General features: G+C 49.1%; 32 protein-coding genes, 4 tRNA genes and 1 pseudogene (2 of these 37 running past the window's edge). 19 read left to right on the top strand and 18 right to left on the bottom strand.

Going from position 1 to position 57,671, the window contains the following annotated elements; all coding sequences use genetic code 11:
- The 9 genes from CF168_RS18925 to CF168_RS18965 all read left to right on the top strand — a co-directional run.
- Positions 1-763, top strand: partial view of a uroporphyrinogen-III C-methyltransferase gene (locus CF168_RS18925; protein WP_089068652.1) — the 3' portion only. 479 nt of this gene lie to the left of the window's left edge; 763 of the gene's 1,242 nt are visible here — the last part of the coding sequence; the start codon falls outside the window, past its left edge; its stop codon occupies positions 761-763.
- A complete protein-coding gene (locus tag CF168_RS18930; RefSeq protein WP_089068653.1) occupies positions 760-1,926 on the top strand; it encodes a heme biosynthesis HemY N-terminal domain-containing protein in 1,167 nt (388 codons plus the stop codon). Before CF168_RS18925 ends, CF168_RS18930 begins: the two co-directional genes overlap by 4 nt.
- Before the next feature lie 400 nt (positions 1,927-2,326).
- Positions 2,327-18,262, top strand: a complete 15,936-nt coding sequence (locus tag CF168_RS18935) for an Ig-like domain-containing protein (protein ID WP_089068654.1) — start codon at positions 2,327-2,329, stop codon at positions 18,260-18,262.
- An 88-nt stretch (positions 18,263-18,350) separates the two neighbouring features.
- Positions 18,351-20,528 carry a type I secretion system permease/ATPase gene (locus CF168_RS18940; protein ID WP_089068655.1) on the top strand — a complete coding sequence of 726 codons (2,178 nt, stop codon included), beginning with the start codon at positions 18,351-18,353 and terminating at the stop codon, positions 20,526-20,528.
- Positions 20,525-21,907 (top strand): HlyD family type I secretion periplasmic adaptor subunit, encoded by a 1,383-nt coding sequence (locus CF168_RS18945; protein WP_011715607.1) that lies wholly within the window; start codon positions 20,525-20,527, stop codon positions 21,905-21,907. The genes CF168_RS18940 and CF168_RS18945 overlap by 4 nt, the downstream gene beginning before the upstream one ends.
- Before the next feature lie 26 nt (positions 21,908-21,933).
- The gene (gene aggA, locus CF168_RS18950) at positions 21,934-23,349 is read left to right on the top strand and encodes a type I protein secretion system protein AggA (RefSeq protein ID WP_089068656.1); all 1,416 of its coding nucleotides are present in this window, start codon (positions 21,934-21,936) and stop codon (positions 23,347-23,349) included.
- Positions 23,346-23,954: an OmpA family protein gene (locus CF168_RS18955; protein ID WP_011715605.1), complete on the top strand. Its 609-nt coding sequence runs from the start codon at positions 23,346-23,348 to the stop codon at positions 23,952-23,954. The genes aggA and CF168_RS18955 overlap by 4 nt, the downstream gene beginning before the upstream one ends.
- Positions 23,955-23,972: 18 nt before the next feature.
- Positions 23,973-24,680, top strand: a complete 708-nt coding sequence (locus CF168_RS18960) for a transglutaminase-like cysteine peptidase (protein ID WP_011621185.1) — start codon at positions 23,973-23,975, stop codon at positions 24,678-24,680.
- An 8-nt stretch (positions 24,681-24,688) separates the two neighbouring features.
- Positions 24,689-26,608, top strand: coding sequence for a bifunctional diguanylate cyclase/phosphodiesterase (locus tag CF168_RS18965; RefSeq protein WP_011715604.1), 1,920 nt, complete (start codon positions 24,689-24,691; stop codon positions 26,606-26,608).
- Positions 26,609-26,789: 181 nt separating this feature from the next.
- On the opposite strand, the gene CF168_RS18970 is transcribed toward CF168_RS18965, so the two are convergent.
- The 4 genes from CF168_RS18970 to CF168_RS18985 all read right to left on the bottom strand — a co-directional run bounded on the left by CF168_RS18970 (position 26,790) and on the right by CF168_RS18985 (position 27,216).
- Positions 26,790-26,866, bottom strand: a tRNA-Pro gene (locus tag CF168_RS18970).
- A gap of 53 nt (positions 26,867-26,919) precedes the next feature.
- A tRNA-Pro gene (locus CF168_RS18975) sits at positions 26,920-26,996 on the bottom strand.
- A gap of 14 nt (positions 26,997-27,010) precedes the next feature.
- Positions 27,011-27,086 (bottom strand) — tRNA-His (locus CF168_RS18980).
- Positions 27,087-27,139: 53 nt separating this feature from the next.
- Positions 27,140-27,216: transfer RNA gene (locus CF168_RS18985), tRNA-Arg, on the bottom strand.
- A gap of 208 nt (positions 27,217-27,424) precedes the next feature.
- On the opposite strand from CF168_RS18985, the gene CF168_RS18990 reads away from it, so the two are divergent.
- Complete coding sequence (locus CF168_RS18990) at positions 27,425-30,055, top strand: sensor domain-containing diguanylate cyclase (RefSeq protein WP_086904781.1); 2,631 nt, start codon at positions 27,425-27,427, stop codon at positions 30,053-30,055.
- Between the two features lie 29 nt (positions 30,056-30,084).
- Here CF168_RS18990 and rep read toward each other — a convergent pair whose 3' ends face one another.
- Positions 30,085-32,100, bottom strand: a complete 2,016-nt coding sequence (rep, locus tag CF168_RS18995; RefSeq protein WP_011627416.1) for a DNA helicase Rep — start codon at positions 32,098-32,100, stop codon at positions 30,085-30,087.
- Between the two features lie 215 nt (positions 32,101-32,315).
- Between rep and ubiK the strand changes: the two genes are divergently transcribed.
- The 3 genes from ubiK (at position 32,316) to CF168_RS19010 (ending at position 33,422) form a co-directional block, all read left to right on the top strand.
- Entirely contained in the window at positions 32,316-32,570 is a 255-nt protein-coding gene (gene ubiK, locus CF168_RS19000) for a ubiquinone biosynthesis accessory factor UbiK (RefSeq protein WP_011621181.1), read from the top strand.
- Positions 32,571-32,664: 94 nt separating this feature from the next.
- The gene (locus tag CF168_RS19005; RefSeq protein ID WP_089068657.1) at positions 32,665-33,003 is read left to right on the top strand and encodes a hypothetical protein; all 339 of its coding nucleotides are present in this window, start codon (positions 32,665-32,667) and stop codon (positions 33,001-33,003) included.
- Positions 33,004-33,056: 53 nt separating this feature from the next.
- Positions 33,057-33,422 carry a hypothetical protein gene (locus CF168_RS19010; protein ID WP_089068658.1) on the top strand — a complete coding sequence of 122 codons (366 nt, stop codon included), beginning with the start codon at positions 33,057-33,059 and terminating at the stop codon, positions 33,420-33,422.
- Here CF168_RS19010 and CF168_RS19015 read toward each other — a convergent pair.
- A pseudogene (locus CF168_RS19015) lies at positions 33,419-34,569 on the bottom strand (winged helix-turn-helix domain-containing protein). The gene CF168_RS19010 and the pseudogene CF168_RS19015 sit on opposite strands and share 4 nt — an antisense overlap.
- A gap of 234 nt (positions 34,570-34,803) precedes the next feature.
- On the opposite strand from CF168_RS19015, the gene CF168_RS19020 reads away from it, so the two are divergent.
- The 3 genes from CF168_RS19020 to CF168_RS19030 all read left to right on the top strand — a co-directional run bounded on the left by CF168_RS19020 (position 34,804) and on the right by CF168_RS19030 (position 37,866).
- Positions 34,804-35,331, top strand: coding sequence for a hypothetical protein (locus CF168_RS19020; protein WP_089068659.1), 528 nt, complete (start codon positions 34,804-34,806; stop codon positions 35,329-35,331).
- A gap of 162 nt (positions 35,332-35,493) precedes the next feature.
- Positions 35,494-36,966, top strand: coding sequence for a cell envelope integrity protein CreD (gene creD, locus CF168_RS19025; RefSeq protein ID WP_089068660.1), 1,473 nt, complete (start codon positions 35,494-35,496; stop codon positions 36,964-36,966).
- A gap of 117 nt (positions 36,967-37,083) precedes the next feature.
- On the top strand, positions 37,084-37,866 hold the full coding sequence (locus tag CF168_RS19030; RefSeq protein ID WP_089069006.1) for a phosphatase PAP2 family protein: 783 nt from the start codon (positions 37,084-37,086) through the stop codon (positions 37,864-37,866).
- A gap of 600 nt (positions 37,867-38,466) precedes the next feature.
- On the opposite strand, the gene CF168_RS19040 is transcribed toward CF168_RS19030, so the two are convergent.
- The 8 genes from CF168_RS19040 to ilvC form a co-directional block, all read right to left on the bottom strand.
- Positions 38,467-39,234, bottom strand: a complete 768-nt coding sequence (locus CF168_RS19040) for a reverse transcriptase domain-containing protein (RefSeq protein ID WP_089068662.1) — start codon at positions 39,232-39,234, stop codon at positions 38,467-38,469.
- Between the two features lie 909 nt (positions 39,235-40,143).
- Positions 40,144-40,404 (bottom strand): hypothetical protein, encoded by a 261-nt coding sequence (locus tag CF168_RS19045; RefSeq protein ID WP_089068663.1) that lies wholly within the window; start codon positions 40,402-40,404, stop codon positions 40,144-40,146.
- Positions 40,405-40,438: 34 nt separating this feature from the next.
- On the bottom strand, positions 40,439-41,572 hold the full coding sequence (locus CF168_RS19050) for a pyridoxal-phosphate-dependent aminotransferase family protein (protein WP_011715589.1): 1,134 nt from the start codon (positions 41,570-41,572) through the stop codon (positions 40,439-40,441).
- Between the two features lie 142 nt (positions 41,573-41,714).
- Positions 41,715-43,358 carry a threonine ammonia-lyase, biosynthetic gene (gene ilvA / locus CF168_RS19055; protein WP_011715588.1) on the bottom strand — a complete coding sequence of 548 codons (1,644 nt, stop codon included), beginning with the start codon at positions 43,356-43,358 and terminating at the stop codon, positions 41,715-41,717.
- Position 43,359: 1 nt separating this feature from the next.
- Complete coding sequence (ilvD, locus tag CF168_RS19060; protein ID WP_011715587.1) at positions 43,360-45,219, bottom strand: dihydroxy-acid dehydratase; 1,860 nt, start codon at positions 45,217-45,219, stop codon at positions 43,360-43,362.
- Positions 45,220-45,298: 79 nt separating this feature from the next.
- Entirely contained in the window at positions 45,299-45,559 is a 261-nt protein-coding gene (ilvM, locus tag CF168_RS19065; protein ID WP_011621169.1) for an acetolactate synthase 2 small subunit, read from the bottom strand.
- Positions 45,556-47,229 carry an acetolactate synthase 2 catalytic subunit gene (gene ilvG, locus CF168_RS19070; RefSeq protein ID WP_011715586.1) on the bottom strand — a complete coding sequence of 558 codons (1,674 nt, stop codon included), beginning with the start codon at positions 47,227-47,229 and terminating at the stop codon, positions 45,556-45,558. The genes ilvM and ilvG overlap by 4 nt, the downstream gene beginning before the upstream one ends.
- 590 nt (positions 47,230-47,819) lie before the next feature.
- Complete coding sequence (gene ilvC, locus CF168_RS19080; protein ID WP_011715585.1) at positions 47,820-49,298, bottom strand: ketol-acid reductoisomerase; 1,479 nt, start codon at positions 49,296-49,298, stop codon at positions 47,820-47,822.
- A gap of 196 nt (positions 49,299-49,494) precedes the next feature.
- Here ilvC and ilvY point away from each other — a divergent pair, with 196 nt between their 5' ends.
- Entirely contained in the window at positions 49,495-50,367 is an 873-nt protein-coding gene (ilvY, locus tag CF168_RS19085) for an HTH-type transcriptional activator IlvY (protein ID WP_011715584.1), read from the top strand.
- 59 nt (positions 50,368-50,426) lie between these two features.
- Here the strand turns inward: ilvY and CF168_RS19090 are convergent, their stop codons facing one another.
- Complete coding sequence (locus CF168_RS19090) at positions 50,427-51,743, bottom strand: hemolysin family protein (protein WP_011715583.1); 1,317 nt, start codon at positions 51,741-51,743, stop codon at positions 50,427-50,429.
- A 172-nt stretch (positions 51,744-51,915) separates the two neighbouring features.
- Between CF168_RS19090 and CF168_RS19095 the strand changes: the two genes are divergently transcribed.
- The gene (locus tag CF168_RS19095; protein WP_089068664.1) at positions 51,916-52,755 is read left to right on the top strand and encodes a substrate-binding periplasmic protein; all 840 of its coding nucleotides are present in this window, start codon (positions 51,916-51,918) and stop codon (positions 52,753-52,755) included.
- Here CF168_RS19095 and CF168_RS19100 read toward each other — a convergent pair.
- The 3 genes from CF168_RS19100 to CF168_RS19110 all read right to left on the bottom strand — a co-directional run bounded on the left by CF168_RS19100 (position 52,718) and on the right by CF168_RS19110 (position 56,106).
- Positions 52,718-53,131 carry a YkgJ family cysteine cluster protein gene (locus CF168_RS19100; RefSeq protein ID WP_011621163.1) on the bottom strand — a complete coding sequence of 138 codons (414 nt, stop codon included), beginning with the start codon at positions 53,129-53,131 and terminating at the stop codon, positions 52,718-52,720. The genes CF168_RS19095 and CF168_RS19100 overlap by 38 nt on opposite strands.
- 115 nt (positions 53,132-53,246) lie before the next feature.
- Complete coding sequence (locus CF168_RS19105; RefSeq protein ID WP_206191648.1) at positions 53,247-55,070, bottom strand: sensor domain-containing diguanylate cyclase; 1,824 nt, start codon at positions 55,068-55,070, stop codon at positions 53,247-53,249.
- Positions 55,071-55,080: 10 nt separating this feature from the next.
- Entirely contained in the window at positions 55,081-56,106 is a 1,026-nt protein-coding gene (locus tag CF168_RS19110) for an ABC transporter substrate-binding protein (RefSeq protein WP_089068665.1), read from the bottom strand.
- Between the two features lie 392 nt (positions 56,107-56,498).
- On the opposite strand from CF168_RS19110, the gene recG reads away from it, so the two are divergent.
- Positions 56,499-57,671, top strand: the 5' portion of a protein-coding gene (gene recG, locus CF168_RS19115; protein ID WP_089068666.1) for an ATP-dependent DNA helicase RecG. Its footprint extends 903 nt past the window's final position; 1,173 of the gene's 2,076 nt are visible here — the first part of the coding sequence; the start codon lies at positions 56,499-56,501; its stop codon lies beyond the right edge, outside the window.

Consider the following 57,671-nt stretch of genomic DNA (forward strand, 5'->3'; position numbering starts at 1 on the left):
AAGTCAGTTGCAGGACAGGTTAAATAAGCTGGCCCAACGTAGCCCAACCCACTGGATGGCCTCGGAAGCAGAATACCTAGTGAATATGGCGGGGCGTAAGCTTTGGCTCGAAAAAGATCCACGCACGGCAACCGACTTACTAAAGTCAGCCGACGAAACCATTGCCGCAATGAATAACCCTGCTTTACTGCCAATCCGTAAGGCGCTGGCCAAGGATATTGCCGCGACCACCAACATTAAGAGTGCGGATATTGAAGGCAGCGTATTAGCTCTCGATGCCTTAATCGACCAACTCGATAAGTTGCCCCTTAGCCGCGCGGATGCTGACGCAAGCGCCCCTGAAGATACTACCATTTCTGGCGATCTGAATGATTGGCAAAGTAACCTAAGTAAAACTTGGAAGGCGTTAACCCAAGATTTTGTTACCATTCGCCACAAAACCGCCGATGCGCCTGCCCTGCTCGCACCGGAGCAACAATGGTATTTGGTCGAGAATATTCGCCATAAACTGCTGCAATCTCAACTGGCACTCTATCGCTATGATAGAGCGGCTTATCATCAATCACTGATGATGGCGCGCCAGTGGATCCAAACCTATTTTGATGTTCAAGCCCACCCTACCAGCGAAGCCATCGCCGAGATAGACAAACTGGCGACATTGGAGCTTGACCCTATTACGCTGAAATCCTTTGCCGCTAAACCACTGTTATTACAGTTAACCAGCTATGGTGAACTCACCTCTTCAGAGGAACCACAGCTATGATTAAGGCATTGATATTTCTTGGGATCATATTAATAGGCCTGTGTATCAGCCCTTGGATTGTCGGCAATACTGGCTATGTGTATATTGCCGCTGGCGATTATCAGCTTGAGACCAGTTTAGTCTTTGGGATCATCATGTTAATCGTGTTCTATGCCCTGTTCCAAGTGCTGGAATGGCTAGTGATCACTGTGATTAATTTGCTGCTTCGCAGCCGTTTTATCCCGCAGCATTGGCGTCGCCGCTCCGCCAAGAAACACACCCTAATCGGCGCACTCGCCATTGCCGAAGAAGATTGGCCAGCAGCAGAGCGCGCCATGATTAAAGGGGCTGACAACGGTGAACTGCCAGCATTAAATTTGTTAGCCGCTGCACGTGCTGCGCAACATCAAAATAAAATCGCCGAGCGAGATCAATACCTTGCCCGCGCTGAAGCCCAACCTATGACGGCCAATGCGGTAGCGACTACTCGTACACGTTACTTGCTCAAGCAAGGGGAACTCGCCTTAGCCAGAGCGGAACTTGATAAGTTAACCCCAACCAGCAAGAGCAAAGCCCCAGTGCTGAAACTCGCCCTAGAGTTGTACCGGACGCAAGAAGATTGGGAAGCGCTTAAGCTGTTGCTCCCAATACTGAAGAAACGTCAGATCTTAGAGGATGCCAAGCTAAATGCACTCAGCGTTGAAACCCATTGCGCCCTGTTAAAAGCAGCGAGTCTTAAAGGGGAAGATGCCCTAGAGCAATGCTGGCAATGGCTTTCACGTGATGAACGTAACCAGTCTGAGTTTTTAGCAATTTACGCCATGGGCTTATGCCGCTTTAATCGTAAAGACCAAGCGCTTAAATTACTCTCGAAAAAGCTACGTAGCTCGCCTGAGTCGGCACTGTTAGAAGTGATACCACAAATAGTCACCGCCCATGACGAAGAGATCCGCAAGCAATTACTCAAGCATGAAATAACCCATGAGAATAATGCTGATTACCAAAAGTGCTTAGCGCTGTTGTATCAACAAACCCGCGACATGAAAGAAGCTAAAACCTGCTGGCAGAATGTGTGTCGTCTCGCCCCAAGCCAAGCGTCTTGGTTATCGCTTGCCCGTATTCAAGAACAACTCGGCGAACAAGGTAACGCCAATCAAAGTTATCGCCAGGCGGTTAACTTGTAATTTGCTATAGCCGCAGCCCCCCAATCGGAGTTGCGGCCCCTCAAATCTAACCAATCACTTCCGTTTTAGCTTGCCTGCACGCCGTTTTCGCAGAATTCATAAAATTTTAATGTCTATACACAGATCGATTTGTTATAAATATGTTTCTACATATAAAACAAAGGTACTAGATGCAGCGTCTATTCTGCTTTAAGATACCACATCTAGTTAAGGCAGATTTAAACGCCAATTTTTCGCACCACTCTCCGTAAAACCCAGTCATAGCAAGTTATCGCGTCGCGTCAAAAAATTGACTTCCTATTAGTGCCAAGCTAAAATTTCATCACTTGTATCACTATCCAACACATTTGTTGGATTTGTGCATCTTTGGATTAACACAATCAGGTGTTGGGAGCTTATTATGGGATCGATCATTACAACAAAGAAAGGTTTGCTCAAACTGGTCAAAGGGCAGATCGAAGTCGAGGTTAATGGTTCAAATCAACCCGCTAAGGATGGCGAGCAACTCCCCAAAGGTGCTGTGCTTCATATCGGTGAAAATGCGACCTACGAAATCACCTTTGATGATGGTACTAAGTTATCCAATGAGGTTGAGCCTAGCATTGCTGCCACCCCCAACGCCGGCGGCCAAGCAACCCAAGACGAAATCCAAGCACTACAAGATCTCATTGCATCTGGTGAGGATCCAACCCAAAACTTACCAGAAACCGCCGCAGGTAATACCCCAGCTGGCCGTGACGGTAACTCAGGCTATGTCACCTTAGCCCGTGATGGTACAGAAGCCTTAGCGACATCTGGTTATTCAACCTCTGGACAAACGCTCACCGCAGCCACAACTGCCACACCAGAGCAAACCGTAGCAACCGACTCTCCTTCGGTATTAGTTAACGACAGTATTACGGTCGATGAGGATACTGTTGCTTCTGGCAATGTGCTCGATAACGACAGCGATGCCGACAATGTGTTAAGTGTGGTTGGATTTAATATCAACGAAACCGACTTTGCGGCGGGCACAGTTGTTACGCTCGAAGGTGGCAGCTTTATTCTCAATGCCGATGGCTCTTACAGCTTTACCCCAAATGAAAACTGGAATGGCCAAGTTCCTGTTATTACCTACACCACCAATACCGGTTCAACTGCAACCTTAACCATTAATGTCACCCCAGTTGATGACCCATCGGTATTAGCAAACGACACCAATACTGTTGCTGAAGATACCGTCGCCACAGGTAATGTGCTCGACAACGACACCGATGTCGATTCCAGCTTAAGTGTGGTGAGCTTTACAGTATCGGGCAGCACCTTTGCAGCAGGCACAACTGTCGCTCTCGAAGGCGGCAGCTTAGTACTCAATGCCGATGGCTCGTACAGCTTTACCCCGAATGAAAACTGGAATGGCCAAGTTCCAGTGATTACCTACACCACCAATACCGGTTCAACTGCAACCTTAACCATTAATGTCACCCCAGTTGATGATCCATCGGTATTAGCAAACGACACCAATACTGTTGCTGAAGATACCGTCGCCACAGGCAATGTGCTCGACAACGACACCGATGTCGATTCCAGCTTAAGTGTGGTGAGCTTTACAGTATCGGGCAGCACCTTTGCTGCAGGCACAACTGTCGCTCTCGAAGGTGGCAGCTTAGTACTCAATGCCGATGGCTCTTACAGCTTTACCCCTAATGCAGATTGGAACGGCCAAGTTCCAGTAATTACCTACACCACCAATACCGGTTCGACTGCAACTTTAACCATTAATGTCACCCCAGTTGATGATCCATCGGTATTAGCAAACGACACCAATACTGTTGCTGAAGATACCGTCGCCACAGGCAATGTGCTCGACAACGACACCGATGTCGATTCCAGCTTAAGTGTGGTGAGCTTTACAGTATCGGGCAGCACCTTTGCTGCAGGCACAACCGTCACTCTCGAAGGCGGCAGCTTAGTACTCAATGCCGATGGCTCGTACAGCTTTACCCCGAATGAAAACTGGAATGGCCAAGTTCCAGTAATTACCTACACCACCAATACCGGTTCAACTGCAACCTTAACCATTAATGTCACTCCTGTGGCCGATGGCGCACCAAGCGTTACCATTACCACTGATACAAACGATGATGGTTTTATCAGTAATGCAGAGCTCGGCGGGGCAACAGACGTCAGTGTGACCATCGGCTTAGGCGGCACAGGTGCGAATGCAGGCGATACCCTGACAGTTAATGGTGTTGACTATGTGTTGACACAAGAAGATATCAATAATGGTTATGTAAACTTAACACTTCCTGCGCCAGCTGAAGGTGAAACTATCACTGTAGTTGCAACCATTACCGATCCAGCGGGTAATACTTCGCCTGAAGGCAGTGATTCCGCGCTACTCGACACGACGGCCCCCACTATTACCGTCAGCGCGCCTGATGATACCCGAGATACCACGCCAACCATCACAGGTACAACAGATGCCGCCCCTGGTAGCGTCATCACTATTGTTGTTACTGACAGCAATGGTGTGCAGCAAACTCTTACCACCACGGTGAATCCTGACGGTACATATGCTGTTGATGTCATTAATCCAATTCCTCATGGTGGTTATACTGCAACCGCAACAGTGACAGATCCAGCTGGCAATACGGGCAATGCCACTGATAATGGTAATGTCGATATCAAGATCGATGAGGACGGCGACGGCAACACCGTGGCCATCACCAGCATCACCCAAGACACCGGTAGCTCCAGCAGCGACTTTATCACCAACGACAACACCTTAGTGTTCCACGGCACCGTCGATTTGGATGACAACAGCACCTTAGCCGTCACCATCAACGGGGTGACTTACACCACTGCTAACGGCTTAGTGATTGATGCGCAAGGTAACTGGAGTGTAGACCTGACCGGCACCGTACTGCCTGACGGCACCTACCCTGTGGTCGCCACTGTCACTGACGTGGCTGGCAACAGCAAAACCGTCACCCAAGATGTAGTGATTGATACCAAGATTGATCAAGACGGCGACGGCAACACCGTGGCCATCACCAGCATCACCCAAGACACCGGTAGCTCCAGCAGCGACTTTATCACCAACGACAACACCTTGGTGTTCCACGGCACCGTCGATTTGGATGACAACAGCACCTTAGCCGTCACCATCAACGGGGTGACTTACACCACTGCTAACGGCTTAGTGATTGATGCGCAAGGTAACTGGAGTGTAGACCTGACCGGCACCGTACTGCCTGACGGCACCTACCCTGTGGTCGCCACTGTCACTGACGTGGCCGGCAACAGCAAAACCGTCACCCAAGATGTGGTGATTGATACCAAGATTGATCAAGACGGCGACGGCAACACCGTGGCCATCACCAGCATCACCCAAGACACCGGTAGCTCCAGCAGCGACTTTATCACCAACGACAACACCTTGGTGTTCCACGGCACCGTCGATTTGGATGACAATAGCACCTTAGCCGTTACCATCAACGGGATGACTTACACCACCGCTAACGGCTTAGTGATTGATGCGCAAGGTAACTGGAGTGTGGACCTGACCGGCACCGTGCTGCCTGACGGCACCTACCCTGTGGTCGCCACCGTCACTGACGTGGCCGGCAACAGCAAAACCGTCACCCAAGATGTGGTGATTGATACCAAGATTGATCAAGACGGCGACGGCAACACCGTGGCCATCACCAGCATCACCCAAGACACCGGTAGCTCCAGCAGCGACTTTATCACCAACGACAACACCTTGGTGTTCCACGGCACCGTCGATTTGGATGACAACAGCACCTTAGCCGTTACTATCAACGGAGTGACTTACACCACCGCTAACGGCTTAGTGATTGATGCGCAAGGTAACTGGAGTGTGGACCTGACCGGCACCGTACTGCCTGACGGCATTTACACTGTGGTCGCCACTGTCACCGACATTGCAGGTAACACCACTAGTGCAACGCAAGATGTGATTGTCGATACACAGATAGGACTGGGACGAGATAACGCTGTAACAATTACAAGTATCACCGAAGATACAGGTAGTTCCAATACAGACTTTATCACCAACGACAACACCTTAGTGTTCCAAGGTACCGTAGAATTAGATGGCAACAGTAACTTGGTTGTCACGATCAATGGCGTGGAATACACCATAGGTAATGGTCTAGTGATCGATGCAAATGGCCATTGGAGCGTCGACTTAACCGGTACCGTGCTGCCTGACGGCACCTACCCCGTGGTCGCCACCGTCACCGACGTGGCCGGCAACAGCAAAACTGTCACCCAAGATGTGGTGATTGATACCAAGATTGATCAAGACGGCGACGGTAACACCGTGGCCATCACCAGCATCACCCAAGACACCGGTAGCTCCAGCAGCGACTTTATCACCAACGACAACACCTTAGTGTTCCACGGCACCGTCGATTTGGATGACAACAGTACCTTAGCCGTTACTATCAACGGAGTGACTTACACCACCGCTAACGGCTTAGTGATTGATGCGCAAGGTAACTGGAGTGTGGACCTGACCGGCACCGTACTGCCTGACGGCACCTACCCCGTGGTCGCCACCGTTACCGACGTGGCCGGCAACAGCAAAACCGTCACCCAAGATGTGGTGATTGATACCAAGATTGATCAAGACGGCGACGGCAACACCGTGGCCATCACCAGCATCACCCAAGACACCGGTAGCTCCAGCAGCGACTTTATCACCAACGACAACACCTTGGTGTTCCACGGCACCGTCGATTTGGATGACAACAGCACCTTAGCCGTCACCATCAACGGAGTGACTTACACCACCGCTAACGGCTTAGTGATTGATGCGCAAGGTAACTGGAGTGTGGACCTGACCGGCACCGTGCTGCCTGACGGCACCTACCCCGTGGTCGCCACCGTCACTGACGTGGCTGGCAACAGCAAAACCGTCACCCAAGATGTAGTGATTGATACCAAGATTGATCAAGACGGCGACGGCAACACCGTGGCCATCACCAGCATCACCCAAGACACCGGTAGCTCCAGCAGCGACTTTATCACCAACGACAACACCTTAGTGTTCCACGGCACCGTCGATTTGGATGACAACAGCACCTTAGCCGTCACCATCAACGGGGTGACTTACACCACTGCTAACGGCTTAGTGATTGATGCGCAAGGTAACTGGAGTGTAGACCTGACCGGCACCGTACTGCCTGACGGCACCTACCCTGTGGTCGCCACTGTCACTGACGTGGCTGGCAACAGCAAAACCGTCACCCAAGATGTGGTGATTGATACCAAGATTGATCAAGACGGCGACGGCAACACCGTGGCCATCACCAGCATCACCCAAGACACCGGTAGCTCCAGCAGCGACTTTATCACCAACGACAACACCTTGGTGTTCCACGGCACCGTCGATTTGGATGACAATAGCACCTTAGCCGTCACCATCAACGGAGTGACTTACACCACCGCTAACGGCTTAGTGATTGATGCGCAAGGTAACTGGAGTGTGGACCTGACCGGCACCGTGCTGCCTGACGGCACCTACCCTGTGGTCGCCACCGTCACTGACGTGGCCGGCAACAGCAAAACCGTCACCCAAGATGTGGTGATTGATACCAAGATTGATCAAGACGGCGACGGCAACACCGTGGCCATCACCAGCATCACCCAAGACACCGGTAGCTCCAGCAGCGACTTTATCACCAACGACAACACCTTGGTGTTCCACGGCACCGTCGATTTGGATGACAACAGCACCTTAGCCGTTACTATCAACGGAGTGACTTACACCACCGCTAACGGCTTAGTGATTGATGCGCAAGGTAACTGGAGTGTGGACCTGACCGGCACCGTACTGCCTGACGGCACCTACCCCGTGGTCGCCACCGTCACCGACGTGGCCGGCAACAGCAAAACCGTCACCCAAGATGTAGTGATTGATCTAAACGCCCCTGCCGTCAGCCTCACCATCACCGAAGATGCTAACAATGATGGTCTGCTCAGCAGTGCTGAACTCAGCGGTCAAGTGAACTACCAAGTCACCCTCGGTGCGGGTACCGCCATCGGCGACACCTTAGTGATTGTCGACCAAGATGGTAATGTGCTGTTTAATGGCGCCGTCACTCAAACCATGCTCGATAATGGTCTGAGCTTAGCCGTCGATGCCCCTGCAGACGGTCAAACCCTAACCTTAACCGCCACCGTCACTGACCCAGCGGGTAATACCGATAGCGCCAGCGACAGTGTCACAATTGACACCACCGCACCAAGTGCACCGACCGTATTAATCGTCGATGACGGCAACCCAGGTGATGGCTTACTAACGCAAAGTGAAATCAACAGTAATGGTGCAGGCGTTCAGTTAACCGTCGGCATCAATGCGACCGACTTCAGTGCCGGCGGCCATGTTAGCCTGACCATCGTTAATGCTGGCGTGACCACCACGGTTGAACTGACCTTAGTCAATGGCGTGCTGTACGCTAATGGCAGCCCAACGACCAGCTTCAGCTACAACAACGGCGTCATCAGCTGGACCGAAACCGCACCGGCTGACGGTCAAAGCATCACGGTGACAGCAACACAAACCGATGCGGCGGGTAACACCTCTGCACCAGGCTCTGACACTGCAACCGTAGACACCACCGCACCAAGTGCACCGACCGTATTAATCGTCGATGACGGCAACCCAGGTGATGGCTTACTAACGCAAAGTGAAATCAACAGTAATGGTGCAGGCGTTCAGTTAACCGTCGGCATCAATGCGACCGACTTCAGTGCAGGCGGCCATGTTAGCCTGACCATCGTTAATGCTGGCGTGACCACCACGGTTGAACTGACCTTAGTCAATGGCGTGCTGTACGCTAATGGCAGCCCAACGACCAGCTTCAGCTACAACAACGGCGTCATCAGCTGGACCGAAACCGCACCGGCTGACGGTCAAAGCATCACGGTGACAGCAACACAAACCGATGCGGCGGGTAACACCTCTGCACCAGGCTCTGACACTGCAACCGTAGACACCACCGCACCAAGTGCACCGACCGTATTAATCGTCGATGACGGCAACCCAGGTGATGGCTTACTAACGCAAAGTGAAATCAACAGTAATGGTGCAGGCGTTCAGTTAACCGTCGGCATCAATGCGACCGACTTCAGTGCAGGCGGCCATGTTAGCCTGACCATCGTTAATGCTGGCGTGACCACCACGGTTGAACTGACCTTAGTCAATGGCGTGCTGTACGCTAATGGCAGCCCAACGACCAGCTTCAGCTACAACAACGGCGTCATCAGCTGGACCGAAACCGCACCGGCTGACGGTCAAAGCATCACGGTGACAGCAACACAAACCGATGCGGCGGGTAACACCTCTGCACCAGGCTCTGACACTGCAACCGTAGACACCACCGCACCAAGTGCACCGACCGTATTAATCGTCGATGACGGCAACCCAGGTGATGGCTTACTAACGCAAAGTGAAATCAACAGTAATGGTGCAGGCGTTCAGTTAACCGTCGGCATCAATGCGACCGACTTCAGTGCAGGCGGCCATGTTAGCCTGACCATCGTTAATGCTGGCGTGACCACCACGGTTGAACTGACCTTAGTCAATGGCGTGCTGTACGCTAATGGCAGCCCAACGACCAGCTTCAGCTACAACAACGGCGTCATCAGCTGGACCGAAACCGCACCGGCTGACGGTCAAAGCATCACGGTGACAGCAACACAAACCGATGCGGCGGGTAACACCTCTGCACCAGGCTCTGACACTGCAACCGTAGACACCACCGCACCAAGTGCACCGACCGTATTAATCGTCGATGACGGCAACCCAGGTGATGGCTTACTAACGCAAAGTGAAATCAACAGTAATGGTGCAGGCGTTCAGTTAACCGTCGGCATCAATGCGACCGACTTCAGTGCAGGCGGCCATGTTAGCCTGACCATCGTTAATGCTGGCGTGACCACCACGGTTGAACTGACCTTAGTCAATGGCGTGCTGTACGCTAATGGCAGCCCAACGACCAGCTTCAGCTACAACAACGGCGTCATCAGCTGGACCGAAACCGCACCGGCTGACGGTCAAAGCATCACGGTCACCGCTACGCAAACCGATAAGGCGGGTAACACTTCTGCTGAAGGTTCTGACACGGCTCTGGTTGACACCACAGCACCCACTGCACCGACCGTATTAATTGTCGATGACGCTAATCCAGATGATGGCCTGTTAACTGCAGCCGAAATGGGCAACGATGGCGTGCAGCTTACCGTATCAATCAACGGCACTGATTTCGAAGCAGGCGGTTATGTCACGCTCACCATCAACGGTGGCGCAGCAATTGAACTGAGCTTTGCTGACTTCACTGACAATGGCACTGGTACCCTGACCTATGGTAACTATACCTACGCTAACGGCGTTATCAGCTGGACTGAAACTGCCCCAGCTGACGGTCAAAGCATCACGGTCACCGCTACGCAAACCGATAAGGCGGGTAACACTTCTGCTGAAGGTTCTGACACGGCTCTGGTTGACACCACAGCACCCACTGCACCGACCGTATTAATTGTCGATGACGCTAATCCAGATGATGGCCTGTTAACTGCAGCCGAAATGGGCAACGATGGCGTGCAGCTTACCGTATCAATCAACGGCACTGATTTCGAAGCAGGCGGTTATGTCACGCTCACCATCAACGGTGGCGCAGCAATTGAACTAAGCTTTGCTGACTTCACTGACAATGGCACTGGTACCCTGACCTATGGTAACTATACCTACGCTAACGGCGTTATCAGCTGGACTGAAACTGCCCCAGCTGACGGTCAAAGCATCACGGTCACCGCTACGCAAACCGATAAGGCGGGTAACACTTCTGCTGAAGGTTCTGACACGGCTCTGGTTGACACCACAGCACCCACTGCACCGACCGTATTAATTGTCGATGACGCTAATCCAGATGATGGCCTGTTAACTGCAGCCGAAATGGGCAACGATGGCGTGCAGCTTACCGTATCAATCAACGGCACTGATTTCGAAGCAGGCGGTTATGTCACGCTCACCATCAACGGTGGCGCAGCAATTGAACTGAGCTTTGCTGACTTCACTGACAATGGCACTGGTACCCTGACCTATGGTAACTATACCTACGCTAACGGCGTTATCAGCTGGACTGAAACTGCCCCAGCTGACGGTCAAAGCATCACGGTCACCGCTACGCAAACCGATAAGGCGGGTAACACTTCTGCTGAAGGTTCTGACACGGCTCTGGTTGACACCACAGCACCCACTGCACCGACCGTATTAATTGTCGATGACGCTAATCCAGATGATGGCCTGTTAACTGCAGCCGAAATGGGCAACGATGGCGTGCAGCTTACCGTATCAATCAACGGCACTGATTTCGAAGCAGGCGGTTATGTCACGCTCACCATCAACGGTGGCGCAGCAATTGAACTAAGCTTTGCTGACTTCACTGACAATGGCACTGGTACCCTGACCTATGGTAACTATACCTACGCTAACGGCGTTATCAGCTGGACTGAAACTGCCCCAGCTGACGGTCAAAGCATCACGGTCACCGCTACGCAAACCGATAAGGCGGGTAACACTTCTGCTGAAGGTTCTGACACGGCTCTGGTTGACACCACAGCACCCACTGCACCGACCGTATTAATTGTCGATGACGCTAATCCAGATGATGGCCTGTTAACTGCAGCCGAAATGGGCAACGATGGCGTGCAGCTTACCGTATCAATCAACGGCACTGATTTCGAAGCAGGCGGTTATGTCACGCTCACCATCAACGGTGGCGCAGCAATTGAACTGAGCTTTGCTGACTTCACTGACAATGGCACTGGTACCCTGACCTATGGTAACTATACCTACGCTAACGGCGTTATCAGCTGGACTGAAACTGCCCCAGCTGACGGTCAAAGCATCACGGTCACCGCTACGCAAACCGATAAGGCGGGTAACACTTCTGCTGAAGGTTCTGACACGGCTCTGGTTGACACCACAGCACCCACTGCACCGACCGTATTAATTGTCGATGACGCTAATCCAGATGATGGCCTGTTAACTGCAGCCGAAATGGGCAACGATGGCGTGCAGCTTACCGTATCAATCAACGGCACTGATTTCGAAGCAGGCGGTTATGTCACGCTCACCATCAACGGTGGCGCAGCAATTGAACTAAGCTTTGCTGACTTCACTGACAATGGCACTGGTACCCTGACCTATGGTAACTATACCTACGCTAACGGCGTTATCAGCTGGACTGAAACTGCCCCAGCTGACGGTCAAAGCATCACGGTCACCGCTACGCAAACCGATAAGGCGGGTAACACTTCTGCTGAAGGTTCTGACACGGCTCTGGTTGACACCACAGCACCCACTGCACCGACCGTATTAATTGTCGATGACGCTAATCCAGATGATGGCCTGTTAACTGCAGCCGAAATGGGCAACGATGGCGTGCAGCTTACCGTATCAATCAACGGCACTGATTTCGAAGCAGGCGGTTATGTCACGCTCACCATCAACGGTGGCGCAGCAATTGAACTAAGCTTTGCTGACTTCACTGACAATGGCACTGGTACCCTGACCTATGGTAACTATACCTACGCTAACGGCGTTATCAGCTGGACTGAAACTGCCCCAGCTGACGGTCAAAGCATCACGGTCACCGCTACGCAAACCGATAAGGCGGGTAACACTTCTGCTGAAGGTTCTGACACGGCTCTGGTTGACACCACAGCACCCACTGCACCGACCGTATTAATTGTCGATGACGCTAATCCAGATGATGGCCTGTTAACTGCAGCCGAAATGGGCAACGATGGCGTGCAGCTTACCGTATCAATCAACGGCACTGATTTCGAAGCAGGCGGTTATGTCACGCTCACCATCAACGGTGGCGCAGCAATTGAACTGAGCTTTGCTGACTTCACTGACAATGGCACTGGTACCCTGACCTATGGTAACTATACCTACGCTAACGGCGTTATCAGCTGGACTGAAACTGCCCCAGCTGACGGTCAAAGCATCACGGTCACCGCTACGCAAACCGATAAGGCGGGTAACACTTCTGCTGAAGGTTCTGACACGGCTCTGGTTGACACCACAGCACCCACTGCACCGACCGTATTAATTGTCGATGACGCTAATCCAGATGATGGCCTGTTAACTGCAGCCGAAATGGGCAACGATGGCGTGCAGCTTACCGTATCAATCAACGGCACTGATTTCGAAGCAGGCGGTTATGTCACGCTCACCATCAACGGTGGCGCAGCAATTGAACTGAGCTTTGCTGACTTCACTGACAATGGCACTGGTACCCTGACCTATGGTAACTATACCTACGCTAACGGCGTTATCAGCTGGACTGAAACTGCCCCAGCTGACGGTCAAAGCATCACGGTCACCGCTACGCAAACCGATAAGGCGGGTAACACTTCTGCTGAAGGTTCTGACACGGCTCTGGTTGACACCACAGCACCCACTGCACCGACCGTATTAATTGTCGATGACGCTAATCCAGATGATGGCCTGTTAACTGCAGCCGAAATGGGCAACGATGGCGTGCAGCTTACCGTATCAATCAACGGCACTGATTTCGAAGCAGGCGGTTATGTCACGCTCACCATCAACGGTGGCGCAGCAATTGAACTAAGCTTTGCTGACTTCACTGACAATGGCACTGGTACCCTGACCTATGGTAACTATACCTACGCTAACGGCGTTATCAGCTGGACTGAAACTGCCCCAGCTGACGGTCAAAGCATCACGGTCACCGCTACGCAAACCGATAAGGCGGGTAACACTTCTGCTGAAGGTTCTGACACGGCTCTGGTTGACACCACAGCACCCACTGCACCGACCGTATTAATTGTCGATGACGCTAATCCAGATGATGGCCTGTTAACTGCAGCCGAAATGGGCAACGATGGCGTGCAGCTTACCGTATCAATCAACGGCACTGATTTCGAAGCAGGCGGTTATGTCACGCTCACCATCAACGGTGGCGCAGCAATTGAACTAAGCTTTGCTGACTTCACTGACAATGGCACTGGTACCCTGACCTATGGTAACTATACCTACGCTAACGGCGTTATCAGCTGGACTGAAACTGCCCCAGCTGACGGTCAAAGCATCACGGTCACCGCTACGCAAACCGATAAGGCGGGTAACACTTCTGCTGAAGGTTCTGACACGGCTCTGGTTGACACCACAGCACCCACTGCACCGACCGTATTAATTGTCGATGACGCTAATCCAGATGATGGCCTGTTAACTGCAGCCGAAATGGGCAACGATGGCGTGCAGCTTACCGTATCAATCAACGGCACTGATTTCGAAGCAGGCGGTTATGTCACGCTCACCATCAACGGTGGCGCAGCAATTGAACTGAGCTTTGCTGACTTCACTGACAATGGCACTGGTACCCTGACCTATGGTAACTATACCTACGCTAACGGCGTTATCAGCTGGACTGAAACTGCCCCAGCTGACGGTCAAAGCATCACGGTCACCGCTACGCAAACCGATAAGGCGGGTAACACTTCTGCTGAAGGTTCTGACACGGCTCTGGTTGACACCACAGCACCCACTGCACCGACCGTATTAATTGTCGATGACGCTAATCCAGATGATGGCCTGTTAACTGCAGCCGAAATGGGCAACGATGGCGTGCAGCTTACCGTATCAATCAACGGCACTGATTTCGAAGCAGGCGGTTATGTCACGCTCACCATCAACGGTGGCGCAGCAATTGAACTGAGCTTTGCTGACTTCACTGACAATGGCACTGGTACCCTGACCTATGGTAACTATACCTACGCTAACGGCGTTATCAGCTGGACTGAAACTGCCCCAGCTGACGGTCAAAGCATCACGGTCACCGCTACGCAAACCGATAAGGCGGGTAACACTTCTGCTGAAGGTTCTGACACGGCTCTGGTTGACACCACAGCACCCACTGCACCGACCGTATTAATTGTCGATGACGCTAATCCAGATGATGGCCTGCTGACGCAAGGCGAAATCGACGGAAATGGTGCAGGTGTACAGTTGACCGTGAGCATCGATGCCGAGGACTTCAGTGCTGGCGGTCACGTGAACCTGACTATCGTCAATGCTGGCGTGACCACCAATGTGGAATTAAAGCTGGTGAATGGCGAGCTGCAGTTTGCCAATGGCAATCCTGCGACTGGCTACAGCTACAACGCCACCACGGGCGTGATCAGCTGGACGGAAACGCGTCCGGCGGACGGTGCACTGCTGAAGGTGGAAGCAACCCAAACCGACAAGGCAGGTAACACCTCAGACAAGGGCAGCGACCAAGCGACTGTCATTTATACGAGTGACGATAGCTTTACCAAGCAAGAAGATCAGTTAGTAACAGGTCAACTTTTGACTAACGACCATTCAAGTAATACAAGTATCGTCAGCTTTACCGTCATGTATAACGGCACACTAACAAGCTTCAATGCAGGTCAAACTGTGGCCCTTTCCATAGGTAGCTTGCTAATACAAGCTAATGGAGAGTTCAAATTTATACCTAATCAACACTGGTCAGGCGATGTGTCCACTGTTACGTACACGACTAATACGGGAGATACGGCAACACTCAATATTACAGTACAACCAGTTGCCGATAAGCCATTGGTTGACGTGATACTGACCGCTAATGGCACACCACTTTACAGTGGTTTCATCAGCTCAGGAATTACAACTGAACAGTTCCGCAATGGCGATTTTACTCACCAACCATTCAATACTGGAGCTAAACAAACAGATGCTTCCAGTGGCCAAGATACAGTATATGGTTCGAATGGAAACGATCACATAGTTAGCACGAATGGCGGTGGAGATCACTTGCTTGGTTATGCTGGCAATGATGTGCTAGTCGGCGGAGATGCTATTCAAGGTGATACAATTAATGGCGGTATTGGGAATGATATCTTAGTTGCAGGACTTGGCCAAGATAGCTTATATGGTGGCGAAGGGAATGATATTGCCGTCCTTATGGGCAATCGCGCTGATTATATCATCACGAAAGACTATAGATATTCACAGTGGGACAACTGGTTCAACTTCACAACAATTGAGCACGGACAAACAATAACAAAAGCACTGCACGATATCGAATATATCCAATTTGATGACGGCATTTATGAATTGGACAAGAACACTGGTGAGCTCGTCATGGTTCAGCCAACCTATGTTGACTACCCAGTTGAAATCCATGCATCTCTAACTGATCGTGACGGCAGCGAATTGCTCGACTCCATTGAATTGAGTGGTTTGCCTGCTGGCACACAAGTGTTCTACAACGGACAACTACTCGGTGTAGCTGACAATGATGGCAAGCTACTGCTAGATTACGACGGCCCTGATGGCTGGACTGGTGGCAATCTCTGGGCTGAAAATGCACTGGACGCTACGTTGACTGGAGTCACAATTCGCGTTCCAGGAACAAGTGCAGGTCAGGTTGACTTGGTAGTTGAAGCGGTTGCCAGAGAGAAAGGGACCGATCTCACTAATTCTGCAACGGGTGAAGATACCATCCGTCTTGATTACTTCAAGGGCACAGAAGGTGAGCCAGGAGACCAAAATGTCAATTTTGGCAGCGAACACAATATTGTTGTGGGAGACCTTGACGGTAGCATTGTTCTGCCAGGTCAAAACTACAATATTGCCTTTATGGTCGATAGCTCAGGCAGTATTAACGCTGATACGCTAGAGACGATGAAATTGCAGTTGGCTCAGGTATTGGAAACCCTCAAAGACAGTGCAAGCGGCCAACAAAGTGGTACGGTGAAAATTTTCTTGGTTGATTTTGATACTCACGCCAAGGGCAGCATCAGTGTAGATCTTAGTGACCCCAATGCATTAGATATTCTTCAAGATGCCTTAGATGATATGAGCAGCGGCGGCGGCACCAACTATGAGGATGTATTCACAACTACGGCCAACTGGTTCGCCAATGGTGATGCCCAAAATAATAGTGGGGCTACTAATCTTGCTTTCTTTATCACTGACGGCAAACCGACCTACTATAATGCTGATGCGGGTGGTAACCCAAAGGTCTACGACACATGGCCGAACAATAATGATCGTAGCTTGTCACAAGTCATCGGCACTGGCTACGTATTCGGCCAAGTCTATACCGTTAACGGGCATGTAGTGATTGATGAAAATGGTAATGTGTTCCGCGTAGAAGAGGACTTCTACAGCGTGAGCCGGAGCCCTGTTGGAGCAATGCGACCCGATGCCCAAGGTAACTATCAGTACTATGCTTTAGCTGGTAATGGTAGAGACTCCAGCGCGGATACTATATCAAATTCCCAAGCAGGCTTTGCATTGCTCTCAAGCCTAGGCGTCACGGTTCAAGCCATCGGCATGGGTTCGAACATCGATGAGGATGACCTATTACCTTATGACTCTGATGATAATGTTCAAACGAATGTTGATGCTGATGATCTAGCCGATGCAATTCTTGGCGACCAAGTTAACGCCATACCAGGCGCAGATCGTTTTGATGGTGGTGCTGGAGATGATGTCATCTTTGGTGATGCGATACACTTTACTGGCATTAGTGGCCAAGGCTTCGCCGCTATTAAAGCCTACGTTGCCGATAAGCTAGGTATAGCTGATGCTAGTGATGCCCAAGTTCACAGATACATCAGTGAACATAGTGACGAGTTTGACCAATCTGGTGCAAACGACAAAGCAGACATCATTTTGGGTGGTGCTGGTAATGACATTCTATTCGGTCAGGGCGGCAATGATTATTTGGATGGAGGTGCTGGTAAAGATACTCTCTATGGTGGCAATGGTAACGATACTTTGATTGGCGGTGCAGGTAACGATACTCTGATTGGCGGTGCAGGTAACGACACTCTGATCGGTGGCCTTGGTGATGATGTCCTACGTGGTGATAGTGGTAATGATACCTTCGTATGGCGCTATGCGGATGCTGACAAAGGCACAGACCACATCATGGACTTCAATGTGAGTGAAGATAAGCTCGATCTGAGTGATTTACTCCAAGGAGAAACGGCTGGCACGTTAGAAAGCTATCTGAACTTTAGCTTAGATAGCAATGGTTCTACCGTTATCGATATCGATGCTAACAAGGATGGTGTATTTGATCAGCATATCGTGCTCGATGGGGTTAATCTCTATAGCCAATATGGTGCGACAGATAATGCAGGGATTATCAATGGATTACTTGGTACTAATGGTAATGGCCCACTCATTATCGATGCAGCGCCCGTGACACCAGATGCACCACAAGGAGTGACGCCACTGATAGACCCTCATAATAATGGCACTATGATTCCTTAATAAAATCAGTTCGGATGGCCTATAGAAATATAGGCCATCATGACCGATACTTCTGATAATCAAATAAAAATCAAAGGATAGATAAGAGGTGCCTGTTACAGCTTCTGAAAAAGTTGAACAGTGGACTATTTCCGCTTCACAGCGAGTAATAGTAGACCCACTGTTAGATTGTTTAGTGCTCCTTACTGAACATTTTGGGAATCCATGCTCAAGTGATTCACTTGCGGCAGGCTTGCCTTTGTCTGGAGCGGTACTAACACCCGATCTGCTCCCTCAAGCAGCATCACGCGCAGGATTAGCGGCAAAATTATCTCGTAAAGGTTTAAATGAGATATCGCCAATACTGCTACCCTGCATCTTATTATTAAAGGATAAAAAAGCCTGTGTTTTGCGGGAGTTTGACATCGAATCCGATCGAGCTGTCATTCAAATGCCCGAGACAGGGGGCGAGGAAATACTCACAATAGAATCGCTTGAAACTCTGTATGTTGGCTATCTATTTCTCGTTAAACAAGAATATCGTGGGGACATGGGGTTCGATGTCTATTTACACGACAACAAAACCCACTGGTTAGTCCAAACTCTCAAGGACTCAGCCCCCATTTACCGTGATGCCTTAATTGCCTCGATTCTCGTGAATATTTTCGCGTTGGTTTCTCCGCTGTTTATCATGAATGTGTACGATAAAGTCGTACCTAACCTTGCATTTGATTCACTTTGGGTATTAGCAATTGGTGCATCCATTGCGTATTTATTTGACCTTGTTATGCGTCAACTAAGAAGCTATTTAATTGATGTGGCAGGTAAAAAGGTAGATATCATTGTTTCATCTCGTCTATTTGCGAAGGCAATTGGGATTCCATTAGAAAAACGCTCTCCGAGTGTTGGAGGCATGGCAAAACAACTTGGGGAGTTTGATAGTATTCGGGAAATATTAACCTCTGCGACTATTACAACCTTAGTTGATCTTCCTTTTGCATTATTTTTCTTGATTGTCATTTATATCGTTTCAGGGGATTTAGCCGTTATTCCAGTTGTTGGAGGCTTGATCATTCTTGGTTTTACGCTGTATACACAGCCCAAGTTAAAAGCGGCTATCGAAGAAGGTAATAAATTCTCCAGCTTAAAACATGGACATTTGATTGAAAGTCTCTCTGCACTTGAATCGATTAAGGCTAACGGAGCAGAAGGAATTGTGCAAAAAAGCTGGCAACAGATGATTGGCCATAGTGCTAACTGGCAATTGCGCTCGAAAAAGCTCTCAAATTCAGTCTCGAATTTCGCTAACTTTATCGTGCAATTTACCGTGGTCTGCGTGGTAATTTTAGGTGTTTACCGTGTGTCGGATAATGCAATTTCCATGGGCGGCATTATTGCGGCTGTGATGTTATCAAGTAGGGCGATAGCTCCAATGGCGCAACTCGCGGGATTGTTAACACGCGCCAATCACACCGCCAGTGCTCTACGACAGCTCAACGAACTTATGACCCAAGAAGATGAATTTGAAAATAAAGGTCATCTGGTGAGTAAGTTGCGGTTAATCGGGAAAATTAACGCTGATCATGTTGGCTTCAGTTATCCTGGCTCTGAAAAACCGGTACTTCATCCGCTCACATTAACGATTAATCCTGGTGAGCGAGTTGCAATTATTGGCCGCAATGGTTCAGGTAAAAGTACTTTAGCTAAACTTCTGGTTGGACTCTTCCAACCCACAACAGGCAGCCTGCGGTACGACGGTGTCGACTCTGCCCAAATCCATCCCAGTGATTTGCGCCGTAACTTTGGCTACTTACCTCAAGATGTCACCCTATTCCATGGAACAATCAGGGACAACATTCTATTTGGTACTCGCCAAGTGACTGAGCATCAACTGATCCGTGCGGTACAACTGTCCGGTGTTAGCCAGTTCACTCACTTAGAAGCAGAGGGTCTGGATCAGCAGGTGGGCGAAGGCGGCATGTCACTGAGCCGCGGTCAAAGACAAACCGTTGCCCTTGCCCGTGCCACACTTAACGATCCACCAGTACTGTTAATGGATGAACCCACAGCCAGTTTGGATGCCCGAGCGGAACAACAATTTATCCGCTCAATGCAAAATGTTAGCAAGGATAGAACCTTGCTACTAATCACTCATAAAATGCATTTATTACAATTGGTTGACCGAATTATTGTGCTGGAACGCGGCCATGTGGTTGCCGACGGTCCTAAAGCCGAAGTGTTAGAAAAACTCAATTTTGGCCTAGTTAATGGAGGCGCCAGAAAATGAGCAAACACCTCACGGCAAATGATTTAGATATGGTCGATGATGTTTATGGCGCAATTATGACTGATGCTCCTAGTGGGCACAGATTAATTATTTGGGCTTTAGCTGCCATGGTCGCCTGTTTTTTGTTATGGGCAGGTTTTGCCAAACTCGATAAGGTGACAACGGGTTCTGGGAAAGTTATCCCTTCTTCTCAAGTTCAAGTCATTCAAAGTCTCGACGGCGGTATCATGCAAGAACTCTTTGTGAGAGAAGGGGATATTGTCACTAAAGGGCAACCCCTTGTTAGGATTGATGATACACGTTTTCGTTCTGACTTTGCTCAACAGGAGCAAGAGGTTTTAGGTTTAAAAACGAATGCAATTCGCATGCGCGCAGAATTAGATAGCATTCTAATCTCTGATATGACTTCTGACTGGCGTGAGCAAGTAAAAATAACCAAAAAAGCTTTGGTATTCCCCGATAGCATTACAGAAGCAGAGCCTGCATTAGTTAGGAGGCAGCAAGAAGAATATAATGGGCGCTTAGACAATCTGAGCAACCAACTGGAGATTCTGGTTCGTCAGATACAACAAAGACAACAAGAAATCGATGACCTTGCCTCAAAAACTACGACCTTAACAACCAGTATGCAGTTGATTTCTAGGGAGTTAGAGCTTACGAGGCCTCTGGCTAAAAAAGGGATTGTGCCCGAAGTTGAATTACTTAAACTCGAACGCGCAGTGAACGATGCCCAAGGGGAATTAAACTCATTGAGACTGCTTAGACCAAAACTGAAAGCAGCATTAGATGAAGCCATATTAAAACGCCGTGAGGCGGTGTTTGTTTATGCCGCAGACCTTCGTGCACAGCTAAACGAAACACAAACTCGATTATCAAGAATGAACGAAGCCCAAGTTGGTGCCCAGGATAAGGTAAGCAAAGCGGTGATTACATCGCCGGTAAATGGCACGATCAAAACTGTGCATATCAATACGTTAGGAGGAGTTGTCCAACCGGGTGTTGATATTATTGAAATTGTCCCATCCGAAGATCAACTATTGATAGAAACCAAAATCCTTCCTAAGGATATTGCGTTTTTACACACAGGTTTACCTGCAGTCGTTAAGGTAACGGCATATGATTTTACTCGTTACGGGGGTCTTAAAGGTACAGTCGAACATATTAGTGCCGATACATCACAGGACGATGAGGGAAATAGCTTCTACCTTATAAAGGTGAGAACCGAAGAATCAAGTTTAATCAAAGACGATGGCACGCAGATGCCAATTATACCGGGGATGTTAACGACCGTTGATGTCATAACCGGACAAAGATCCATTCTTGAGTACATTTTAAATCCAATTTTAAGGGCTAAGGACACAGCGCTCAGAGAGCGTTAAGCCTGTTATAAACCGGGAGGTTTGCAATGAAGACTTTAGTAAGACGACAATTTCAATGTTCAAAAATAGCTGTGTTGTTATCAGCTATCTTGCTTCCACTATCAGCTCAAAGCCAAACGTTAGAGCAAGCGGTTGCGCATACACTCGATACCAACCCAGATCTACGCGTGGCTTTTAATCGCTTTAAAGCTAGAGAAGAGCAAGTGAATCAAGCTATTGCTGGTTATATGCCTACAGTAGATATCACTGGTGGTTATGGCTATGAGCAAACCGATAGTGTCTCAACCCGCAGACGCAAAAATGTCGGCGATGTTGATAGCAATGGTGTTGCTGAGCTAAACCGTGGTGAATTTGGTATTAGCCTTAAACAAATGCTATTCGATGGTTTTTATACCAGCAGTGAAGTTGACCGTTATAGCTTTGAAGCCAGTGCAGACCAATGGGCCCTTCTTGCCGCAGCAGAAGATATGGCATTGGATGTCAGCAAAGTTTATCTAAACTACCTTCGTACTGATGAAGTATTGAAGTTGGCTGAAAAAAATCTCAATAGCCATAAAGAAATTTATGACCAAATCAAGCAACGTACCGATTCAGGTTTAGGCTCAACCGCCGACCTATCACAGATTTCAGGTCGTCTTGCCCGTGCAAACGCTAACGTAATTTCGGCACGTAATAATTTACTCGATGCTAAAGCCCAGTTTATCCGTGTCGTGTCCGCTGAACCCGTTGACTTAATTCAACCCGTTCCTGATGCAGATATGTTGCCTAAGGATTTAAACAGCAGCCTAGCAGACGCTCAAAAAAATCATCCTATTCTCAAATCTGCAGCAAATGACATTCGTGCCGCTGAAAATGAACGCTCATCGGCCCAAGCCAATTATTATCCACAAGTCTCGTTAGAACTTAACGGTAGCTGGAATAATGATGTGGGTGGTGAGGATGGTGTAAGTGCTATCGCGAGCCAAAATGTCGGTGGGTATAGCAATGATATCGTTGCTATGGTGAGAGTGAGATACAACCTGTTCGCTGGCGGTAAAGATCTCGCCCGCGAAAAAGAAACAGCCTACAAGTTAGGTGAGGCCAAAGAAATCCGTCAACGCGCGCAGCGTGAAGTGGTTGAAGGCGTGAACTTAGCGTGGAACGCCTATGAAATGCTGGCCCCACAGAAACAATATATCCGCGACCATGTGATGGCTGCAAAAGATACCCAATCTGCCTACGCCCAACAGTTTAACTTGGGTCAACGCAGTTTACTCGACTTACTCGATACCGAAAACGAGCTGTTTGAGGCACGTAAAGATTACTTACAAGCCGAATACGATGAAATCATTGCTAAATATCGCGTACTCAACTCTACTGGACGTTTGCTTGACTCCTTAAAAGTCACTCGCCCAGAAGCATGGCGTGGTGAACGCAACTACGAGGGAGGAGCTAACCAATGAAAACCGTAATCCTATTTATGAGCGTGGCACTTTTAGCTGGTTGTTCCATGCGGGATACCGTTAATATTGAAGAAATGACCACGACTCAGGCCTATGATCTGTCCGACAAGGATGGTGATGGCGTGATTGAAGCGCGTGAGCGTTGCAACGACACCGCCAAAGGCGCTGGTACGGATAATTATGGCTGCGGTCAAATAAAAGCAATTAATGAGCGTAAGGAAATCAATGTATTATTTCCAAACGACTCAGCTTATATTGCACCAGAGTACTATCCACAGATTGAAGAAATTGCGATGTTTTTACGTCAATATCCCACGACTAAAGTGACTATCGAAGGTCACACTAGCCGCACTGGGACAGATGAAAGAAACGCCGTACTTTCTCAAGAACGTGCTGATGCCGTCACCGCGGTGCTAGCAGACCGTTTCAGCATCGACAGATCTCGACTCACAGCCATTGGCTACGGCTCTAGCCGTCCATTGGTACTCGAGCATACGCCTGATGCTGAAACCCGTAACCGCCGCGTAGTCGCGGAAGTGACCGGTGATGATACGACGACAGATATGAAATGGACGATTTACTCTGTCGATGAACCCACTAAATAAAGGCTAACAGACTAGGCTATGAACGGCAGGCTAAGGGATTACAATTCGTTTTTGCGGGCCTGTCGCTTAAGCCTAATCGCGTCTGCGCTTGCGGTCGGCTGTTTATATGCCAGCCCGACCCAAAAGCTGGATGAAGCCAAAATTACCTCAACGCTGGAGAAGCGTTATGGTGAGCGCGCGGGTATGCGTGCAAGAGCTTGGTTTAAAGTGGTGGCAGAGGCCAGCACGCTCGACGAAAAAGATAAACTTTTAAAAGTGAACAACTTTTTTAACTTATTCCGCTTCGTCGATGACATCAAGTTATGGGGAGAATCAAACTACTGGGCGACTCCAATGGAGTTTATTGGCGTAAATGGTGGCGACTGTGAGGACTTTTCCATTGCCAAATATTTCACGCTACTCCAATTAGGTGTGCCCGAAGATAAGATGCGGATCACTATGGTTAAGGCCACGAGCGTGAATCAGTATCATATGGTGTTGGCTTACTATGACACCCCTTCGTCAGTCCCTTTAGTTCTCGATAACCTAGACCATGTCATTAAACCTGCGACTCAGCGTAAAGATCTCATCCCTGTTTACAGCTTTAACGGTAAACAGTTATGGCTAAATAAAGAACAGGGACGAGGTGTGTTAGCAGGCTCGTCGACACGACTCGAAAAATGGAATGACCTTAACCATAGGTTAGGGGTTGACCGACTCAGGCAGCCCAAATTAAAACTGGAGTAGCACCAAAGATGACACTGTTTAGACAGATATATTCGCTGCTTTTTAGCCTGTTCTTGCTGGTTGTTGCAAGCCTTGGCTATGTGCAATTTACTGAGACACAAAGCTTTTTGACCAAGCAAATGGAATCGGATCTAAACAATACCAGTACCTCGCTTGGACTCATGCTTACTCCAGCACTGCAAGCAGGCGATACCGCCGCAGCCGAAACCTTAGTTAATGTGATATTTGAGGGCGGCTATTACAAAAACATTAAGCTGACCTGGATGGTTGATGGCAAACAACAAGAATGGAACAACCCACTCAAAATTGAAGACGTGCCTCAATGGTTCATCAATCTCAATCTATTTAAAACCATCAAAAAAGAAAGCACTATCACCTCAGGATGGTTACAGCTCGCTCAGCTAGAAATTACCGCGCACCCAGGTTTTGGTTACCATGAATTGTGGCGAATTATGTCTAATACCATTATCGCCTTCTCATTACTCTTTTTAGTCGCCATTTTTACCGCGAGATTAGGCTTAACCTGGATCTTAAAACCACTGCATGCCTTATCTGATCATGCCAAAAAGATTGCCGCCCGCCAGTTTGGCCCCGATATGCCGCTGCCTAAAACCACTGAACTCAAGGACTTGGTTACCGCATTCAACAGCATGTCAGCCCAGCTCAAGCAATTGTTCCAATCACTCGATGAAGAAGTCGGCTCTTTACGCAAAAAGAACCTCACCGATCCCGCCTCTGGGCTGCCTAATCGCCAATATGTGGTCAGTCGCCTCAATGGTTGGCTAAGCGAACCGAGCAGTGGTGCCCTATTCTTAGCTAAGCTCGACTGGCTCGAAGAAGTACACAGCAAATATGGCTATCAAGTTCGGGATGAAACCATTCGCCTATTAGCCGAAAAACTGGTTCAGCAACTCAATGAGATCACCCCATCCGTGATAGCGCGTATTGCCGCGTTTGAATTTGCTTTCCTCGTTACCGATGTCGAACACGACCAAATCAGTAAGTACCTGCAAACCCTGATCCGCACCATCAACCAAGAAATATCTAAAGCAGGCTGTAAGCCCAATGAGAACTTTGCCATCGGTGTCGCTGAACGCATTGGTCAGATGAAGGTGTCAGACATTCTGGCGCAGGCGGATAACGCGCTGCAAAAAGCCCTGAAGGAACATAAATCCTTCCATTGGTTCGAAACAACAGAGCAACAGCTGTTTACCCGTGAACAGTGGCGCGACAACTTAAGCCATGCCATCAGCAATAAGAAGTTTAAGTTCCGTTGGCAGCCTATCCAGTTTTGTAATGGTGATGGTGTCGCCCAGCGAGAGCTTTACTGTCAACTTGAGTTGGGTGATAAGGTGGCCCACGCTGGCCAGTTTATGCCCTATATTGAACTGCTATCACTCGGCTCTCTGCTCGATAAGTGCCTGATTGAGACTGTGTATGAGCAAAAACTACTTGAGCGTAACTATGAGCCACTGGCAATCAACCTGACGCATCAGAGTATTAGTGATACCCTGTTCCATGACTGGCTCAATCACTTCCTGCGCAGCATGCCACAGGTCGAGCGTATCTGTTTTGAAATCCCCGAGGCAGGTGTCTACAGCGATTTAGAGTCCTGTGTGCTGTTATGCAATATTATTCGTGATAATGGCGCTAAATTTGGTATCGACCACTTTGGTCGCCAATTTGGCTCAATGTCGTACCTTCAAGAGCTAAGACCAAGTTACGTCAAGCTCGACCAATCCTTCTCCTACTATGACGAGGCCTCACATAATAGCGAGCTCTGCCGCGCCATTATCAATGTCGCCAAAGGATTGGATATTCAGGTGATAGTGACAGGTATCCAAGAAAAAGCGCAGTTAGAACGCTTTGATGAGCTTAAAACTGACGCCTATCAAGGCTTTATCGTTCCGCCAGAGAATATCGACTAAGTCGAATATCTTTGCATTAAGGCTCCTACGGGAGCCTTAATTATTTGAGCGGGGAGAATGGCTACTTGGCTATGTCGTGCAATAACGACTACTCGCAAGGCTTAAACAGAGGCATACAGCCGAGAGACAGATACAAAAAAGCCCCAGTGATTCCTAAGGAATTCTGAGGCTTCAATGTAATTGGTCGGTGATAGAGGATTCGAACCTCTGACCCTCTGGTCCCAAACCAGATGCGCTACCGGACTGCGCTAATCACCGTAACTGTTAACTATTTGCCTGAAAAATCAAGCGCGCTAGTTATGCGAAGAATGTGGTCGGTGATAGAGGATTCGAACCTCTGACCCTCTGGTCCCAAACCAGATGCGCTACCGGACTGCGCTAATCACCGAGATGTAAATGAAATGGGGTGACTGATGGGGCTCGAACCCACGACAACCGGAATCACAATCCGGGACTCTACCAACTGAGCTACAATCACCACTGACTTTCACTTTACTGCTAACCTTCAAGCTCACAACTCATTCGGAGAAATGGTGCGCCCAAAAGGATTCGAACCTTCGGCCTCACCCTCCGGAGGGGTGCGCTCTATCCAGCTGAGCTATGGGCGCTCGCCTTGGTTAGCGCCGCATATAGTATGGACAAATAGCCTTTGAGTCTATAGCTGTTTTGCACTTTTTTTACTGACTGCTCAAGTTTTGATACATTCGCATGCTTTTTCGACGAAACTCCATCGTAAATATGGCTTGGATGTTACGGTATTTCATGTTAAATATAACGTTTGGTAAACAATTAACGCAGAACTGATTAGTGAGTATCATGTTTAGGGATGAAGATGGAACTACCCCGCCTCGAGCTCATGAGGTTGAACGCTTAAAAAAGAGACTTAATCGCCTCAAATATTTGGCGCATAAGTATAAGCGTGCCGAAATCGTTCAAAATGCGTTACTCGAATTATCCCATATCGCGACTCAGGTTTCTTCCCTCGAAGAATTCTATCTAGGTGTGCATCAACACCTAAAGCAACTAATCTCTGCCGATAATTTTTTTATTGCCACTCTAGATGTGAATAGCGGGGACATTTCTGTTCCCTTCTTCGCCGATGAAAAAGACGCCCACCCCGCCCAACTCTATCCCGAGCAATCGCTATCCACCCTGCTACAACAGGGCTTAACGGGCTATGTCTTTCGCACTGGCGAAACCGTATTGTGCGATGAGGCTAAAGTTGACGAACTGGTTCAAGCGGGCGAGATAGTCAATCTCGGCTCGCCTTGTCACCTATGGCTAGGCGTCCCCATTAAACATGAAGGCATAGTGACCGCGGTACTCGTAGTGCAAACCTATGATACCAACGTGAGTTACGGCGATATCGAGGTCGAGTTAATGACCTTTATTTGCCATCACATTGCCGGCGTGATGGAAAGGCTTAAACATCAAGAACAACTAGAACAAGCCATTCAGCAACGCACTAAGGAACTCAGCCAAGCCTACGATAAACTCAAGCAAGAAGTGTATGAGCGCCGCAGAGCCGAGCGGTTACAAAAGTCGTTATTTGAGATTGCTGAACTTGCAAGCTCAGGCTCAGATAACCCTGACTTCTATGCCCAGTTGCATAATGTGATTCGCCATCTTATCCCCGCCAATAACTGTTATATCGCTCTGTTGAATGAAGAAGGCACTCACTTAACCTTCCCGTTTTACGTGCCGCAATTAGGTAATCAACATCCAGGTTCAAGGCCTTTGCAGGATGGATTGACCGAGTATGTGCTTAAACACAAGCGCCCATTATTACTCGACCAAAATGATATCAATGACTTAATCACCTCTGGCGAACTTTACGCTAAAGCCCCCGCACTAAACCACACCCAAACAATGCATCAATGGATAGGTATTCCACTGTTTATCCATGATGAAGTGCGTGGCGCCTTGACCATTTACAGCTTCAGCATGACCCAAAACTACCAAACTAAAGATTTGGAATTGCTGACTTTTGTGTCCCAGCATATCGGTGCGGCCATCGAGAAAAAGCTAACAGCAGAATCTTTGCGCCGCAGCTATGAAGAATTAGAAGAAAAAGTCGCGGCCCGCACCACGGCTCTTGCCGAGTTGAATAAGGATCTTGAAAAAGAAATCCGCCAACGCCGCAATATGGAAGCCAAGCTAGTGCATGATGCCAAGCACGATGCGCTCACAGGGCTACCGAATCGCGCCATGTTTATGGAGCGACTCAACCAAGCCATAAAGCACGTACGGCGCCATAGCCTAGAGCAGTTTGCGCTGCTCTTTATCGACCTCGACCGCTTTAAGCAAATTAACGACACTATGGGGCATTTAGAGGGGGATAGGTTCTTAATTGAAACCGCTACCCGCCTACGCGCCTGTATTCGCAGTAACGATACCTTAGCCAGACTTGGTGGCGATGAGTTTGTTATCCTGCTCGATAGCATTAATGGTATTAACGATGCCCGTGATGTTGCCGAGCGAGTAATTCAAAAAATCTCACTCTCCTATACCTTAGGGGCAATCGAGTTTCATTCGGGCGCCAGTATAGGCATCACCATCAGTGGCAATAAGCTAGATACCAGTGAATCCATGCTGCGCAATGCCGACACTGCCATGTACCAAGCCAAGGCGAATGGCAAAGGCTGTTATGTTATCTTCGACGATAGCGCCTCCCAGCAAAAGATGCAGGACATTGCCTTCGAAAATGATTTTAAGCAGGCATTGCAAACCGGTGAGTTACAACTGCAGTTTTGGCCGATTGTCGATTTACAGACACAGCAAACCCAAGCTTTAGAATGCCGTTTGACTTGGGAACATCCACAGTGGGGCACCATTCCACAGGAGATCCTCAGCCAGTTAGCCGAACAAGCGAACCTGATGGTCGAACTGGATAAGTATACGATTAGCTTGCTGGATAAGAGTTATCATCAACTACTTGCCAACCAAGGGGATAAAGTTGAATTACACCTTATGCTGTCGAGCCAACATCTAAAGCATAAGCACGCGCTACGTGGACTCAAAAACGCCCTAAAGCAGACTAAGCTTGCACTGCCACAGCTATGGCTGTTTTTTAATGAAAAGGCATTAGTGCTGGAAACAGAGAATCACATTAATGGCTTTGAGTTGTTGAAAAAGCTGGACGTGAACTTGGGGATCAGCCACTACGGCAGTGGCCACAGCTCATTAAATAGCTTGTTATTCTTACCCATTAAGGGCTTAAAGCTCGATGCCAACATCACCAAACAATTGCAGGATGAGCAACACATTAAGCTGATGTCGGCTTACCAGAAAGCGGCTTCGACCTTAGACTTACAAACCTTTGTCGACGGGCTACAATCCGCCGAGCAGATAAAAATCTTCCACGCATTAGGTTATCGCTTTGGCCAAGGCGGTGCCTTAGCCTCACCTTTTTTATTGTCAGACACCACACAACAGGTCTGTGCCTGAATGCAGTAATCACATGATGAATCTTGTGATTACTGCTTTTTAAACATATCCCTTAAATTTGAGATATGGCTGCGGCCAGTCTGCATGCGCTCCTGCTCGGTTTGCTGCGGTTTACGGTTCTCCCAAATAAGGTCATCCTGCGGTAACTCATGCAGAAAACGGCTCGGCTCGCAGCGCATGGTTTCACCAAACTGGCGACGCTCACGGCAGAGGGTAAACCACAGCTCGCGCTGGGCACGCGTAATCCCCACATACGCCAGACGACGCTCCTCGTCGACGTTATCTTCATCTATGCTGGTTTGATGCGGCAGAATGCGCTCCTCAACCCCCACCATAAACACGAAGGGGAATTCCAACCCTTTAGAGGCATGCAGCGTCATTAACTGCACCTGATCGCCACCTTCATCCTCGCTGTTACGCTCCATCATATCCCTAAGCGTCAGGCGGTTAACCACCTCAGGCAAGGTCATGGGTTCTTCTAACTCATCCCCCGAGAGCATTTCAGTCACCCAGCGATAGAGCTCGGAGATGTTTTTCATCCGCATCTCAGCGGCCTTGGCACTGGTACTGGTCTCGTATAAATAGTCTTCGTAATTAATCTTACGGATCAATTGTTTTACCGCCTCTACGGGCTCGCCTCGCTCGGCGTGCTCCCCGGTATCGACAATAAAACGGCCAAATTGATACAAGGCCGACATGGCATTAGGCGGTAAATGATGATTCAGCTCAGGGTCAAAAATTGCCTCAAACATGGAGATATGTTTCTCGTTGGAGAAGTTACCCAAACGCTCTAAGGTCGATGGACCAATGCCGCGCTTAGGCAAGTTTACCACTCGCAAAAAGGCGTTATCATCGTCGGGATTTACCACTAATTTGAGGTAGCCCATGATGTCTTTAATCTCGGCACGGGCAAAAAACGAGGTACCGCCACTTAACTTGTAGGGGATACGGTTAGTCATCAGCGCCCGTTCGAGCAGGCGAGACTGGTGGTTTCCCCGATACAGAATCGCGTAGTCACCAAATTGGGTACGGCCAACAAACTTGTGGCGAATGATTTCGGCAACGACACGCTCGGCTTCTTGCTCCTCATTGGCGGCAAACAGCACCCGCATCGGCTCACCATAAGCCAACTCGCTAAATAACGACTTATCGTACACATGGGGATTGTTGGCGATAAGGATGTTAGCCGCCCGCAAAATACGTTGGCTAGAACGATAATTCTGCTCGAGTTTAATCAGCTTAAGCGTGGGAAAATCTTTGCCCAACAACACTAAGTTCTGCGGTTTAGCCCCGCGCCATGAATAGATGGACTGGTCGTCGTCCCCCACCACGGTAAAACGCGCGCGCTCACCCACCAGTAATTTGACCATCTCATACTGGGAAGTATTGGTATCCTGATATTCGTCCACCAGCAGGTATTGGATCTTGGTTTGCCAGCGCGTACGCACTTCCTCGTGATGCCTTAGCAATAAGGTCGGTAGCAGAATTAAGTCATCAAAATCTAAGGCGTTGTAGGCTTTCATATGCTGGGCATAACGCTGATACAACATGGCAAACAACTGCTGTTGTTCATCCTTTGCCAGCTTGCGCGCCTGGTCGGGAATAATCAGCCCACCCTTCCAGTTGGAAATCGCCCCCGCAAGGGCTTTGAGTAAGTCTTTATCTTCCTGTAATTCTTTTTGAGTCAGCTCTTTAAGGAGCGCGAGCGTGTCTTGATCATCGAATAACGAGAACCCTGGCTTTAATCCCAGCACTTTATGCTCACGTTTTACAATTTCAAGCCCCAGGGTGTGGAAGGTCGAAATCCACAACCCTCTAGCCTCTTTGCGCCCCATAGACTGAGCGACCCGCTCCTTCATCTCGCGCGCAGCTTTGTTGGTAAAAGTTACCGCCGCAATATTGCGCGCATTGTAGCCACACTTTTGCACTAGGTAGGCAATCTTGTTGATAATTACGCGTGTTTTGCCACTGCCCGCGCCCGCTAACACTAAGCAGGGACCCGAAACATAATGAACGGCATCATTTTGGGCAGGATTGAGTTTCATCTTCGCGCAATATCCAAACAAGTCTTCAGAAGGGGGATGGGATCATAGCAGAAGCTAAGGTTTTAAGGCCAACAAATCCCCTTGCAATCGTTATCACACCGCCGTGACAAAGCGCGCAATCGTGGCGATGAGCACGGCCCAATCCGCGGCTTTACTTTTGAAAGCTAACGTACTGAGTTACAATTCATCCATTCAGCAAAGAGGCGGACAAGATTATGATCAATCCAAAGAAAATCGAAGAAATGGCGAAGCAACTGAGCGATAGTTTGCCCAGCGGTCTTAAGCAATTTGCCGGTGAATTTGAAGAGCGCAGCAAGCAAGTGCTGCAAAATCAATTGCTCAAGTTAGATCTGGTTTCCCGTGAAGAATTTGAAGTACAGCAGCATGTACTACTGAAAACCCGCGAGAAGTTAGAAGCTCTGCAGGCGCAAGTTAATGAGCTTGAGAAAAAGCTGAACGCCGCGGACTAACTGATAATGCATGTGTGAAAGAGCACAGTTAGCGATAGCGCAGCTGTGCTTTTTTGTTTTTAACACTTCAAGCATTGAGTCACTTAGGGAAATAATGCAACAACTCGCCAGCTACATTCTCGCCATTCAAGGTTATCCTAGCCCGGTTTCAGTGGTGAGCCACACCCAAGAGCAGCACAGTTATCGGGACGATAATGCTGAAATTTGCGAATCCTTGACCTTGTATCACTTCGACAACGGGGTTGTGGTCAGCCTGTTAAGCGAGCAAGATACACAGGCTGATGAGTCAGACGCGGTTTGTGCCGATTATTGGCTCAGCTATCGCCTCGTGACGGCCGATATCGCGATTTCGCCGCAGCAAAAGTCCTTTAGTAATCTGTGCCAACAAGGCTTTTGGCTTAAGATGCAGCAAGGGCTTACCGAGCGAAAATAGTTGTGGGCGCCAAGACTTAAGCGCTCGAGTTCGAATCGTCAGGGAAGAAGACAATGGATACCGCAAGCACCACTTTCTATCAGGACTATCTCCTTTGGGGATTGTTACTCCTTGGCGGCCTGCCACTGCTCAGTTATCCCTTTGTGGTTCTCGCAAGCCTAATGGGGCTTGCCAGCCAAACCACGATTAAAGTGCATTGGTTTTACCGGCTGATGAATAAAAGCTTTTTGTGGGGAACCCTAGCTTATCCCTTAGTGTACATTCCCTGCTATTGGCTCGCGCGCGGGGAGAACGGTGTATTATCCTTGGGCTATGCCAGTCTGCCACTGCTCTTTTTAGCACTGCTGTATCTGTGCTTTCACTGGATGGATGTACCAACTAAAGACAAGCGCCCAGATAACGATAAAGATCCCGATTAGATCTTCTGCTGCCGTGCGTATTTTTGTTTAAATGCCTTATGGTTAGCCTTCATCAATTTCCAACGGCTACAGCCATTAAAGCGCGCATACTCAGTGACTGCCGCCTCAAATGCCGCACAAAAGTCATCATCCATGCCATCGAATCCAGCTTCTAGGGTCAGCTGCTGTAATTGCAATAAACCGTCACATCCACTCGACCAACAAAGCAGTCACGCCACAAAATCGCGAGGGAGTAATAGCCATATTGGCGTTTTTCGGCGGGCACATAGACTTCAATTTGATAATCAAAATCAAACCATTGCTTTAATCGCTGCCGCTGAATTAATAGATTATCGAAGGGATTGAGTAACCAGACTCGGTTGGGCATTGCAGCGGTTATTTGCAGCTCGGGGCGATAAAAATACCATTGCCCTTCCGCCTTAAAGCTTGCCAATTCACCTTGGTAATGCATTGCGGCTAATTGCTCATTCACATTAGCTTTTATGCCTTTGCGCAGATAAGCGATTTGCGCCGCCGAGCCAAAGGCATGGGCATCGAGGTAACGCTCAATCAAATGGCGGGCAAATTCGGCCTCGCTCGGCGCTTGGGTATTGATATGCTCTGGCAGCACACGTTCGGTAAGATCATAACATTTTTGAAATTTTTCCCGCCGCACCACCATTAGCTCGCCGCGCATAAACAACTGCTCTAGCGCTTTTTTGGCGGGTTTCCAGTCCCACCAGGCACCGTTTTTACCTTCGGTATGTTCAAAGTCACTGGCTTTAAGTGGCCCTTCAGCGCGAATGCGGGCGCGCACTTCCTGCATCACCTTATCGTCTGGCTCAAACCAATGTTTGCCGCCATTTTGTAGCAGCTGTTTACGCTGCAAACTAAAGCGGTAGTCGGCAATCGGCAAATAGGCCGCCGCATGGGACCAATATTCAAAAATCTCCCCCTGTGCCAGCGCAGTATCTAGCATCTGCGGTTGATACTGCGGCATCCGGCTATGCAGCACATGGTGATGTGCCCGCTCGACCACATTGATGGAGTCGATTTGCACATAACCAAGGCGGCTAATCAGTTCGCTCACCGACGAGTGAGGTTGCAGTAAACCTTGCTGCTGCATATTCAGCTGTAACCACTCGCGGGGTGAAAAAGGGTTCGACATGCACTCTCCAAAGGTACTAAAAGCGAATAGCTATCTCAAATGGATACCCTTATCGGCTAAATATCAAAGGGATAGCTGTCTCACTTTTGTCGTATATTTCGCAAACTTGGCGCCAATTTGCCAGCTTGCCGACAACTTCGGTTAACATAAGGCATTTCCTGGCTAAGGGCTATCGCTTTACCTCGAGGCGAGCAATGCACTCTCCAAGGTTAGCCCCTCATTAAGGATTGATGAATGAATATCTATTACCGCGAAGCTAAACTCTGCGGCCGCAAAACGGGCAATGGCACTAAGCTGCCATTTTTGATGAATATGCTGTACTCACTTGCTGACAAGAATGGCGATTTACAGCCCTTTGCCATAGAGGATATTAAGGCAGTCCTGTTTAACCAGCATCAATCGATTGGCTGCTCCATCAAAGCACCTTTGCCCATAGTCTCTTGGCGTAGCGAAGCCATTTGGTACGAGCTATTCAAAGGTGAAGCGCCCGTATATCTACCCCAATGCATTACTTTTACCAATGGCGCCATCGACTATGCGATTGTTGTGATTGGCGATGAGTATGAGCTACGTATTTGGCCTGACGCCAATAATCGTGAGCGTGAAAAACACCAATGGTTTTCACACCATGCAGCCGTCTATTCGGAGCAAACCGACATATTTAAGGAATGTCTTGAGACCTTACTCAAACATATCCGTAAGGAAGATGACTTTGAGGCAAAACACCCCAAGTTTGGCAAAAAGCCCCAAGCCGCGACCTAGGATTTAGCTCGAATCAGGGCGATTGCCATAATTTTGCCACTATTGATCAGCAACTTGCCCGCAATTCCTGCGGGCAAATCTGTTTTAATACCCACCGTGATATCGAGTTAGCACCACAGAATACCGTGGCGACTCGCGCGTATTTCATAGGGAATGAAATCCATGTTTAACATTATTTTCTGGGTGCTCACGTTACTGAGTTTGGCGCTATTTGGCGGCGCCATCTATTTAGTGGCGCGTGCACTCCTTAAAAAACTCAATCGTGATCAAGGAACAGATATGTCAGCACAGGAACAGCCTGCCACAGCAAAGGGAGCGGCATTGAAAAACACCACGCTATTAAAAGCCTTAACTATTGGCATACTGTCGATTGTGGCCTTGCTACCGCTTGGGATCATCATGGACATGACGTCCGATCGCGAAGCCCTGTACCACAGTGTGGTCGATGAAATCGGCCGCTCATGGGGCGAACAACAAACTCTCTCAGGCCCAGCGCTGGTGATCCCCTACAGCTATTTTGTAATGCAGGAAGAAGTCAGTAACGACGGCAAAACTCGCCACGAAGTAAAGCGCACCTATCAGGACGAGCTGGTTATCCTGCCGAAAAAACTCAGCCTCGATTTAGATTTAAAACATGATTTCCGCACCCGCGGCATTTATCAATCCTTAGTGTATAACGCTGCACTTAATGGGCAGGCGGAATTTCGCTTAAACCGTTACGATATTCCTAACCTTATCGCCTTCGATAATAAAAATGCCCGCTTAGTCTTTGGAGTGTCATCTAATCAAGCAATTGATAAGGTGGAAAAAATTGAGGTAACAGGCGATGCAGTCCTACTCTCTGGCTCGCTGATGTCAGGCACAGGCCTGACGACTGGCGGTCTAGAGAAAGGTTTTAATCAAGGGATCCAAGTCGGCGAAGCGAGTGACTTTAGCGTGAACTTTGCCATGACACTGCGCGGCTCACAGTCGATTAGCGCCCTGCCATTAGGCGAACAAACCCTGCTAAAAATCCATGCCGACTGGCCGCACCCAAGTTTTAAAGGCTTACTCCCGGCAGAGCGCGAAATCACTGCTAATGGATTTACTGCCAGCTGGAATATCAGTCACTTAACCCGTAACTATCCGCAAGAATTTATTAAGAGTAACCAGTCGACACTCACGGAAGTCGTCGCCAATGCCATGCTGTTTGAACCTGTAACCCATTACGGCAAGATTGAGCGCTCAGTTAAATACGGCCTGCTGTTTATCGTACTGACTTTTATCATGTTATTTATTTTCGAGCTGGGTCAAAAGACCAGCCTAAGCACAGTGCAATACATGCTGGTTGGCAGCGCCATGGCACTGTTCTACCTGCTGTTATTGTCACTCTCGGAGCACCTTGCCTTCCTGCAAGCCTATTTGATCGCCGCCTGTATTCCAGTGTTGTCGGTATCCGCCTATGTGGGCAGTGCCACCGCCAGCCTTAAGCGTGGCGCGATTGTCGGCACTATGCTGGTGAGCTTGTATGCGGTGCTGTACTCAATACTGCAACTAGAAGATTACGCCCTACTGATGGGAACAGGCTTGTTACTCGTAGTGTTACTGATTTTGATGTTCGTGACCCGCCATCAACCCAAGAATACGGTGCAATAGCACCTACCGCTCCACCCTTGAAGACCCCCGACAGCGCACTTTTTGCTGTCGGGATTTTTTTATTGGCAAGCCCAAACGTGGCATGTAGCCTATGTGGTTTACTCGGAGGCGAATATTTTGACTCATACAGCCTATCTTCTACGTCGTTTAACCCTTGTCTGGTTACTGTTGGCAACCATACCAAGCTTACTGTTACTCACTCAAAATCAATTATTTCCGCTGATCGACCTGCAATCGCCCTTAGCCAAAGCCTTATATTGGCTCACCACCACAGGCACGGCGCCCTATGGAGTGGCGACCGTGTTAGTGGTACTAGCACTCGCCTATCGCCACATGCCAAAAGCGCTGTTTATTAGCCTGTTTTTAGCCATTAGCCTCAGCCAAGTCATCAGCCTGAGCACCAGTCATACCCTTAAAGCCTTTTTTAAAGAGCCAAGGCCAAACCTAGTGTATCTCTCCGACCAAGGCCTCCCTGAGGAAGCGCAACTCAATCCACACACTTTTTATCAATTAGCCAAACCTGAGCGTTCACAGGCCATCGCCGAGGCGCTAACCGAGCTACACACCATGGAGCCCGAGGTAAAACTCGCCCCTAACATTCACCAACATTGGGAAGATGAAATCGGCTATTCCTTCCCCTCGGGACACACGATTTTCGCAGTCACCTTAGTGCTCACCGCCAGCTATTACTTGCTACTCGCGGGTTTGCCGCTATTTGCCAACGCGTTATTTACTTGGGGATTATTGATGGGCCTCAGCCGCATGTTACTCGGCATGCACTGGCCGCAGGATGTGCTCTTCTCCACCGTACTAGCCGCCATCATCAGCAGTTTAAGTGTATTTTTAGTGGAAAAGTTCAGGCCAAGAAGTAAAAAGCAGCCCAACGGTTCAAAAGCATAAAACCAGCTCTAGGGCTAATTCAGTGCGACAGGCGGCATCTGCAACTTATGTAGATGCCGTTTTTATCAGGAAGCGTCTAAGCGACCAATCACTTCAGCCAGGCGTAAATGCCACGATATCCGTCAACAGCAATGCGGCTAATACTACAGATATAAAAATTTCCCAGTTAATGACTTATAAAGGACTTATCAAGGAACACATACATTCCGCTATTACTCCCCCAATAAACGATTAAGCACCATCATTCCAGTGACACGCAGCAAGCACATCCCTGTGTGCTCGACGGCGGTATCTGCTACATACGGAAATGCGAATGCCGCGATCACAGGATGTGAAAGAGCGGCCATGCCGCCAACGGTCACTTACATACAAGTGTTTAATCCCTTTAACAAAAGTGTATTCTGCTCGCCAGAACTCCGAAACCAAATGCCTAAGTATTACCTCAGCAGGCATCGCTTTAGAAAGGTCATTAACACTACCATTATCGTGATAATGCTTGTCCTATCTTTTCGCAACTTCGCAGGGGAGGATGAACTTCTGTAGCCAATCTGTGTACTGTTAACCTAGAAAAACTGCGCATAAATACTAAGACGTTGTGCATCAAATCAACAATTTCGCTTGCGCTTTGTTTACACTGCCAACATATGAACCAATGCCATGTCTCTGAGCTTCAGAATCACTCGCAGAGTAAGCATTTTGAAACTTGATGAAACGGTCATATTCAACTTTCATGTTTCCATGAGTTACCACGATATTAAAAGCCTCTGTTTGCATTGCTACTGTCTTCGTTTTTTCTTCGCTCAGTACGAATTTAGACTTTTCTGCGGCAACTAATATTTCATCAAATACTTTGTTTAGTAATTCATCGTCTTGTGCAGAGATAACGATGTCGTCCATGTAAACAGAAACACGAACGTCTTTGCTTTTACTAAGCTTGTCCAGATATCTTCCTAATGTGCTATCAAACAAGCAAATCGATGCAAGTATTGGAGACTGGTTAAACCCATAGGGTAAATGGTGACTATGAGGGTAGTTTTCACTAGCTTTAACCGTAGAAAGCTTTGCGATTTTTCTAGCATTATCGTAGCCGATGATTGGCTTCAATGACCTTGTAATACGAGAGCGACTAATATTTCCAAAGAAGTCTGAAATATCGATGGTTGCGAAATACAAATGCTCTAAATGTATGCTTAAAGCTTTTACATGACCACCATTACGTAAATGGTAATAATAGGAGGGCTTCTTCCACGACTTATTCAGTAGTTTGTTGATTTGTTGCCCTAACGTTCTACTTTCAGTGCTCGGGTTGTAGACCCAACGGTCTGGCTTTACTTCAAATCGATTTAACCAACTAGCTTTATAAATCATTTTTCGTTCTAGTGTTTGGGTAATTAAAAGCCATGTTAAAGAGTTCAATTGCAACTGGCACGAACTTGTGTAGCATCACTACAAAGCCCATGATAGACGTTAGCAAATTGATACGCTCTTTAACTCGGCTATGTTTAGATTGTTTATCCATACATAACCCTCCATATCACCCCGACATGCCTAGCGCGAGCGCACGACTTTAAATTAACTAACTAGGACAACTATGAGAAATATTGATAACAATAATCCCCATTAGTAATCCTATAAGCATCACATTGTGACATCTATGAAGGGTGACGACGCTGTCGCCTAATGTCAGGGACTTTTATTATATGCAAGCTGTTGTTCTAATCAACAAAAAGATGCTTAACCAGGTAGCCTGAGGTGTCTAGCCTCCAACCCTCACACCAGAACAAAATCTAGCAAAATATCAAAAGTTCGGATATGCAAAGCGCTTTTGACATTAACTGCCAACACCGAAACTACAGAAGTTCACCTCCCCTCGGAGTTGCCGCAGGGCGAATAGACAAATTGCGTGAGTCTCGCCATGGATGGCGAGCTAGCTTTCGCAGGTGCATGGACGCATCCTTCGGAAGCGATAGCAAATTTGCCAATGAGCACAAGGGGCTTTCAACTCCGTTGGGGCGTCTTGGAGAATCCAAGGAGGATAGGACGAGCAGTCCTCCTTGGTCGGGTGTGGGGTGAAGCCCCACGACTTTGATTCACCTCGGCCGTTAGGCCGCAAGTATGTTTAATCAAATACAACTTTAAAACCGAGACCCCTCTATAGTCCGTTGAACATTATTTTGGATGAGTTCAGAAAATATCAGCTAAGTGCAACCAGCTGAAAAGTAAAATCCCCGCATTACGGGGATTTATAAACTATCAAAGAAGACTAAAACTCACCGATTAAACACACTTCTCATCCGATTTATCATCGGAGGATAGTGCTCGGCTAATACTGCCGAAGATGGCGGTTAAAATCCCAATGCCCACATCCATCTGCCGGGCATTGCTATCATCACCGCTGGCCTCGCGTTGACTCTGATTGCCTGCTGTACCTCGCACAAAATCACAGCTGGTATTGCTCATATTACTGGAGGCACAACCACTTAAGATCAGAATCAAACCGCCAATCAATAAACGTGAACTCACTGAGCGCACACTCACTCTGCGTAACATCCTTATACGCGAAACAGACATATTAGTTCAGCACCTCTTCTAGGGCGCGCAGACAGAGCGCGACATTCTCACGACGGGCACCAAAGCCCATTAAGCCGATACGCCAAGCTTTACCCGCTAGAGCACCAAGGCCGGCACCGATTTCAAGGTTGTAATCCTTGAGAAGACGCGCACGCACGGCGGCATCGTCAACGCCTTCAGGGATATAAATGGCATTAAGTTGTGGCAAGCGCGAAGCTTCGGCGACCACAAATTTCAGGCCGAGTTTTTCAAGGCCGGCGCGCAGCACTAAATGCATGTCTTGATGACGTTTCCACGCATTTTCTAAACCTTCTTCGGCCAATAAACGCAGCGATTCGTGTAGGGCATAAAGTGCATTAACGGGCGCGGTATGGTGATAACTGCGCTTGCCACCAGCGCTGGTCCAATAGGCCATGACCAGACTTTGATCGAGGAACCAGCTCTGCACCGGCGTCTTACGGTTTTTAAGCTTTTCCACCGCATTGGGCGAGAAAGACACAGGCGATAACCCCGGCACGCAGGAGAGACATTTCTGACTGCCAGAATAAATGGCATCGATTCCCCATTCATCGACTCTTAATTCCACGCCGCCGAGGGATGTGACCGCATCGACAATCGATAAACAGCCGTATTGTTTTGCCAGCGCGCACAGGGTTTTAGCATCACTCAATGCGCCTGTTGAGGTTTCGGCATGCACAAAGGCGAGGAATTTAGCATCGGGGTTGGCCTTAAGCGCCGCTTCAACGGCAGCAGCGTCGACTGGCGTACCCCATTCGTTATCCACCAGCACCGCAATCGCACCGACGCGCTCGACGTTTTGGCGCATACGCTCACCAAACACACCGTTGCGGCACACAATCACCTTTTCGCCGGGTTCGACTAAGTTTACAAAACAGGTTTCCATGCCCGCACTGCCGGGGGCCGACACTGCCATCGTCATTTCATTTTTGGTCTGAAACGCATATTGGATCAGGCTCTTAAGCTCATCCATCATGCCAACAAATAATGGGTCTAGGTGACCAACGGTCGGCCTTGCCTGCGCGGCTAATACTTCAGGATAAACATCCGATGGACCTGGCCCCATCAAAATGCGGCGAGGCGGATTAAAGGCAGAAAAATGCGGTGCAGGTAACATCATGTCTCCTTAATGCGTAGGGTCGAGGTCTGATTATTGTGTGACTAGAGCATTCACTCTTAACTTGTTAAACCAAACTACCACAAAAAGGGGCGCCTGTGCGCCCCTCCTTTAGCCTAAGTTGTAACCTAAAGCTAAGTGATTACAAAGGCAGGCTCTTTTTTCCTTTTCCAGCATTCAAAAATAGTTGATAAGCAGGGCTTTGCGTCTCTTCTTGATAGACAAATCCCAGCTCAGTTAAAAACTGCTGAAACGGCAAGGCATCGCCCTCGGGAACTTCGAACCCCGCCAGCACTCGCCCAAAGGCCGCGCCGTGATTACGGTAATGGAATAAACTGATATTCCACTTGCTCTGCAGGGTAGTTAAAAACTTCAGCAGCGCCCCCGGATGCTCGGGAAACTCGAAGCTAAATAGGCGCTCCTCTAACGGCTCTGGCGGATGACCACCGACCATATAACGCACATGCAATTTCGCGGTTTCGTCACCGGATAAGTCCTGCACCTCGAAGCCATTATCTTCTAAGGTATTGATGATCTGCTCTAATTCGCCATGGCCTTTGGTCAGACGAATACCCGCAAACACCACCGCCATATCGCGGCTACTAAAGCGATAGTTAAATTCGGTCATCACCCGCTTTTCGAGCAACTCACAAAAACGCAGGAAGCTGCCGGGACGCTCGGGCACTTTAACCGCCAGCACGGCTTCTTTTTGCTCACCCAACTCGCAGCGCTCCGATACATAACGTAGGCTATGGAAGTTCACATTCGCGCCACTTAATATCGCCGCGACTTTTTCCCCCTTGCCACTCTCGCCTGCGGCATTGGTGCTGACGTATTTTTTAAGCCCCGCAAGGGATAAGGCGCCAGCAGGTTCGGCAATGGCGCGGGTATCCTCAAAAATATCTTTTACAGCAGCGCAGATTTCGTCGGACGTTACCGTCACCACTTCATCCACAAACCACTTAGCTAAGCGAAATGGCTCTGTGCCGATACGTTTAACCGCGACCCCATCGGCAAACAAGCCAACTTGCGCAAGTGTGACAGGCTCGCCCGCCTCCATCGCCGCTTTTAAGCAAGCCGCATCTTCAGGCTCCACCCCAACAATTTTGACCTGTGGCATCACCGCCTTGTAATAGGCCGCAATCCCAGCAATTAAGCCACCGCCGCCCACGGGCACAAATACCACTTCAAGGTCGCGCTGCTGTTGCAGCATTTCTTGGGCGATAGTGCCTTGGCCTGCGATAACGGCTTCGTCATCGAAGGGGGCGATATACACCCGACCCTCCAGCTTTGCCATCTCCATCGCAAAGCCATTGGCCTGATCGAAGGCTTGGCCGTGCAACACTACGTTGCCGCCCAAGCGGCGCACAGCATCGACTTTGATATCCGGCGTAGTTTCGGGCATCACAATCACAGCATCCACACCACGACTGGCCGCCGACATGGCCACGCCTTGAGCATGGTTACCCGCCGAGGCGCACACTACGCCGCGTTGACATTCGGCTTGGCTTAACTGGGCGATACGGTTATAGGCGCCGCGCAACTTGAAGGAATGCACTGGCTGCATATCCTCACGCTTTAAAAATACTTGGCAGCCCAAACGCGCCGAAAGTTTATTCAGGCTCGAGAGTGGCGTCACTTTCGCAACGTCATAAACCGACGACAGCAGGATTTTTTGCAGGTAGCTTTGCGCAAGCTGACTCTTTTCTAAGGCAGAAGTGCCCGGCTTCGACTGAGAGGCCTGCGCCTCAGCCTGCTCCGTTTGCGACGATGCGAGAGATAACATATCAGTCCTCCAACTTACTGCGATCGCGCACCGCGCCCTTATCGGCACTGGTGGCAAGCATGGCGTAGGCTTTGAGCGCCATCGACACATAACGCTGACGCGAAAGCGGTTTCCACGCCATTGGCCCACGGGCGAGCATGGTTTCACGGCGCGCCGCTAACTCGGCATCACTCACCGCAAGCTTGATACTGCGTTTAGGAATATCGATTTCGATGCGATCGCCGTTTTCAATCAAGGCAATCGTGCCGCCCGCCGCCGCCTCAGGCGACACATGGCCGATGGATAAACCGGAAGTTCCACCAGAGAAACGGCCGTCGGTGATCAGTGCGCAGGCCTTGCCTAAACCGCGGGATTTTAAGTAACTGGTGGGATACAACATTTCTTGCATGCCTGGGCCGCCTTTTGGCCCTTCGTAACGAATCACCACCACATCACCCGCCACCACTTCGCCACCTAAGATACCAGCGACTGCATCGTCTTGGCTTTCGTACACCCGAGCGCTGCCGATAAAGGTCAGATTCGATTCATCCACACCCGCCGTTTTAACAATACAGCCATTGTCGGCCAGATTACCCGATAACACGGCCAAACCGCCCTCTTGGCTGAAGGCAAATTCGCGGCTGCGGATACAACCTTCACGTCTGTCATCGTCCAGCGATGGCCAGCGGCAGTCTTGGCTAAAGGCTTTAGTGGTAGGAATACCCGCAGGTCCCGCCATAAAGAATTGTTTTACTTTGTCATCTTGGGTTTGCATGACATCGTACTTGGCGAGCACCGACTTGAGGTTGCCCCCCGCATCGGCGGCAACGTGTGGCACATCGGTATGTAGCAGTCCGGCGCGGTCTAGCTCGCCTAAGATACCCATCACACCACCGGCGCGGTGCACATCTTCCATATGGTATTTAGCGGTCGACGGCGCCACCTTACACAGATGCGGCACTTGGCGCGACATACGGTCGATATCGTCCATAGTGAATGCCACGTCCGCCTCCTGCGCCGCAGCCAATAAGTGCAACACTGTATTAGAGGAGCCACCCATGGCGATATCTAGCGCCATGGCGTTTTCAAAGGCTTTAAAGCTGGCGATGTTGCGTGGCAGTGCAGAGGCATCATCTTGTTCGTAGTAACGTTTGGTCAGCGCCATTACGCGGCGGCCCGCTTCTAAAAACAACTCACGGCGATCGGCATGGGTCGCGAGCATGGAGCCGTTGCCCGGCAGCGACAGACCTAAAGCTTCGGTTAAACAGTTCATCGAGTTGGCGGTAAACATGCCCGAACAGGAACCACATGTAGGGCAAGCACTGCGTTCAATTTTGGCGCTATCTTCATCGCTCACACTCGAGTCGGCCGCCGCCACCATAGCATCGACTAAATCGAGCTTGATAAGCTTGTCCGACAGTTTGGTTTTACCCGCCTCCATCGGCCCACCCGACACAAACACCACGGGGATATTGAGGCGCAGCGCCGCCATCAACATGCCGGGGGTGATTTTGTCGCAGTTAGATATACAGACCAGCGCATCGGCGCAGTGGGCATTGACCATATACTCAACGCTATCGGCGATAAGCTCCCGCGAAGGCAGACTGTAGAGCATGCCACCGTGGCCCATGGCGATACCATCATCCACAGCGATGGTGTTGAATTCCTTGGCGATACCGCCCGCCTCTTCGATGGCGTCCGCCACCAGAGAGCCCATATCTTTTAAGTGCACATGGCCGGGAACAAACTGAGTAAAGGAGTTGGCAATCGCAATAATCGGCTTACCAAAATCATTGTCTTTCACCCCTGTGGCGCGCCATAGCGCACGGGCACCCGCCATATTGCGGCCTTCGGTACTGGTTGCTGAACGTAACTTTGGCATTGACTCTATCCCTTATCTCAAATCGAAAATCGTGCCCTTAGGGCGTTGCTGCAGTGCTAATACCGCTGCCACTGGATGCTTATGCGTGTACTTTTTGTTGTTGCAAGTTTAGCGGTAACAAGACCTTGCATTGAGTGACATCAATCAATTTATTCAGTTGATTGCTGAGCAGCTCGATGGCGCGCTCGCTGTCCACTTCCATATCCAGCGACAGACTCGCATCGTCGTTCATCCGCATTTGCATTTGGGTGACAGTAAAACCACGGTGACGAGTCACCCGTAGTACACGTTCTATCACTTCTGGGCGTTGTTGAACCGTTAATTCTAGGGAGTGGATCATGTTTGTTTCTCCATTTCGTCCATCATATCGCTGTTTGATGCGCCGGGGGGCACCAGTGGCCAAACGTTAAAAGCATCGTCAATTGCTACGTGTAACAAATAGGGACCCTTAGCCGCTAACATTTCGGTTAAGGCCTCTTCCACTTCGTCGGAAGAGAAAATCGTTCGGCCGGGAATATCGAAGGCCGAAGCGAGTTGCACAAAATCGGGGTTGTCTGACAGATCGGTTTCGCTGTAGCGCTCTTCAAAGAATAGCTGTTGCCACTGTTTCACCATCCCCAGTTTTTGGTTGTCGATTAGTAGGATCTTCACCGGTAATTTGCGGCGCTTGATGGTGGTCAGCTCCTGCACGTTCATCATAAAAGAGCCATCGCCAGACACTGTGACCACAGTTGCATCCGGGCGGGCGACTTGGGCGCCGATAGCGGCGGGTAAACCAAAGCCCATAGTGCCTAAACCTGCGCTGGATAAATGATCTTCAGGGCGACGGAACCACATATGTTGGGCGACCCACATTTGATGTTGGCCCACATCGCAGCACACTACGCTGTCTTCGGGCAGTTTATTAGCAAGGCGGCGCAGCATGGCGGGAGCGTAGATTAAGCTGCCGGGATGTTGATAATCCCATTGATGTTTACGGGCAAGATGTTCAACCTCTGCTTGCCAAGGCGTGATGTTCAGCGCCATAGCTAAAGCAGGGAAAATCTGGCGTAAATCACCGGCGATGGCCACATCGGGCTGGCGCAATTTGCCTAACTCGGCGGCGTCTATATCTAAATGGATGACTTTAGCCTTATTGGCAAAAGTCGCTAAACGTCCTGTGACCCTGTCATCGAAACGCGCACCGGCAACCACTAATAAATCACAATCCTGCACCGCTAGGTTGGCCGCCTTTCCGCCATGCATACCTAACATGCCTAAATAACCTGGGGTGCCGTGGGCAATACTGCCTAAGCCCTTTAACGTTGCGACCGATGGCATCCCCGTGGCTTTGATAAATTCCCGCAGTTGATCGACCGCGCCCGCCATCCCGACGCCCCCCCCCACGTACAGCATAGGCTGCTTCGCCTCAGCTAACAGGGCGCGTGCCGCGTCAATCTCACTGGCGCTCGCCTGTGGCTCATTGGTTACCGCTAACAAGGGAGTGCGATATTCCAGTTGCGCGATTTGGATGTCCTTAGGAATATCCACCAGCACTGGGCCGGGTCGCCCCGATGCCGCGATTTCGAAGGCTTGATACAGGGTCGGGATCAGATCGTTTACATCCGTCACCATAAAACTGTGCTTAGTGCAGCTTAAGGACATGCCCAATACATCGATTTCTTGGAACGCATCTGTGCCAATCACGGCGGTTGAAACCTGACCTGTGATAGCGACAACAGGCACAGAATCCAATAACGCATCGGCAAGTGAAGTGATTAGGTTGGTGGCGCCAGGGCCAGAGGTGGCAAAGCATACGCCGGTTTTACCACTGGCTCTAGCGTAACCTACTGCGGCAAAGGCGGCGCCTTGTTCGTGGCGGCTTAAGAGATGTTCGACAGGGCTTCCATAGAGGGCATCGTAGATTGGCATAATGGCACCACCTGGGTAACCAAATACTGTGGTAACACCATGTGCTGCCAACACTTTTATGACTGCGTCTGCGCCTCTAATCATCTGCCCTGGTTCCATATTCTCTCTCGCTACCTTGATCCTAAATTGCCGAAAATCGACTCGTAATTTGTGCTATTTCGAAACCTCATTTCCAAAACCTAGGGCCTGAAAACGAAGAACCCCCCGGTCCTTTCGGAGCGGGGGGTTCTTTCGAAACTTTTAACCTTTTAGGTCTACCAGTTTGCCATGCGCCGCCCCCGCTGTGATTTAATAATCACTACGGTAATAATCACGAGAATGAGCTTGGCAGCTTGGTTAAACATCAATATGGGTTCCTAATCGGTGTTCTGTATGTGTATCGCTGAAATTCTTATCGCTCCTCACTTTTAAGCCTGAGCGATGTTTGCTTTGGGAACCTTGTCCCGCCGCGAGTTATTAGCTTTACCATAAAGCGACAGCCAAACACAATAAAAAAATATCTAATGTCAAAAAAATTCAGCTTCCCTGCCGAGACAATGCAAAACAACAAAGTGAAACGTTAACAAACGCGCGTTAGTGAACCTTATCGCCAACTAACCCATGTCGGTTTTGCCCGCTCGACAACCTACGAAGCAGGAATAAATTTGTCACGCCGAGCCCCACATCCTTAGGGGCTCGGCCTCTATCGATTAAGCTCCAACAATACTTTTCATATCAGTCATATAACCACGAAGTTCCGCACCGATATACTCAACTGAGGTGTGGCGAATCGCATCATTGATGGCGATTAACTGCAGGTTATCGACGTTGTTTGAACTGTCCTTCAGACCCGCACCTAAATACTCTGGCGACATGGCATTTACATAGTCACGCAGCATAGGCACGGCAGCATGGTTGAACAGATAACAACCGTATTCTGCGGTATCCGAGATCACCACGTTCATCTCATAAAGACGTTTACGGGCGATGGTGTTAGCGATCAGCGGCGTTTCATGCAGTGATTCGTAATAGGCTGACTCTTCAACAATACCCGCCGACACCATAGTATCAAAGGCTAATTCGACACCGGCTTTGATCATCGCAACCAGGAAAATCCCCTTGTCGAAATAGGTTTGCTCGTCGATATGCTCGCTCGACACTGGGGCATTTTCGAAGCCCGTTTCGGCGGTTTCGGCGCGCCAACGCAGCAGGTTAGCGTCGTCATTGGCCCAGTCTTGCATCATAGTGCGGGAGAACTCGCCGCTGATGATGTCATCCATATGTTTTTCGAATAAGGGTTGCAGAATTTCTTTTAAATCTTCTGCAATTTCAAACGCTTTAATCTTGGCTGGATTAGACAGTCTGTCCATCATATTGGTGATACCGCCGTGCTTAAGCGCCTCGGTCACGGTTTCCCAACCTTGTTGAATTAACTTAGCGGCATAGCCAGGTTCAACACCATCGGCCACCATCTTGTCGTAACCTAAGATAGCGCCAGTCTGCAACATACCGCACAGAATGGTTTGCTCGCCCATCAGATCCGATTTTACTTCGGCGATAAAGGAAGATTGCAACACGCCAGCGCGGTCACCACCTGTGGCACTCGCATAGGCTTTGGCAATCTCTAAACCATCGCCATTAGGGTCGTTTTCTGGGTGCACGGCAATCAGTGTTGGTACACCAAAACCACGCTTGTATTCTTCACGCACTTCGGTGCCTGGACACTTAGGCGCTACCATCACAACTGTAATATCGGGGCGGATCTGCATGCCTTCTTCAACGATGTTAAAACCGTGGGAATAAGACAGTGTTGCGCCCTGTTTCATCAGTGGCATCACAGCGCTAACCACATTGGAGTGCTGCTTATCGGGCGTTAAGTTCAATACCAAATCCGCCGTTGGGATCAGCTCTTCAAAAGTACCTACTTTAAAACCGTTATCTGTGGCTTTTTGCCATGATGCACGTTTTTGAGCAATGGCTTCAGGGCGCAGAGCGTAGGCAATATTCAGCCCAGAGTCGCGCATGTTCAGACCTTGGTTAAGACCCTGAGCACCACAACCTAAAATAACAATATTCCAATCTTTGATGTAATTGCAGCCGTCGCTGAATTCAGAACGGTCCATGAAACGACATTGGCCAAGCTGTGCTAATTGTTGACGTAAATTCAGAGAGTTAAAATAGTTAGCCATCTGAGATACCACCTTTCAGTCGGGAATTTGGGACTCAACCAATATCAACTTTTTGTTAATAACTGGTTGTGATTGAAATCACTATAACCTATGGCTATCGTTGCTTAAAATGATATATTCGAAACCTCATATTGCGTTTTATGCAATGTCATTTTCGGTTACAACAGCCTTGATAAGCGGCCAATAGGACGAGGTTATGGACATACGCACCCTCAAATTGTACCTACACTTATGTGACAGTTTGCACTTCGCCAAGACGGCGGAGCAGATGCACGTCAGTCCCTCGACCTTAAGTCGCGCCTTGCAACGGCTCGAAGAAGAAGTGAACGCCAAGTTATTCGAACGGGATAATCGCAGCGTGACCTTAACCCATGCGGGGCGCGAGTTTAAATTGTTCGCCGAGCAGACCCTGCACCATTGGCGCAACCTGCGGCACAGTATCGATCTCAAGCAGGATGTACTGCGCGGCACCTTAAATCTCTATTGCTCGGTGACCGCCGCCTACAGCCATTTACCGCAATTGCTGGAACGTTTTCGGCAGGAGCATCCCTTTGTTGAGATAGCCCTCACCACAGGGGATGCTGCCAATGCACTGGCCGAAGTGCAACAAAATCGCGCCGACATTGCCATTGCCGCGCTGCCGGATCCCTTCCCTGCCACCTTGCATTTCGCCAAGATTGACGATGTGCCTTTGTCCTTAATCGCGCCAACCATGCGCTGCGCGGTGCAGCAACAGATAAGCCAAGCCCCCATCGACTGGTCGCGGGTGCCCTTTATCATTCCCGACCATGGCCCAGGGCGACGCCGCGCCGATAATTGGTTCAAACAGATGGGAATAAGCCCCAATATTTATGCGCAGGTGTCGGGGCAAGAAGCGATTGCGTCCATGGTGGCGCTCGGGTGTGGTGTGAGTATCACCCCAGAGGTAGTGATCAATAACAGTCCGGTACGGGATAGGATCCAGCTATTAGCCTCCCCCGTGAACATTGCCCCCTTTGAGCTGGGTTGTTGTTGCAAGGTCAAACGCTTGGACGATCCGATAGTGAATGCGTTTTTAGAAGCGATCTAAATTTTAGTAGCAATATAAAAAACGGGACTGAGTCCCGTTTTTTTATGATGTTGATAAGATTAGGTATCTGGCGACATCAACTTATCGTTGCCATCGATACGAGTTACAAGCAATTGGTCGACCTTGTAGGCGTCGATATCCACCACTTCAAACTTGTAGCCAGCATAGTTAACAAAGTCGGTGCGCTTGGGGATCTTACGCAGCATGTACATCATAAAGCCAGCAATGGTTTCGTAGTTTTGATTATGGGGGAATTCCTCAATATCGAAGGCACGCATTACGTCGGTAATCGGCGTCACCCCATCCACTAACCAAGAATTGCCATCACGGGCAATAATTTGCTCTTCGCTCTCGTGTAGCGACCAGGCCCCCATCACCGCGCGCTGCAGATCGTTGGTGGTGACAATCCCCACAACCAGAGCATATTCGTTCATCACCACCGCGAAATCGGCGCGGCTATTTTTGAAGTATTCCATCGCCTCAGACAGGCTTAAGGTATCGGGAATAATCAGCGAGGTATGCACAAGACTGTTGTCTTTTAAGGTAATTTTTTCACCGTTGATCACACGGATCAGCAGTTCCTTCGCATCCACAAACCCTTTGACCATATCCAATTGGCCATCGCAGACCAAAAACTTAGTATGGGGATCTTCGGCAATCTTACGCTTGATATCCTCCTCGCTGTCTTGCAACAGGAAATACACTAAGCTTTCGCGGGCCGTCATGGCGGACGTTACCGAAACGGTTTGCATTTCAAACACATTTTCGATCATTTGTTGCTCGCCCTTGTCGAGCACCCCAGCTTCAGCCCCCGCGTTCATGACCGCATAAATATCATCTGGGGTGATTTCATCGTTACGCACGGTAGGGATCTGCAGCAACTTGAAGATACCGCTAGCCATGCCATTGAAAAACCACACCAATGGACGCAGGATCGCGATGCAGAAACTCATTGGCCCAACAACCACTAGCGCAACCGATTCAGGCATCGCCATCGCAATTCGCTTAGGCATTAAATCGGCGACCAAAATAAAGGCACTGGTTACCACAAAGAAAGACAGGAAGAAGCTCAGCTGGCTCAGCCAAGGGTCGCTCAACCACGCACTTAAAAACTGGTAAAAATAGGGACGAAACGCCGATTCACCCACAATACCGCCCATGATGGCAACGGCATTCAGGCCAATTTGCACCACAGTAAAAAAGCTACCGGGCTGGGCTTGGAGTTGCAGCACTTTTTCGGCGCGGCTATCGCCTTCATCGGCTAATTGACGTAAACGGATTTTGCGTGATGCGGCCAAAGCGATTTCTGACATGGAAAAGAAACAACTTGCGCCAATTAAGCACAATATAATCATCACGTTATCTAAGAGACTCATGTAACACCTTTTGTTTCACACTAGACTTACTTGTACCAACCCGCGCAGTGATTTTCGCGAGTCAGTTGGATTTGGCCCCGTAAAGCGGCACAAGCCTGTGGCGATAAAAGAACCCTGCTGCCGCTAAGCCCTTTGCTACACTTTAAAAAAATCGCCACTGCGCTTAAAAAGTATGATGCGTTTATTATATCCGCTAATCGCCTTGTTATGCGTGATTCTGCTCTCGCCTGCTGCCCATGGCGCAGACGAGCTTTCCCCATTAAGGTTACGCTTTTGTGTCGAAGAGACTGAATATCCACCGTTTAATTATTTTATTCGGCAAGATGGCATTAAGACTTCCACGCTTAGCGGCTACGATATCGACCTGCTAGAACGCACCTTTAAACCCATTGGAATTGATTATGAAGTGCAGGCTTTGCCTTGGTTACGCTGTTTGAAGGACGTTCAAAATGGCAGCATAGATGCCGCAATGAGCGCATCGCTCAACCGACAAAGGGCGACTGATTATATCCCATCTATTGCTTATTATTACCTCACCCCCAGTTATTTTTATTTGAAAGCAGAACTAGACCCGCAATTTCATATAAATGATATCAATCAGTTGGCTGATTTTGGCACGGTTTGCGGCATTAAAGGCTTCAATTACGACAACTTTGGCTGGCGCAAAGAAACGCCCATCAGCGAAATCAATTCCTTGCAACATCTCCCTGAAATGTTGTTGAAACACAGATGCAAATTCTTTCTAGCACGTAAGGAAATTTTAGCTGGCAGCCTCGCTTTAACCCTGTCGGGCGTACTGCCTAAGACGCTCACCTCTAAGGTGTCACCCAATACGCAGCAGGAGCCTTTTTATATGCTGATCTCAAAACGTTCAGCCAATAAAGACTTGATTGCGCGTGAATTTAATCGGCAGGTGCAAGCGATGCGAGACAGCCATCAACTCGAAGCCCTGTACCAATTTCATATCCAAAAGCTTACTCACGGGGACGATAAGGGCAGTGATTCGCTTTAGGGCCGATTTGCGGATGATTGCGGCAAGTTTCGGGACGTTGATGATAAATGGTGCAGCGACGGGTTTTACTGTCGAGGTACAGGCAATCATCGTTCGCCATGCGGGCCAAGGTAAAAATGGCGGTTTTGTGGTTGAAGTTGTCGATGATGCGCGCTTTTTGCAGACGTTTAGCGATGGCCTTGAGATCGCCCTCGGCTTCAAACTCGTCTACTAAGGCCATGCGCACTAAGTCACTCACAGTGACTTCAACGGGTAGCGTACAGCAGGTTGCATGGCAGCTATCACACAAGCCTTTGCGATATTTTTGCCAAGTGGACAAATCATCGATATTGAAAATCGACACTGCACTTGCCGTATTTTTGCCCCGTTTTGACACGCCAGAACCTAGAGTTAGAAATTAAAGGGCGGCAATTATAGCAGGCCAAAAGCAGAAATAAATCGGCGCCGCGCCGTGCTCAAGACAAGCTGTGGTGCCGTGCCTCTATTAACAGTCACTTATGGTTCGAATCAATCACCACGGTATTGCGCCCCTGATCTTTAGCGCGATACAGACAAATATCGGTACGGCGCAGCACCTCCGACAACGTTAAGCCATCCTGGCTCTCCTTAGGAAAATACACCCCACCAATACTCAGGGTGATCTTGCCCTTTGGGGAGCTTTTATGGGGGATCTCCAAGGCGGCCACTTGGTAGCAGAGCTGGTTGGCTATCGCCTCTAATTGGATGGGTGAAATCTGTTGCAGAACAATCGCGAACTCCTCACCACCAATACGGGCAAGCAAACTCTCCTGCGGCAAAATACCACACAGAGTTAACGCCTGCGCCACTCGCTTAAGCGCCGCATCGCCCTCGAGGTGGCCGTAGGTATCGTTGTAACTCTTAAAGTAATCGACATCCAACATGAGCAGGCCGAAGGGAGTGTCTTGCTGGAGCAAGGTTTCTAGGGTTTGAGTGAAGGGGCGACGGTTGCTTAATCCGGTTAATTCATCGGTGTCGGCCATCACCCGCAGCTGAGCATTCACCGACACTAAAGCCTGTTGCAGGCTGAGCATCTGTCGCTCTTTTTCCTCACGCAGTAATAATTCGTTCAGTGCCGCGGCAAATTGCGTCAGCATTACCTTCTTTTGCACGCTCCAGTTTAATGGACGACTGACCATAGAAAGCGAGAGCAATCCCAAGAGTTGATTGCTATTTTTAATCGCATAGGCGGCAATGGAACAGATGCCGACCGAGCACAAGGCTTGATATTCCTTTGGTGATTCATCCGCCAGTTCAGCAACCGACTCAATGACTAAGGTCGACTCTGAGGTAAATTTCTGTGCCAGCACAGCCACACTGTCGATAGAAATATCTTGGATCTTGCCCGCCTGCGACTCGCAGCTCCAAAAACTCCGATAACGGGCGTGCTGCTCGGTAAATTCAATAATGCTCACCCGTTCAACATCAAATAGGCAACCAATGCGGCCACAGACTTCGGCTAAGGACTCATCTAATCGGGTGGTGTCTGTCGTTAAAAATTGCAACGACATCTCGGCTAGCAGCTGGTTTGCCTTGGATTGCCAATTGAGTTCTTGAGTCCGCTCATCGACCAGCTTCGCCAACTGGTTTTGCTGTTGTTGCAGCGCCCGTTGCTGGCGTTTATTGATGGCCAAATCGTTGCGGATCCGTTGATACATGGCCTGTAGCGATTGGGCGACATGGCCAATCTCATCGGGGCTTTGCATCACACTCATGGGCACATTGAGCTTAGGGAGGGAGTGCAGGTTAATTTGGTTGGCAAACCGCTCTAGCGCCGAGAGGCGATTGGTGACTAACAAGCGCACCAAAGAGAGGATCAAGTAAATCATCAGCAGCGTTTTCAGCCCGTTGCCTAATACTATGATGATCAATTGCTGCCACAACTCGTAATAGAGCGTGTCCGTATCTAAACCGACCGTCAGCATGCCAATCTGCTGATCTTGATAGTTAATGGGATAGTGAAACAGGGTTTGCCGACGATTATCCAAATGAATCGACTTACCCAATTGCATAGCAACGCCGTCGATACTCTCTAAATTAACGCTCGCCACCATGGGCATCATCCCAAGGCCAGACAGCAAATCAGATAACAGACTATGGTCAACATCCCACAGCGACTTAGCCACACTGGGTAAGATAGATTCGGAGTATTCACGAATATCCGCCGTGGTTTTATCTATGCTCTCCTGATAGTTCCATATCAACTGTACCAACATAGTCAGGACAGCAAAAAACGAACTCACCCCAATAATTGTGAGCGTCATTCTGTGACTGATGGAATGATTACGATGCTTCATGGATACCTATTTATGATTGTGGCAACTTATCCAAAATCTGTGTCTTAAAAATCCCCGCCCAATCCCTAGCGACTAACAGCCGATAAAACTCCGAATCCGGATTAAGGACACTAAAAAGTTGTATGTCCGCATAGGGATAATATTGCGAAGTTGCTTGATAACGCTTCAGCTGTACTAATCCCAAAGCGCCCGCTAAAAAGTGCCCGCCGCCCAATGTAGTGACTTGCTGTGATTGGCGAAGCTGTAAAATCTCTGCGGAGGTATTCACTGAACTCACCAACACATCACGCCCGGGCTGAAGTCCTTTTTCCCGCAAGGCTTTTAGTACCCCAATAGCCATATTATCGCTGGCCGTCCAAATCAGATTTAAATCTGGATAGCGGGAAAGCAAAGTTAAGGTTTGCCCATAGGCAATATCTTGGCTCCACTGGCCATAGACGGTTTGAGTCACAGTGGCATTGTGCTGCATAAAAAAGTAGTCATTGGCGCCTTGGGTGCGCAGTACTGAGGCGGGTGTCGACTTATCTCCCGAAATTAATAAAACCTTCGCGTTTTCATCCTTTAAACCACTTAATAGGGTTTTGGCCGTTTCGGCACCAATCGCGTAATTATCGGGAATAATGGCTGGTAATAAATAGGTTTGCCAATGTGGATCCGCTAATAAGGTTTCTCGCTCGGCCACTGAAATATCATTCAATATCAGCTGCACATATATGGGATAGTGGTAGAGCAACTGCAACATTTTTATTGCTGACTGCTTCTCATTTACCAAAATAATATGACTAGGGATGGATGAGGTAGAGCTTAATAATACCTCTAATTGGTTAATCATTTTAAAATGATTACGGTCTGAATGGGTTATTTGTAAATTAATATCGAGTTGAGTGGCAGCCACTTGCATTAATTTATCGACATCACCCCAAAAGCTATCCGTTGCGGCGCCAGGGTTAAAAAAAGCCACTTCTAATTTGGCCCATGCAGGCGATGTGGAACACAGCAGGCCTATAAATAAACAACTCAAATACCATAGACGCAAAGGCGAGTTCTCCTCGACGGTGTTTCCCCAAATGTGTTCCGTCACTGGAGGTCACTTTATTATTTCGATTCACAACCTTGTTACCGCATAATTACCAAAGCATGTCGCTGGTAATCAATTATTTGATTAAACCACAAAATAATAAAAAGTGAACTTGGTAACTAAGAATATTTATTTTTGCCTAAGTTCAGCGCAAACAATTATAGGATATTCATTTTAATTTTAATAAGATAACTTAAATGTTAACGGCTAAGTTCATTCTTTTGCTGTAACGCCTCTCCGCCAGTTAACCCATCGCCATTTATCCTTTGGCCAGCGCCAAGCCCAAGATTGCCTTACGCTTATACTCTGTTAGTATATGTATAAATTCACAGTGATTGAGCGCTAACGACTTGCAGCAATTGGATCTTGTTCCGATCACCGACCTCAAAGGCGTCGCCAAAAGGGTGGCGGAAAAACTCGCAAAGCTCGGCATCACAACAGTACAAGATCTGCTGTTTCACTTACCCCTGCGCTACGAAGACCGCACCCAAATTTATCCTATTGCCGCCTTAATGCCGGGAAATTACGGCACCATTGAAGCCGAAATCCAGTCGACGCAAATCATTCAAGGCCGTAAACGCATGCTGGTGTGCAATGTGCGGGATAATACCGGCAGCATGAGCCTGCGTTTTTTTAACTTTTCGATAGCGCAACGCAATGCAATGCAAAATGGCTTAATGATCCGCGCCTACGGTGAAATTCGCCGTGGTAATCATCAGGCAGAAATTGTCCATCCCGAGTATAAAATTGTGTATCCCGGTGAAGACATTCATTTAAGCGATACCCTTACGCCGATTTATCCCACTACCGAAGGACTCAAGCAGGCGAGTTGGATCAAGCTCACCGAGCAAGCCCTCGAATTATTAGAAGACGGGGGTTTGACCGAGTTATTACCCGCCAATTTGCAGCCCAACAGCATGAGCTTGAAACAGGCACTGCAAACCCTGCATCGCCCCCACGCGGGAATATCACAATTTGACTTAGAGCTCGGTCAGCATCCTGCGCAGCAACGGCTAGTGCAGGAAGAGCTGCTCGCCCATAACCTCAGCATGCTCCGACTCAGGCAGCGCAGCAATCTCGACGCCGCCGTAACCATGCACGCCAGCGGCCAACTATTGAATCCCTTTCTCGCCTCATTGCCCTTTAAACCGACGGGCGCCCAGCAACGGGTCGTCGCCGAGATAGGTAAAGATTTAGAGCAACCGCACCCCATGATGCGCTTAGTTCAAGGTGATGTGGGTTCTGGTAAAACCTTAGTCGCCGCCCTCGCCGCCCTGCAGGCCATCGAAAATGGTTACCAAGTGGCCATGATGGCGCCTACCGAATTACTCGCCGAGCAGCATGCGGCAAACTTTGCCGCCTGGTTTGAACCTCTTGGATTAAAAGTGGGTTGGCTGGCAGGCAAGCTTAAAGGCAAGGCGCGGGCGCAATCCTTAGCCGATATTGAATCGGGCGCGGCGCAAATAGTGATTGGTACCCACGCCATCTTCCAGCAACAGGTAACCTTTAACAAACTAGCCTTG

It is taken from the genome of Shewanella bicestrii (genome assembly GCF_002216875.1).
Taxonomy (GTDB): Bacteria; Pseudomonadota; Gammaproteobacteria; order Enterobacterales; family Shewanellaceae; genus Shewanella; species Shewanella seohaensis.

Coding starts and splice junctions, on each gene's coding strand:
- CF168_RS18930 (WP_089068653.1), top strand. CDS start 760: ATGATTAAGGCATTGATATTTCTTGGGATCATATTAATAGGCCTGTGT.
- CF168_RS18935 (WP_089068654.1), top strand. CDS start 2,327: ATGGGATCGATCATTACAACAAAGAAAGGTTTGCTCAAACTGGTCAAA.
- CF168_RS18945 (WP_011715607.1), top strand. CDS start 20,525: ATGAGCAAACACCTCACGGCAAATGATTTAGATATGGTCGATGATGTT.
- aggA (WP_089068656.1), top strand. CDS start 21,934: ATGAAGACTTTAGTAAGACGACAATTTCAATGTTCAAAAATAGCTGTG.
- CF168_RS18955 (WP_011715605.1), top strand. CDS start 23,346: ATGAAAACCGTAATCCTATTTATGAGCGTGGCACTTTTAGCTGGTTGT.
- CF168_RS18960 (WP_011621185.1), top strand. CDS start 23,973: ATGAACGGCAGGCTAAGGGATTACAATTCGTTTTTGCGGGCCTGTCGC.
- CF168_RS18965 (WP_011715604.1), top strand. CDS start 24,689: ATGACACTGTTTAGACAGATATATTCGCTGCTTTTTAGCCTGTTCTTG.
- CF168_RS18990 (WP_086904781.1), top strand. CDS start 27,425: ATGTTTAGGGATGAAGATGGAACTACCCCGCCTCGAGCTCATGAGGTT.
- rep (WP_011627416.1), bottom strand. CDS start 32,100: ATGAAACTCAATCCTGCCCAAAATGATGCCGTTCATTATGTTTCGGGT.
- ubiK (WP_011621181.1), top strand. CDS start 32,316: ATGATCAATCCAAAGAAAATCGAAGAAATGGCGAAGCAACTGAGCGAT.
- CF168_RS19005 (WP_089068657.1), top strand. CDS start 32,665: ATGCAACAACTCGCCAGCTACATTCTCGCCATTCAAGGTTATCCTAGC.
- CF168_RS19010 (WP_089068658.1), top strand. CDS start 33,057: ATGGATACCGCAAGCACCACTTTCTATCAGGACTATCTCCTTTGGGGA.
- CF168_RS19020 (WP_089068659.1), top strand. CDS start 34,804: ATGAATATCTATTACCGCGAAGCTAAACTCTGCGGCCGCAAAACGGGC.
- creD (WP_089068660.1), top strand. CDS start 35,494: ATGTTTAACATTATTTTCTGGGTGCTCACGTTACTGAGTTTGGCGCTA.
- CF168_RS19040 (WP_089068662.1), bottom strand. CDS start 39,234: ATGATTTATAAAGCTAGTTGGTTAAATCGATTTGAAGTAAAGCCAGAC.
- CF168_RS19050 (WP_011715589.1), bottom strand. CDS start 41,572: ATGTTACCTGCACCGCATTTTTCTGCCTTTAATCCGCCTCGCCGCATT.
- ilvA (WP_011715588.1), bottom strand. CDS start 43,358: ATGTTATCTCTCGCATCGTCGCAAACGGAGCAGGCTGAGGCGCAGGCC.
- ilvD (WP_011715587.1), bottom strand. CDS start 45,219: ATGCCAAAGTTACGTTCAGCAACCAGTACCGAAGGCCGCAATATGGCG.
- ilvM (WP_011621169.1), bottom strand. CDS start 45,559: ATGATCCACTCCCTAGAATTAACGGTTCAACAACGCCCAGAAGTGATA.
- ilvG (WP_011715586.1), bottom strand. CDS start 47,229: ATGGAACCAGGGCAGATGATTAGAGGCGCAGACGCAGTCATAAAAGTG.
- ilvC (WP_011715585.1), bottom strand. CDS start 49,298: ATGGCTAACTATTTTAACTCTCTGAATTTACGTCAACAATTAGCACAG.
- ilvY (WP_011715584.1), top strand. CDS start 49,495: ATGGACATACGCACCCTCAAATTGTACCTACACTTATGTGACAGTTTG.
- CF168_RS19090 (WP_011715583.1), bottom strand. CDS start 51,743: ATGAGTCTCTTAGATAACGTGATGATTATATTGTGCTTAATTGGCGCA.
- CF168_RS19095 (WP_089068664.1), top strand. CDS start 51,916: ATGATGCGTTTATTATATCCGCTAATCGCCTTGTTATGCGTGATTCTG.
- CF168_RS19105 (WP_206191648.1), bottom strand. CDS start 55,070: ATGAAGCATCGTAATCATTCCATCAGTCACAGAATGACGCTCACAATT.